General features: G+C 71.8%; 44 protein-coding genes and 1 pseudogene (1 of these 45 running past the window's edge). 19 read left to right on the top strand and 26 right to left on the bottom strand.

Annotation, left to right across the window (positions count from 1 at the left end):
- The 13 genes from valS to QSK30_RS29255 form a co-directional block, all read left to right on the top strand.
- Positions 1 to 451 carry the 3' end of a valine--tRNA ligase gene (gene valS / locus QSK30_RS29315; protein WP_285507756.1) on the top strand. 2120 nt of this gene lie to the left of the window's left edge, so only the last 451 of its 2571 coding nucleotides appear in the window; its start codon lies off the left edge, out of view; its stop codon occupies positions 449 to 451.
- Between the two features lie 98 nt (positions 452 to 549).
- On the top strand, positions 550 to 2082 hold the full coding sequence (locus QSK30_RS29310; protein ID WP_285507755.1) for an alpha/beta hydrolase: 1533 nt from the start codon (positions 550 to 552) through the stop codon (positions 2080 to 2082).
- A complete protein-coding gene (locus QSK30_RS29305) occupies positions 2070 to 2765 on the top strand; it encodes a nitroreductase family protein (RefSeq protein ID WP_502871901.1) in 696 nt (231 codons plus the stop codon). The genes QSK30_RS29310 and QSK30_RS29305 overlap by 13 nt, the downstream gene beginning before the upstream one ends.
- A 265-nt stretch (positions 2766 to 3030) precedes the next feature.
- Positions 3031 to 3888: a toll/interleukin-1 receptor domain-containing protein gene (locus QSK30_RS29300; protein WP_285507751.1), complete on the top strand. Its 858-nt coding sequence runs from the start codon at positions 3031 to 3033 to the stop codon at positions 3886 to 3888.
- A gap of 197 nt (positions 3889 to 4085) precedes the next feature.
- Positions 4086 to 4802: a nucleotide exchange factor GrpE gene (grpE, locus tag QSK30_RS29295; RefSeq protein ID WP_285507748.1), complete on the top strand. Its 717-nt coding sequence runs from the start codon at positions 4086 to 4088 to the stop codon at positions 4800 to 4802.
- Positions 4795 to 6468: an Hsp70 family protein gene (locus QSK30_RS29290; protein ID WP_285507747.1), complete on the top strand. Its 1674-nt coding sequence runs from the start codon at positions 4795 to 4797 to the stop codon at positions 6466 to 6468. Before grpE ends, QSK30_RS29290 begins: the two co-directional genes overlap by 8 nt.
- Complete coding sequence (locus QSK30_RS29285; protein WP_285507744.1) at positions 6468 to 9110, top strand: hypothetical protein; 2643 nt, start codon at positions 6468 to 6470, stop codon at positions 9108 to 9110. Before QSK30_RS29290 ends, QSK30_RS29285 begins: the two co-directional genes overlap by 1 nt.
- Entirely contained in the window at positions 9110 to 10306 is a 1197-nt protein-coding gene (locus tag QSK30_RS29280; protein ID WP_285507743.1) for a TRAFAC clade GTPase domain-containing protein, read from the top strand. The genes QSK30_RS29285 and QSK30_RS29280 overlap by 1 nt, the downstream gene beginning before the upstream one ends.
- Entirely contained in the window at positions 10303 to 12795 is a 2493-nt protein-coding gene (locus QSK30_RS29275) for a GTPase-associated protein 1-related protein (RefSeq protein ID WP_285507741.1), read from the top strand. Before QSK30_RS29280 ends, QSK30_RS29275 begins: the two co-directional genes overlap by 4 nt.
- 3 nt (positions 12796 to 12798) lie before the next feature.
- Positions 12799 to 14394 carry a TRAFAC clade GTPase domain-containing protein gene (locus QSK30_RS29270; protein WP_285507739.1) on the top strand — a complete coding sequence of 532 codons (1596 nt, stop codon included), beginning with the start codon at positions 12799 to 12801 and terminating at the stop codon, positions 14392 to 14394.
- Positions 14391 to 14552, top strand: a complete 162-nt coding sequence (locus QSK30_RS29265; RefSeq protein WP_285507737.1) for a hypothetical protein — start codon at positions 14391 to 14393, stop codon at positions 14550 to 14552. The genes QSK30_RS29270 and QSK30_RS29265 overlap by 4 nt, the downstream gene beginning before the upstream one ends.
- The gene (locus QSK30_RS29260; protein ID WP_285507736.1) at positions 14549 to 16054 is read left to right on the top strand and encodes an Hsp70 family protein; all 1506 of its coding nucleotides are present in this window, start codon (positions 14549 to 14551) and stop codon (positions 16052 to 16054) included. Before QSK30_RS29265 ends, QSK30_RS29260 begins: the two co-directional genes overlap by 4 nt.
- A 14-nt stretch (positions 16055 to 16068) precedes the next feature.
- On the top strand, positions 16069 to 16695 hold the full coding sequence (locus QSK30_RS29255) for a vWA domain-containing protein (protein ID WP_285507735.1): 627 nt from the start codon (positions 16069 to 16071) through the stop codon (positions 16693 to 16695).
- Between the two features lie 774 nt (positions 16696 to 17469).
- Here the strand turns inward: QSK30_RS29255 and QSK30_RS29250 are convergent.
- From QSK30_RS29250 to QSK30_RS29210, 9 genes and pseudogenes are all read right to left on the bottom strand, one after another.
- A complete protein-coding gene (locus QSK30_RS29250; protein WP_285507733.1) occupies positions 17470 to 18108 on the bottom strand; it encodes an RES family NAD+ phosphorylase in 639 nt (212 codons plus the stop codon).
- Between the two features lie 2 nt (positions 18109 to 18110).
- Positions 18111 to 18776 (bottom strand): hypothetical protein, encoded by a 666-nt coding sequence (locus QSK30_RS29245; RefSeq protein ID WP_285507731.1) that lies wholly within the window; start codon positions 18774 to 18776, stop codon positions 18111 to 18113.
- Positions 18773 to 20434 carry an Hsp70 family protein gene (locus QSK30_RS29240; protein ID WP_285507728.1) on the bottom strand — a complete coding sequence of 554 codons (1662 nt, stop codon included), beginning with the start codon at positions 20432 to 20434 and terminating at the stop codon, positions 18773 to 18775. Before QSK30_RS29240 ends, QSK30_RS29245 begins: the two co-directional genes overlap by 4 nt.
- 13 nt (positions 20435 to 20447) lie before the next feature.
- A complete protein-coding gene (locus tag QSK30_RS29235; protein ID WP_285507727.1) occupies positions 20448 to 24245 on the bottom strand; it encodes a CHAT domain-containing protein in 3798 nt (1265 codons plus the stop codon).
- A 121-nt stretch (positions 24246 to 24366) separates the two neighbouring features.
- The gene (locus tag QSK30_RS29230; RefSeq protein WP_285507725.1) at positions 24367 to 25950 is read right to left on the bottom strand and encodes an ABC-F family ATP-binding cassette domain-containing protein; all 1584 of its coding nucleotides are present in this window, start codon (positions 25948 to 25950) and stop codon (positions 24367 to 24369) included.
- A gap of 355 nt (positions 25951 to 26305) precedes the next feature.
- Positions 26306 to 27590: pseudogene (locus tag QSK30_RS29225) on the bottom strand (ISL3 family transposase).
- A gap of 613 nt (positions 27591 to 28203) precedes the next feature.
- A complete protein-coding gene (locus QSK30_RS29220) occupies positions 28204 to 29982 on the bottom strand; it encodes a gamma-glutamyltransferase family protein (RefSeq protein WP_285507723.1) in 1779 nt (592 codons plus the stop codon).
- Positions 29983 to 30020: 38 nt separating this feature from the next.
- Positions 30021 to 30962 (bottom strand): LysR family transcriptional regulator, encoded by a 942-nt coding sequence (locus QSK30_RS29215; RefSeq protein WP_285507721.1) that lies wholly within the window; start codon positions 30960 to 30962, stop codon positions 30021 to 30023.
- Between the two features lie 71 nt (positions 30963 to 31033).
- Positions 31034 to 33226 (bottom strand): S8 family serine peptidase, encoded by a 2193-nt coding sequence (locus QSK30_RS29210; protein ID WP_285507719.1) that lies wholly within the window; start codon positions 33224 to 33226, stop codon positions 31034 to 31036.
- A 265-nt stretch (positions 33227 to 33491) separates the two neighbouring features.
- Here QSK30_RS29210 and QSK30_RS29205 point away from each other — a divergent pair, with 265 nt between their 5' ends.
- Entirely contained in the window at positions 33492 to 34064 is a 573-nt protein-coding gene (locus tag QSK30_RS29205) for a DUF3558 domain-containing protein (protein WP_285507717.1), read from the top strand.
- A 34-nt stretch (positions 34065 to 34098) separates the two neighbouring features.
- Here the strand turns inward: QSK30_RS29205 and QSK30_RS29200 are convergent, their stop codons facing one another.
- Positions 34099 to 34998: an NAD-dependent protein deacetylase gene (locus QSK30_RS29200; protein WP_285507715.1), complete on the bottom strand. Its 900-nt coding sequence runs from the start codon at positions 34996 to 34998 to the stop codon at positions 34099 to 34101.
- A gap of 79 nt (positions 34999 to 35077) precedes the next feature.
- Between QSK30_RS29200 and QSK30_RS29195 the strand changes: the two genes are divergently transcribed.
- Entirely contained in the window at positions 35078 to 35980 is a 903-nt protein-coding gene (locus QSK30_RS29195; RefSeq protein WP_285507713.1) for an NAD(P)/FAD-dependent oxidoreductase, read from the top strand.
- A 375-nt stretch (positions 35981 to 36355) separates the two neighbouring features.
- Here QSK30_RS29195 and QSK30_RS29190 read toward each other — a convergent pair whose 3' ends face one another.
- Positions 36356 to 37552 carry a cytochrome P450 family protein gene (locus QSK30_RS29190; protein WP_285507711.1) on the bottom strand — a complete coding sequence of 399 codons (1197 nt, stop codon included), beginning with the start codon at positions 37550 to 37552 and terminating at the stop codon, positions 36356 to 36358.
- Between the two features lie 588 nt (positions 37553 to 38140).
- Here QSK30_RS29190 and QSK30_RS29185 point away from each other — a divergent pair.
- A complete protein-coding gene (locus QSK30_RS29185) occupies positions 38141 to 38680 on the top strand; it encodes a homocysteine S-methyltransferase family protein (protein ID WP_285507709.1) in 540 nt (179 codons plus the stop codon).
- Here the strand turns inward: QSK30_RS29185 and QSK30_RS29180 are convergent.
- The 7 genes from QSK30_RS29180 to QSK30_RS29150 all read right to left on the bottom strand — a co-directional run bounded on the left by QSK30_RS29180 (position 38646) and on the right by QSK30_RS29150 (position 46560).
- Entirely contained in the window at positions 38646 to 40301 is a 1656-nt protein-coding gene (locus QSK30_RS29180) for an ABC transporter substrate-binding protein (RefSeq protein ID WP_285507706.1), read from the bottom strand. The two genes, QSK30_RS29185 and QSK30_RS29180, sit on opposite strands and share 35 nt — an antisense overlap.
- A gap of 11 nt (positions 40302 to 40312) precedes the next feature.
- Entirely contained in the window at positions 40313 to 41599 is a 1287-nt protein-coding gene (locus QSK30_RS29175; RefSeq protein WP_285507760.1) for an ABC1 kinase family protein, read from the bottom strand.
- A gap of 26 nt (positions 41600 to 41625) precedes the next feature.
- Positions 41626 to 42264, bottom strand: coding sequence for an NHL repeat-containing protein (locus QSK30_RS29170; protein ID WP_285507704.1), 639 nt, complete (start codon positions 42262 to 42264; stop codon positions 41626 to 41628).
- Positions 42261 to 43151 (bottom strand): class I SAM-dependent methyltransferase, encoded by an 891-nt coding sequence (locus QSK30_RS29165; RefSeq protein WP_285507703.1) that lies wholly within the window; start codon positions 43149 to 43151, stop codon positions 42261 to 42263. Before QSK30_RS29165 ends, QSK30_RS29170 begins: the two co-directional genes overlap by 4 nt.
- A gap of 82 nt (positions 43152 to 43233) precedes the next feature.
- Positions 43234 to 44430 carry a DUF6004 family protein gene (locus QSK30_RS29160; protein ID WP_285507701.1) on the bottom strand — a complete coding sequence of 399 codons (1197 nt, stop codon included), beginning with the start codon at positions 44428 to 44430 and terminating at the stop codon, positions 43234 to 43236.
- A gap of 135 nt (positions 44431 to 44565) precedes the next feature.
- Positions 44566 to 45783: an ATP-grasp domain-containing protein gene (locus tag QSK30_RS29155; RefSeq protein WP_285507699.1), complete on the bottom strand. Its 1218-nt coding sequence runs from the start codon at positions 45781 to 45783 to the stop codon at positions 44566 to 44568.
- Between the two features lie 123 nt (positions 45784 to 45906).
- Positions 45907 to 46560 carry a winged helix-turn-helix transcriptional regulator gene (locus tag QSK30_RS29150; protein WP_285507696.1) on the bottom strand — a complete coding sequence of 218 codons (654 nt, stop codon included), beginning with the start codon at positions 46558 to 46560 and terminating at the stop codon, positions 45907 to 45909.
- 139 nt (positions 46561 to 46699) lie between these two features.
- On the opposite strand from QSK30_RS29150, the gene QSK30_RS29145 reads away from it, so the two are divergent.
- Entirely contained in the window at positions 46700 to 47566 is an 867-nt protein-coding gene (locus QSK30_RS29145; RefSeq protein ID WP_285507694.1) for a class I SAM-dependent methyltransferase, read from the top strand.
- Positions 47567 to 47628: 62 nt separating this feature from the next.
- Here QSK30_RS29145 and QSK30_RS29140 read toward each other — a convergent pair whose 3' ends face one another.
- The 8 genes from QSK30_RS29140 to QSK30_RS29105 form a co-directional block, all read right to left on the bottom strand.
- Complete coding sequence (locus QSK30_RS29140; RefSeq protein ID WP_285507692.1) at positions 47629 to 48165, bottom strand: EF-hand domain-containing protein; 537 nt, start codon at positions 48163 to 48165, stop codon at positions 47629 to 47631.
- A 39-nt stretch (positions 48166 to 48204) separates the two neighbouring features.
- On the bottom strand, positions 48205 to 48750 hold the full coding sequence (locus QSK30_RS29135; protein WP_285507691.1) for an EF-hand domain-containing protein: 546 nt from the start codon (positions 48748 to 48750) through the stop codon (positions 48205 to 48207).
- Complete coding sequence (locus tag QSK30_RS29130) at positions 48747 to 49676, bottom strand: homocysteine S-methyltransferase family protein (protein ID WP_285507689.1); 930 nt, start codon at positions 49674 to 49676, stop codon at positions 48747 to 48749. Before QSK30_RS29130 ends, QSK30_RS29135 begins: the two co-directional genes overlap by 4 nt.
- A gap of 2 nt (positions 49677 to 49678) precedes the next feature.
- Entirely contained in the window at positions 49679 to 50548 is an 870-nt protein-coding gene (locus tag QSK30_RS29125; protein ID WP_285507687.1) for a class I SAM-dependent methyltransferase, read from the bottom strand.
- Positions 50549 to 50828: 280 nt separating this feature from the next.
- Entirely contained in the window at positions 50829 to 52532 is a 1704-nt protein-coding gene (locus tag QSK30_RS29120; protein WP_285507685.1) for an ABC transporter substrate-binding protein, read from the bottom strand.
- Positions 52529 to 54124 carry an ABC transporter substrate-binding protein gene (locus QSK30_RS29115; protein ID WP_285507684.1) on the bottom strand — a complete coding sequence of 532 codons (1596 nt, stop codon included), beginning with the start codon at positions 54122 to 54124 and terminating at the stop codon, positions 52529 to 52531. Before QSK30_RS29115 ends, QSK30_RS29120 begins: the two co-directional genes overlap by 4 nt.
- Before the next feature lie 64 nt (positions 54125 to 54188).
- Positions 54189 to 55484, bottom strand: coding sequence for an aminotransferase class V-fold PLP-dependent enzyme (locus tag QSK30_RS29110; protein WP_285507682.1), 1296 nt, complete (start codon positions 55482 to 55484; stop codon positions 54189 to 54191).
- 55 nt (positions 55485 to 55539) lie between these two features.
- Positions 55540 to 56193, bottom strand: coding sequence for an NHL repeat-containing protein (locus QSK30_RS29105; protein WP_285507680.1), 654 nt, complete (start codon positions 56191 to 56193; stop codon positions 55540 to 55542).
- Between the two features lie 169 nt (positions 56194 to 56362).
- On the opposite strand from QSK30_RS29105, the gene QSK30_RS29100 reads away from it, so the two are divergent.
- Both QSK30_RS29100 and QSK30_RS37010 read left to right on the top strand, forming a co-directional pair.
- A complete protein-coding gene (locus QSK30_RS29100; RefSeq protein ID WP_285507678.1) occupies positions 56363 to 57181 on the top strand; it encodes an SAM-dependent methyltransferase in 819 nt (272 codons plus the stop codon).
- A 388-nt stretch (positions 57182 to 57569) separates the two neighbouring features.
- On the top strand, positions 57570 to 57671 hold a 102-nt coding region (locus tag QSK30_RS37010), incomplete at its 3' end, for a helix-turn-helix domain-containing protein (protein ID WP_352231640.1).

The raw sequence follows: 57671 nt of genomic DNA, 5'->3' as shown, positions 1-57671 counted from the left end.
CGTCGAGCTGGTCAAGTCCCGCGCCTACGGCGACCTCGGCGCCGAGCGCGCCCAGTCGGCGCAGGCGGCCCTCGGGTTGACCCTCTCGACGCTGCTGCGGCTGTTCGCGCCGTTCCTGCCGTTCGTCACCGAGGAGGTCTGGTCGTGGTGGCGCCCGGGCTCGGTGCACCACGGCAGCTGGCCGACCGCCGCGGAGCTGGCCGTGTCCGCCGAGGCGCCCGCGCCCGCGCTGCTGGACACCGCCTCGTCGGTGCTGCGCTCGGTGCGCAAGTCCAAGTCCGACGCCAAGGTGTCCATGGTGACCCCGGTCAGCAGGCTGGTGGCCCGCGGCACTGAGGCCGAGCTGGCGCTGGTCCGCTCGGTGGCCGACGACCTGTCGGCCGCGGGCCGGGTGGCCGCTCTCGAGCTGACCGCCGACGCCGACGAGCTGACCGTCGCCGTCGAGTTCTGAGGTCTGAGTTCTGACCGCCGCGCCCCGGTCACCCGGGGCGCGGCGGATACCACCTGGTGGGGATGTCCCACCGGCGCTCGATCTCTATGGTCTAGACCATGAGACGATCATTCGGGGCGTTGGCCGGGGTGCTGGTGGCGTTGGCGGCGACCCTGGTCGCGGGGCAGTCCGCCGAGGCCGCCGACACGGCGGTGACCTGGCGGGACTGTCCGCCTGACCCCAACTCGGCACCGGTCGACCCGCGGCTGCGCTGCACGAGCCTGCAGGTACCGCTCGACTACCGCGCCCCGGCGGGCCGCAAGATCGAGATCGCCGTGTCCCTGCTGCGCACCGCCAAGCCCGGTCTTCGCCGCGGCGTCCTGGTGCACAACGGCGGCGGCCCGGGCGTGCCCAGCCTCAACCTGCCCAGCGGCTACGCCACGATCTACCCGCAGGAGGTGCTCGACCGCTACGACCTGGTCGGCTTCGACCCGCGCGGGGTCGGTCGCAGCACCCCGATCACCTGCGGCCGGGCCCCCGAGCAGCTGCCCAACGAGCGCGTCTTCCCGTTCCCGGCGCCGGACGGCTCGATCACCGGCAACGTCGAGTTCGCCCGCGACCTCGCCCGGGACTGCCTCGCCCGCGGCGGCGACCTGGTGCGGCACGTGACCACCGCCAACACCGCGCGCGACCTCGACCGGATCCGGGCCGCGCTGGGGGAGCGGAAGCTGTCCTACAACAGCGCCTCCTACGGCAGCTACCTCGGCGCGGTGTACGCGGCGCTCTTCCCCGACCGCACCGACCGGGTCATCCTCGACGCGAACGTCGACCCGACCCGCGGTTGGCAGGGGCAGTGGGCGCTCTGGGACCACGGCGCCGAGCTGCGGTTCGCCGACTACGCCTCGTGGGTGGTCGCCAACGACAAGTCCCTCGGCGCGACCCCGGCCGCCGTGCGCGCGGACTACCTCGCCCGCGCCGAACGGCTCGACCGCGCGCCGGTGGCGCACCCGAAGGCCGGTCCGGTCAACGGGAACCTGTACCGCGCCATCTACCGCGCGTACTCCTACCACGTCGGGTACTTCGCGGAGATCGCCGCGTGGTCGCACTTCCTCGACGGCGACGGCCCGCCGCCCGGGTGGGGCGACCCGGCGAACACCCCGGGGATCCCGCGCGACAACGACGTCGCCGTCCTGCTCGCCGTCACCTGCGGCGACAGCCGCTGGTCGCACGACCTCGGCCGCTACCAGCGCGACGTCGCGGCGCACCGGTCCTGGTTTCCGGTGCTGGGCGGCATGGGCGCGAACATCTGGCCGTGCGCGTTCTGGCCCGAGCCGCTCGAACCGCCGGTGCGGGTGACCGACCGCGGTCCGACGAATGTCCTGCTGCTGCAGACACTCCGCGATCCGGGGACCCCCTATGTCGGGGCCCTGGGCCAGCGGCGCGCCTTCGGCGACCGCGCCCGAATGGTCACTGTGGACGGTGGCAACCACGGCGCGTACGACCCGTCCACGCCGTCCTGCGCGGTCACCGCCGCCCACCGGTTCCTCGTCAGCGGTGCCCTCCCGGCCCACGACGAGTTCTGCCGCCCCGACGCACTGAACCGGTTCAGCGTTCCGCCCGCCCCGCTCGGCCGGGGAGGATGGCCCGCATGACCTGGACGCCGATCCACAACCAGCCGTACACGCCGGTGCCCTACCGCCCGGAGCGGATCCCGGACAGCGAGTCGCTGCGCGCGGCGGCCGAGCTGCGGGCGAGGATGGACCAGCGCCGGACCGTGCGCGCGTTCTCCACCGACCCGGTTCCCGAGCAGGTCGTCATCGACGCGATCGCGGTCGCCGCGACCGCCCCGTCCGGGGCGCACCAGCAACCGTGGACCTTCGTCCTGGTCACCGATCCAGAGGTGCGCGCCCGCATTCGCGAGGCGGCCGAGGAAGAGGAGCGGATCTCCTACGACGGCCGACTCGGCGAGGAGTGGCTGTCCGCCCTGCGGCCGCTGGGCACCGACAAGCACAAGCCGCACCTGACCGACGCCCCATACCTGATCGTCGTGTTCCAGCAGCGGTTCTACCTCGACGAGGACGGCGAGCAGCACAAGCACTACTACGTCGACGAGTCGGTCGGGATCGCCGTGGGCATGCTGCTCACCGCTTTGCACCTGGCGGGCCTCGCCGCGCTGACCCACACACCGAGCCCGATGCGGTTCCTCTCCGAGGTGCTGGACCGGCCGCGCAACGAAAAGGCCTTCGCGGTCATCCCGGTCGGATACCCGGCACCCGACGCCACGGTCCCGAACCTGGTTCGCAAGGACTTGGACCAGGTGATCGTCCGCGTGTGAACAAAGGGAAACGAGGGGCGGGAAATGCCGCCCCTCGTTTCCGTTCTCGACCGCGACGACATTCCCACCGGCTGACCGGGTGGCGGTAGCCTCGGGCGGGTACCGGGACCGAGGGGGTGGCGGCGTGGGGTCGGCGCGGCTTCCGAGGCACCTCCTCCAAGCGGGCACCGTGCTCTGGCGCGTGCACCCCCGCGATGTTCCCGCCGCGCAATACCAAGACCGGTCCTCCGGTTCACCAGGTCCGTACGGCGGTGGTCGGGCCTGGTTGTCCGCCGCCGAGTCCGAGGTCACGGCCGCGGCGGAGTACCTGGCGCCGCGGGCCACCAGTTTGGGCACCGGGGCGCGGGTGGTGGCCGATGTCGCGGGCCTGACCATGTCCGCGCTGCGGGTCGACGAAGACGTCCGCGTCGTCCGGCGGCTCACCGACCGCGACTTGGCCGCGGGGGAGCCCGACCCCGATTGCCGCGGGGTGGTGCGGCGTTCCGAGGTCAATCCACCGGACCGGACGTTCGTCCTGTTCGACGGAGTCCCGTTGACACCGTTGCCGGATTTCTCCACGGACCTCGACACGATCTCCGGCGCCACCGCCGTCAACCGCGTGCTGCGCCCGCTGCGCCTCGAGATTCCTGTACCGGTCGCCGATCCGCCGCGGGTGTTCGTCAATTACCGCGGTGGTGACGACAAGATCGCCGCGGTGCTGCTCGACCAGGGGTTCGTCGACCGGTTGGGGCCCGAGGCCGTCTTCCTCGGCGACCGGTCGATGAGCCCCGGCACGCCCTTTGTGGACGTCCTGCTGGACCGGGTGCGGACCGCCCGGGTCCTCGTCGTGGTGGTCGGCGAGAAATGGGAGAGCGTCGCCAAGAACGGGCGGCGCAGGCTCGACGACCCCGACGACTGGGTGCGCCGGGAGATCCTGGTGGCCTTCGAGCGCGGGCTGACCGTGGTGCCGGTCCTGGTCGGTGCCAGGGAAAGGCTGTCCGCCGCCAAGCTGCCACCCGCGCTGGCGCCACTGGCCGTTCTGCAGCACGCGCACCTGCCGTTCGGGTTCGCCCACTACCCGGAGTCGATCGCCCGGGTGGTGGACCGCGTCATCCGGGACACGCCGGGCCTGGCCGGGGACTGAGCCCGCCAATACCACGCAATACCACGCCGGAATGCCCGCTGGGCCATTCGTGGCGGATTCTGACCACATTCTGTCATTGACCCCGAGCGGCGTGGTGCGTCTGATACCTGTGTGGACCCCGCTGCGACGCGGTGATCGGAGTGGTCGAAGATGGGAGCAGCCTTCCCGGCTGGCTTTCGCGCACGAGAGAGGTTGGTGTGGACGCGGTGTCCGAATTGGACAATGTGGTCGACCCGGCGCCCCCGTCGAATTCCGGCGAGGCGCCCGACCATTCCACCGAGCATTCCGCGGTCGCGGAACTCGCGCGGTCGGTCGCCGACCTCGCCGAGCAGGCGCGCGGCTACCAGGCCCGCGCCGCGGCGCGGGAGCGGGTGATCGACAACCTGCACGCCGAGGTCGAGCGGCTGCGCGTCGGTGAGCAGGCGCTGCTGCTCCGGCCGCTGGTCATCGACCTGCAGAAGCTGCGTGACGACCTGCTGCGCCAGGCCCGCGGGCTGCCCACCGACATCGGCCCGGAGCAGGTCGGGGCGCTGCTGGAGTCCTTCGCGCTCTCGGTCGAGCAGGCGCTGGAGCGCTGCGGGAGCGTGCCGGTCCGGCCCGCGGTGGGAGACCCGTTCGCACCCCGCGCGCACCGGGCCGTTCGGGCGCTGCCCGCGCCGAGCGCGGCTCAGGACGCCACGGTCGCCGAGGTCGTCTCCGACGGCTACCTCGACGTGGCCGCCGAACGGGTCACCACCGCCGCCCGAGTGCACGTGTGGCGCTGGGAGCCACCCGCCGACCAGGACGAACAGCCCCAGGACGAGCAGCGCCGGGACGACGAGAACCGGGACGACCAGAACCGGGACGACGCGCGACAGCACGACCAGCAGCGCCAGGCAGAGCGATCGAACGCGGAGGGGACGACCGGTGACTGAGACCAACCTGCGGGTGTTCGGCATCGACCTGGGGACCACCTACTCGGCGATCGCGCACGTCGACGAGACCGGCAGGCCGACGGTGTGCCGCAACACCGACAGCCTGGAGACCACGCCCTCGGTGGTGTACTTCGAGAACGAGTCCAACGTGGTGGTCGGCTCGGTGGCCAAGAACACCGCGATCACCCACCCGGACCGGGTGGTCTCGCTGATCAAGCGCGAGATGGGCTCGGCGGCCAACTACCGTTTCGACGACGTCGACCACACCCCGGAGTCGATCTCCGCGCTGATCCTCAAGCAGCTCGCCCAGGACGCCGCCGAGCACACCGGGTCCGCGGTGAGCCAGGTCGTGATCACCGTGCCCGCCTACTTCGGCATGCTGGAGCGGGACGCGACCAAGAACGCGGGCCGGATCGCGGGCCTCGACGTGATCGGGATCGTGCCCGAGCCGGTCGCCGCCGCGCTGCACTACGAGGCCACCACGCACCCCGGCGAGCGCACGATCCTGGTCTACGACCTGGGCGGCGGCACGTTCGACACCACCGTCATCCGGGTCTCGGCGACCGAGATCTCGGTCGTGTGCACCGACGGCGACGACCGGCTCGGCGGCGCCGACTGGGACGCCCGGCTGCGCGACCACCTCTTCGAGCGGTTCGCCCAGCAGGTCCCGCCGGGGGTGGACCTGGAGGACGACGAGGAGTTCCTGCAGTCGTTGGTCACCATCTCCGAGGACACCAAGAAGCAGCTCTCCCGCGCGGAGTCCCGGCCGGTCGCGCTGCGCGGGGCCGGTGCCAGCGCGCGGATCGACGTCACCCGCGCCCAGTTCGAGGACCTCACCAAGGACCTGCTGGACAAGACCGTCGACATCGTCCGGCGGACGCTGGCCACTCTCACCGAGAAGGAGCCCGACACCCGGATCGACGACGTGCTGCTGGTCGGCGGGTCGTCCAGCATGCCCGCGGTCGCCCAGCGGCTGCGCGCCGAGTTCGGCTGGGAGCCGCGGCTGCACGACCCGCACCTGGCGGTGGCCAAGGGGGCGGCGCTGTTCGCCCTCGGCCGCGTCGTGCACCGCGAGGTCGACCAGGCCCGCGCCGAGGCCGCCGACCCGGTGAGCGCCGACGCGGCCGCCGCGGCGGCGGTCGACACCGTGGCCGCGCGCACCGGGATCTCGGTCCAGACGCTGGAGAGCCTGTCCGCCAAGGACACTCACAACGTGCTGCCCAAGGCGTTCGGGGTGAAGCTGGTCGACACCTCCGCGCCGGACTGGCGGGACAAGCCGCCGAGCTACTACGTCGAGCACCTGGTGCACGCCAACGACCGGCTGCCCACCGGCGACCGCACGATGACCGCGGGCACCGTCCGGGAGAACCAGACCGAGATCGAGATCGAGCTCTACGAGCAGTCCGGGGTGGTCGCGGGCCCCGGGCTCGAGGAGAACAAGGCGCTCACCGACGGCGCGGGCGCGATCACCGGCCTGCCGCGGCTGCCGCTCGGGGCGCCGGTCGACATCCGGATGGAGGTCGACGAGGAGGGCCTGCTCCGGCTCGCCGCCACCGAGCGCAGCACCGGCAAGGAGCTCACCATCGAGGTCCGGGTCAGCGTGCTCGGTGCCGAGCAGGTCGCCGAGGCCACCAGGGTGATCTCCGGGTTGACGGTCAGCAGCTGATGTCCCGGTTCGACCCGAGGGCCTACGAGGACGCGGTCGTCAAACCGCTGCGCCGGTGGTCGAGCCGGGAGCTGCCCGACGACCTGGTCACCCGCTACGCGGTCGAGCCGGGCATGACCGACGCGCAGCTGGCGAACCGGCTGGTCGAGGTGCGCGCGCTGTGGAACAAGGGCGCCACCTCCACCGGCAAGGCCGCCGCGATCCGCGGGATCTACAAGGCGTTCCTCACCGCTGACGTCGAGCTCAAGGCGCGCGAGGGCGCCGACCTCGACACCGCGGCGTGGTGGCGCCGGTTCGCCGCGCGGCGGGCGAGCTCGCGGCAGGGCGAGGTGGACGACCTGGCGCAGACGCTGCGGGCCACCTTCGGCACCCTCGGGCTGGTGGCGGCCGGGCAGCTGGAGGCCACCATGCGGGCGATGTCGGCCTCGCTGGCGCCCGACGAGGTCGACAAGGCGTTGCTGGCGGCGGGAATCCGGCGCGAGGTGCCGCTGGACCTGCCCAAGACCAGTGGACTGCAGGACACCGTCTACCGCACGCTGCGCGCGCGGTTGGCGGACGCGCGGATGGGCAGTGTCGTCGAGCTGCTGCACGGGGAGACACCGGGTTTCCGGATCCTGCGGTCGTTCTCGACCACCCCGCCCAGCACCGGGGGCCTGGGACTGGCCGCGGTGGAGCAGGCCATCGACCGCGCGAACCGGCGCTCGGGCAACCAGGCCGACCGGGAGGCGCTCGGCATCCTGGCCAGCGCGGCCCGCGGCGACGTCGACCTGCGCGCGCTGGCGGTGTTCCACCTGCTCGACGAGATCCGGCAGAACCACGCGCACGGTGTGCCCGACGCCGCGCTGCTCCGCCAGCTGCGCACCAGCGGTCTCGACGACGCCGAGGCGCGGCTGGCCGTGTTCAGCGTGCGCAACGAGACCGCCGTGCCGCGGGCGAGCGGGGTGACCGGCGTCGGTGAGCTGCTCGCCGACGGCAAGCTCGTGGCGGCCCGGCAGCTGATGGCCACCATCGGCTCCAGCGAGGACGCCGCCGCCGCGCGGGCGCTGGTCGACCGGCAGACCGAACAGGTGGTCGCCCTGCGCGTGGCCGCCCGCGAGTCGCTCCGTACGGGCGCGGAAGCCGAGGCGTACCACCAACTCCGGCAGGCCGCCGTCCTCGCCGTCGACGACGAGGACCTCGCCGCCGAGCTGCGCCGCGTCCCGCCCGCGCCGGTGCTGGAGGTCAGCACCGCGCAGGAGGGCATGGGCGTGCGGGTGTCCTGGCGAACGCCCGCCGACCACTCGGACGAGACCGGCTACCGGGTCGTCCGCCGCCCGGACCGGGTCCCGAGGGACCCCGACGACGGCGTCCCGGTGCGCGACGGCCCCGGTGCCGCGGTGACCGTGGACGGCAAGGCGCCCGCGGGGATCACCGTGGGATACGCGGTGTTCGCCCGGGTGGCCGACGGCGCGTGGTCGCGGCCGGTCGGCGGGGTGATCGTGCCGCTGCCCCCGGTGCAGGACGTGCGGATCACCCACGAGGGCGCGGTCGTCAACGCCCAGTGGAAGGTCCACCCGGAGACCGCCGAGGTCGAGGTGACGAGGCAGAGCCCGGGCCACTCCGGTGTGCCGGTGCGGCTCACCGGGCGGACCTCGTTCACCGAGCACGTGGTGGGCGACGAGCACGGCTACTCCTTCGTGGCCCGCTACCGGCGTTCCGACGGCTCGATGGGGTCCTCGCCCGCGGTGCTGGTCCGCTCCACCGGCGTCGAGCGGCTGGCCCCGGTGCCCGCGCTGCGGATCACCGCCGTCGCGGGTCCCCGGGTCGCGATCACCTGGCGCAAACCGGGTCCCGCCGAGGTCACCATCCGGCGGGCCACCGCGCCCGCGCCCTGGGGCTTCGGCGAGACAGTGTCCACCGCCGCCCTGGTCGAGCACGGTGAGGAGGTGCGCGGCGACCTCGGCGACGACGGCGAGTGGCGCACCCTCACCGCGGCGGTGCCGACCGGGTTGTTCCACTACACCGCGTTCACCCACGGCCCCGCGGGTGTCCTGCGCGGGCAGGAGGACGTGTTCGGCGTCGCGCTGCCGGTCACCGCGGTGGCCGCCCGCAGGCTCGGCGACCGGCACGTGCTGTCCTGGACCTGGCCCGAGGACGCGGGCACGGCCGAGGTGAGCTGGCCGGGTGGCTCGCGCCGGATCACCCGCGCGCAGTACCGCGACGAGGGCGGGTGCGGTCTGGACTGCGGCTCGGGTCAGACGGTGGTCAGCGTCGTCGGGGTGGTCGCGAGCGCGGGCGGTGAGTGCCGGTCGGTGCCGGTGGAGGTCGTGGTGGCGGGCCGGGTGCCCGCGGTCCGCTACACCGTCGCGGTGTCCCGGCGCCTGTTCGGCGCGGGGCAGGTGCGGGTGCGGCTCACCGCCGACACCCCGGTCGCCCGGTGCTCGGTCGTGCTCGTCGTCGCGCCCGGCCGGGTCATGCCGCTGCGTGCCGACCAGGGTCAGGTGCTGCTGCGCGAGACCCGCGACATCGGCGCGGCCGAACCGGTCGAGCTGGTCGCCGAGCTGCCCCGGCTGCGCCCGCCGTTCTGGGTGCGCTGCTTCCTGCCCGACGGCGAGCCGGTGCGGCTCGTCGACCCGCCCACCGCGCAGCTGAAGGTGCCGTGATGTCGAAGGTCGCCTGCCCCTACTGCTACCACCGGATCAACCCGGGCAAGCTGGTGTTCCAGTGCACCGGCCGGGCCGCCGTCGGCCGCGACCGGTGTCCCAAGCGCCCGGACGAGGACCGGATCCGGCTCACCGGCTACACCGGGCCGGCCGGGCCGACCTTCGAGTTCTCGGAGAGCCCGGCCACCGTCGGCAAGCGGCTCGCGCAGTGCCCCGGTTGCCACGTCCAGACCGGTGTCCGCGCCTGCCCGGTGTGCCACACGCCGCTGCCCGCCAACTTCGCCGACAACCGGTCGCCGCTGATCGGCATGGTGGGCGGCAAGAACGCCGGGAAGACCGTCTACACCACGGTCCTCGCGCACGAGCTGCGCAACAAGATCCGCCGCCGGTTCGCCGCGGACATCTGGTTCGCGGGCGACCAGCAGGGTGACGCCGCCTCGGTCAGCGGCTGGCTCGCCGCCTACGAGCAGTCGCTGTTCAGCGACAGCACCCTGTTCGAGCAGACCCCCGCCGCCAAGGGCGGCCTCAAGGTCCCGCTGGTGCTGCAGTGGCGACAACCGCGCCGCAGGCTGGGAGTGGAGACGCACAGCACCACCACGCTGTCGTTCTACGACGCCGCGGGCGAGGACATGACGACCCAGGACTTCGTCAACGGCCAGGCGTATCTGTCCTCCGCCGACGGCCTGATCGTGCTGCTCGACCCGTTCCAGCTGCCCGGCGCGCCCGACCGGATCACCGTGCCCGACGGCGCGCGGCAGGAGAGCGAGCGGCCGTTCACCGTCTTGGCCAGGATCACCGAGCTGCTGCGCTCGAGCCACGGGACCAGCGGCCGCGGCAAGATCAGCGTGCCGATCGCGGTGGTGTTCGCCAAGTTCGACGCGTTCTTCGACCTGCTCGGCGGCGAGCACCCGGTGCTGCGCGCGCCGGACCCGAACCCGTACTACGACGAGACCAGCGGCCGCGACACCGACGACCACCTGCGGGCCCTGCTCGCCGACCTCGGCGCCGACGACATCGACGCGCACCTGCGCGCGCACTACAAGCGCTACCGGTACTTCGCGGTGTCCTCGCTGGGCGCGCCGCCGGACTACGCGAGCCGCCGGGTCGACGCCGGCGGGGTCCGCCCGTTCCGGGTCGACGAGCCGCTGCTGTGGCTGCTGGGCCTGTTCCGCGTCGTGGAGACGAGGGGGAGATGAGCGAGCCGGGTTTCCGATCCCTCTACTACACCGACTGCAAGCCGGGCCAGGGCCTGCGCGGCGGCGCGGGGTTCCAGTTCCAGTCGGTCTCGGCCGGGGTCGACCACGAGACCATGGCGCTGGCACAGCGGTCCTCGCTCTACGAGGCGCCGGTGGCCTGGATGCGCGAGCGGCGCCCGGTCGCGGACTACCCGCCGTCGCTGACCCACCTCTACGACGGCGCCTACGTCACCGCGCGCGGCGTTTACCTCGGCACCGAGGCGAATGGCGTGCGTGAGGGCAACCAGTTCACCCATGCGGTGGCCACTACGGACCCCGACGCCTACGGCCAGACCAGGCCCGCGCAGCTGTGGGACGCGCCGTGGTGGGCGGAGAGCCCCGCGCCGGGGACCGAGTGCGACCCGGTGGAACCCGCGCCCGAACAGGGGCCGTGGAGCGTGGACGCGATCCGCGAGTGGGTGCTGGGCAGGCCGGACGGCGAGGAGTGGCTGACCGCGGTGGTGTCCGCGTTCGACCGGCTCGACGGCCCAGACCGCAAGCGGGTGCTGTTCATCGGTGACGACGCCGCCGCGGTGCTCGGCTGGATCGCCGCGGGCACCCTGCTGCTGCCCCAGCGGCGCGCGCTGCGGGTCGGTTTCCGGGTGTTCGCCACCAACCCGCGCTACAGCCAGCAGGACGTGCTGGCACTGCACCCGGACTGGGCGGGCGGCTACGCCGCGCCCGGTCAGGACGGCGAGTACGCGGTGTTCAACCTGGTTGCGGGCACCCGCCCGGAGGCCGAACCGACGGCCGCCGCCGCGCACTGGGTGCCGCGCTTCCTGCGCTTGGACCCCTACGACGTGCTCGACGCCGTCGAGCTGGCCGCCCAGCTGGCGGGTCCGGTCGGCGCCGCCGACCGGCTCGCGGCCTGCGTGACGGTGCTGGGCGAACCGGTCCACCCGGACCAGGTGCCGCTGCTGGTCGACCGGCTCGCCGCGGGCGCCGATCTGTCCACAGAGGACGTCGTGGACCCGGTGGCGCGGGCGGTGCTCGGTGCCGAGCCCGACCTGGCCGCGTTGCGCGCGGTGGACACCGCGCTGACCGCGCACCCTCAGAGCGCGGTCGCCGGGACCGTGCGCGCCGAGCTGTTGCGCGCGGAGGTCGAGGCCGTCGTCGGTGGCCACGCCGAGACAGTGCCGCCGGTCCCGCCCGCGCGCCCGTGGGCGCGCGGCGCGGCCGCCGCGGCGACGGCGCTGCTCGAGACGCACGCCGACCGCGTCGCCGCCGAGCGGATGGACTGGCTGCTGCGCGTGGCCGCGGGCTTCGCCCTCTCGCCCCAGGTCGGCAACTTCACCGCCGGGGCGCACCGGTTCGCCCACTGGTGGGTGGACAACCCGCGCGCCGAGGTCGACCCGGGCGGCTGGCCGGAGCGCAAGGCGATGCTGGACCAGTTGCGCGACGAGCTGCACACCCGGCTCGCGGGCGGGCGGGTCGGCACGGTCCACGGGGACGTGTTCTCCACTTGGTGGGCACTGCTGCGCGAGGGCAGCGCGGGTATCGACACCGAGCTCGACCGGTTGGTCAGCGCCGCGGTGGTCGCCCACGACCCCGTCGCCCGGCCGAAGGTGCTGCGGCGGGTGCTCGACCAGGTGAGCGGCCTGTCCCAGCCCGCGGCGAGCGATCTGGCCTGGGAGGCGCTGTTCAGCTACACCGCGCCGACGATGACCGAGCTGGCGACGTTCCTGGACAAGTGCCCGCCTGGCCGTCTGGTCCCGGCGGTGTCGAAGGTTGGTTACGAGGTGCTCGAGCGTGCCGCTCGGACCGCGGTCACCGCGCCGTTGCTCGACCTGCTGCGACAGCTGGCGGAGCGGGAAAGCCCACCGGAGCAGCCCTTCCTGCGCGGTCTGCACTCGGGCCACAGCGCGTTGCGGGTGTGGTTGACCACCCCGCGCCTCGGTAGTGTCCTGGGGTCCTTGCCGTTGCTGCGCGGCGTCGACGAACCGGTGCTGCGCGCGCACGCCGACCAGGTCATGGCGCTGGTGCTGCACCGGTTGGCGTTCCCGGACGCCGCCCGGCTCGTGGACAACTCGGGTGCCGGTCTGGCCACGTTCCTGGCGGGTCGTCTGCCCCGCGAGTGGACCCGTGCGGACACCGCGGACGAGACGCGTCGCGTTTGCGTCGCGCTGGCGATGGTGTGCGCGCAGGGCGACACCTCGGAGCGTGTGTCCGAGACGGTCCTGGTCGCGCTGCAGAAGTGGGTGCGGATCGCCCCGCCCGCCGAGGCCGAGGCGGTGGGACGGCTGCTGCGGACCTTCGCCGACGACGCGGCGCGCACGTGGCCCGCCTTCGTCGAGCAGGCCCGCTCCCGCGGCAAGTGGCGCAAGACCGGTCGGCCCGCCAAGGGGGCCACGCCGAAGGACGCCAAGGGTTCCCCGCCGAAGGACAAGGCACCCTCGTCCAAGGCGTTCCTGGGTATGCGCAACCCCTTCAAGCGGAACGGGGACGGGTGAGCCATGGGCTACCTCATCGGCGCGGTCCTCGCGCTGTTCGCGTTCTTCGCCGCGCTGTGGCTCGTGTTGCTCATCGCGATGTGGGTGGTCGTGCCGATGTTCGTCATCGTGCTGCCCGTCGCGGTGCTCGTCGGCGCCGGTACCGCGGTGGTGGCGGTGGTGCTGGTGCTGCTGGCCAAACCGGGCTGGGCCGCGCGCGAGGTCACCCCGGACGACGTGCTCGCGGGCGGCGCGCTGCGGCAGCGCAAGGCGGGCAAGCGGGACCATGCCTGGCCGGTGTACCCCGCCGCGCAGTGGCGCGAGGACCAAGCGGCGATGCGGTCGGCGGTGTTCGTCCGGGTAATCCCGTTGGTGTGGCGGCGGTTCGACGGGTTCCGGAAGTCCTATTCGGACAGAGTGGGCGTCGTGCTCGGGGTGCTCGGCTACCCGGTGCTGCTCGCCTGGGCCGGTGGTCTCGCGGTCATGTGGGCAGTGCTCGCCGCGATCACCGCGGCCGTGGTCTTCGTGGGTTGGCTCGGGTGGCTCGCGGTGGCGGGCTTCCTGCGCGGGGCGGACACCCTGGTGCGCAAGGCGCGCCGGGCCCAGGGCAGTTGCCCCAGCTGCTACCACATCACCGACCTGCCGCTGTTCCCCTGCGACGGCTGCGGTCGCGCGCAGGCCGACATCCGCCCCGGCAGGCTGGGCGGTGTGTCCAGGCGGTGCGCCTGCGGGACCAGTTTGCCGACCACGGTGCTGCGCGCCGCCGGGCGGCTCACCCCGACGTGCCCGCGCTGCGAAGCCGAACTGCGCCCCGGCGCCGCGGTGCTGACCGACATCCGGCTGCCGGTGTTCGGTCCGATCTCGGCGGGCAAGACACGGCTCGTCTACGCCGGGATGCTGGCGCTGCGCGACCGGGTCGTCGCCGCGGGCGCGTCGTTCGACTTCGTCGACGAGGACAGCAAGACCGCCTTCGACGACGGCACCGCCGTCATCACCAGCGGCGCGACCACGCGGAAGACCGACGACAAACTCCTACCGGCGGTCACCGCCCGGCTCACGGTAGGCAAGCGCCGCGCCTTGGTGCACCTGTTCGACGCGTCCGGGGAGTCCTATGCCAACCGCGACGGCAACACCGCCCTGGAGTTCCTAGACCACGCCCAGGGGTTGGTGTTCGTGGTTGACCCGTTCTCGATCGGCTCGGTCGCCGACCAGTTGGGCGGCGCCCAGTCGGCGAGCGTGCGCCGGGCCAGCCCGGCCACCGCCGACGCCGAGCAGACCTACCACCTCACCGTCCGCCGGTTGCAGGACTTCCAGGTCGACACGACCAAGCGCAGGCTCGCGGTGGCCGTGGTGAAGTCCGACCTGCTGGCGGGCCTGCCGTTCGCCGAGCGGCTGCTCGGCGGCGACGTCGAGCGCTGGCTGGTCGACATCGGCCTGGACAACCTGGTGCTCTCCGCGAAGCGGGACTTCGCCGAGGTGCGGTTCTTCGTGGTCGCCTCGATCGCCGAACGCGGCGCACGGGGCACCGCCTCGCCCGCCGAGCCGTTCGGTTGGCTGCTCGCCCGCGCGGGGTTCCCGGTGCTGCCCGCGATCGGCGACCGTTCGGAGGAGGTCGTATGACCCCGCCCGCGTACCGCGCGCACCGCAGGGTCTTGCTCACCGTGGTGCTGCTCTTCGCCGCGGTGCTGCTCCTACTGCTGGCGTTGGCCCTGCCCGCGATCGTTGCCTGGATCGGCTCGGCGGTCGGCGGGGTGCACGACACCTGGAGGTCGTGGTGATCCTCGGCATCGACCTGGGCACCACCTACTCCGCGGTGGCCGCGGTCACCGGACCTGGCGGGCCGACCGTCCTGCCCAACCGGCTCGGTGAGCTCACCACGCCGTCGGTGGTCCGGTTTACCTCGGCGGGCGAGGTCATCGTCGGCACCGCCGCCCGCGACGCGCTGGCCTTCGACCAGGACAACACCGTCGCGCTGGTGAAACGCCAGATGGGCACCGAGTTCGACATGCGCTTCCACGGCACCACGCACACCCCGGAGTCGGTCTCGGCGCTGATCCTGCGCTCGCTGGTGGACGCCGCCGGTGTCCACTTGGGACACGACGGTGACGTGCGCGCGGTGGTCACGGTGCCCGCGTACTTCGGCATCCGCGAGCGCGAGGCCACCTACCAGGCCGCCCGCCTCGCCGGCATCGAGGTGCTGGAACTGCTCAGCGAACCGGTCGCCGCCGCACTGCACTACGGCTGCACCCCGGCGGCGCGCGCGGGCGACGCGGTCCTGGTCTACGACCTCGGCGGCGGGACCTTCGACACAACCGTGCTGCGCGTGGACGCCGACGACGTGCGCGTCGTCGCCACCGACGGCGACAGCAAACTCGGCGGCGCCGACTGGGACGAGCGCCTGACCGACTACCTGATCGAGAGCTTCATCCGCGGCGCGGGCGAACCCACCGACGAGGACGCGTTCACCGCGCGCACCGCCGCGGCCACCGAGGGCATCAAGCGGGCACTCAGCTCCCGCACCGTGCACCGAGCAGTCCTCCGCGACGGCGACGCCTCGGTCACCGTCGAGCTGGACCGCGCCACCATGCGAGAACTCGGCGCCGACCTGGTCGCCCGCACCCTGGCCATCACCCGCCGATGCCTGGAGTCCGCGCGCGGCAAGGGAGTTCACGGCGTCGACCAGGTGGTCCTCGTCGGCGGCGCCACCCGGATGCCCGCCATCGCCGAGGCGGTACAGGCCGAGTTCGGCCTGAAGCCCCAGATCGTCGACCCAGACCTGGCCGTGGTCCTCGGCGCCGCACGACGCGCACACGAGATCGCCTCGACCGGCCGCGCCACCGCCCGATCGGTCGTTCCGCGCAGCTTCGGGGTACTCATCGACGACAGCCACGACCCGGCGGGCGGGACCGCGATAGTGCACGTGGTCCACCACAACGAACCCCTCCCGGCCCGCGCGTCGATCCGACTCGCCACGATCGTCAACCACCAGCGACGCGTCCGGGTCCAGGTCTACGAACAGGCGGGCGACATCCCGTCCACAGCCACCACCGACAACCGGCGCGTCCTCGACGGCATCCTGGAGGGCCTACCCGAACTACCGGCGGCCAGCCCGATCGACCTGGAGATCGGCGTCGACACCGATGGTCTGCTGTCAGTCTCGGCTGTGGAACCCCGCAGCGGCAACACATTGACCCTACGAGCCTATGTGGACGGTGTGGTTGACAACGCCGCCTCCGGGCGCTTGGAGACCACCATCAACGGCCTGGCGATAGGGTACTGAGAGGACTGGTGACGATGAGTTCCTGGACCCGAGAGAACTTTGAAGCGATCGGCCTCACCCAGTCCCCACCCGGCCCCCACTTACCCGCCCTCCAGGCCCGCCACGCCGGCGACGTCCTGCTCTGCATAGACGTGAGCGGCTCGATGTCCGGCAGACCACTGGAACAGGCGGTCAAGGGCGGGGTCAGGTTCCTAGAGGAGGCCAGGACAGCGCACTACCGCTGCGGCCTGGTCCTGTGGGGCAGCAAGGTGAACGTGCACGTCCCCATCGGCACCCCCCACGACACCCTCGTAAAACGCCTACGCTCAGCAACAATCCGCGGCGGCACAGACATCGTCCCGGCCCTCAAACTGGCCATCACCGAATTCGCGGACCGCACGAATGACAAGGTCCTCTGCATCTTCAGCGACGGCGGACTGACCAACCGAGGCCAGGCAATCCGCCTCTCCCAAGAACTGTGCGCAATGGGCGTACGGATAGTCGTGCGCGGCCTGGGAACCGAGGTAGCCGCAACCTTGACCCGACTGCAGTGCCCGGGCACAGAACAAGACCGCACCACCATCCCGGACGTCGAATCCCTGGACAAGGGCATCGCGGCCATGGCCAACAGCCTCACCACAACAAGAAAAGACCGCCGATAACAGAACCCCCACCCCCACTCGCGGTTCAAGATCACCCCACCCCCATCCCCACCCACTCCCAGCGAAAAGGCCGCCCCCACCTCCCACCCAACCGCAGCGGATAGGCCGACCCCGCTGGGACGCAACAAAGATCCCAGCCCGGCTGGTACCGCAGCGGAGAGGCCGAACCCACCAGCACCCAAGAGAGCCCCTTCCCCCCAAATAACCGCAGCGGTGAGGCCGCCCCCGCTGGTACGCATGTCCCGTTACGGTTGCTCGATCTAGTGGACTCGCTTCGTGTGGGGGGAGAGTGCCGCTAAACTTGCCGTGGGTGGGGATGCCCTTACCTGCCCTTTTCTCTCCACCGCGGTGCTCTAGGGGCCCCACACGAAGCGAGTTCACTAGATCGAGCCCCTATCTTTTCCTCGGGCAGCCCCAGCGATGAGCCGCCAACATGGTCGACCGTGGGTCGGTGTGCGGCACACCATCCGAGCTGCCCGAGTAAGAGCGGGGCTCGATTGGCTGGACTGCCTTCGCGTGGGGCCCCTAGAGAACCGCGGTGGTGAAAAAGGGCGGGTGAAGGGCATCCCCACCACACGGCAAGTTTAGCGGTGCTCTCCCCCCACACGAAGGCAGTCCACCCAATCGAGCACTGGCGTAACGGGTCTTGCGTACCAGCGGGCTCGGCATTTAGAGAGTGACGGACAAGATCAAAGCTAAGAGCTAGGGGCCCGAGGGACCTGAGGGCCGAGGGGCGGGCTGGTAGTCAGCCAGTCGTTGGGTTCAGGTCCCGGTTCATCTCTGGGCTGGTCGGGTCCGGGGCGGACTGACTCGATATCCGTGGTGTACCAGCAGTGTGTTCAGCCACAGTGCGCCGAACTCCGTCTCCAGGTCCACGCTCACCAAGGGGTCCGGCTGGAACACCTTGTCCCGCAACACCCGGTCCTCGAACAACACCACCAACCGGTCTTGCGGTGCCCGTCGCGCTGGCCAGATGAAGCCCGCTGCCTCCGGTGCCCGGTCCCGCAGCCAGTCCGTCCACCGGCGCATTCGCTCAGAATCGCAGTCGGTGGTGGTGATCAGCCAGTGGGTCTGGCCGACGGCCGCGAGGTCGGTGGCGTCGCAGAGGGTCAGGAGTTCCAGTTCGTCCTCTGTGGCCAGTGCGGTCATCCGCCTGCCCTTGACCCGGACTCGGGGCAGGGTGCGGAATCGGTCGGTCGGTGGCAGGGAGCGCAGCAAGATCTCGGCGACGAGGCCGCGTGGCTCGTCTGCGCCGCGGTGGGCACGGCCGGGGAAGCGGTCGCCCTCGGTGGACTCGGCGAACTCGAAGGGGGAGCGGGAGACCGGGTGCAGGCGCCAGACCGGGGTGTTCGCGGCGAGCAGGTGGCGCCTCGGTGTGCCGTCGTAGTCCGCGGGTGGGTCGATGTCCGGCACGGTCAGCCCTCCCATCGTTCGGCGCGCGCGGCCGCGATCAGCACCGAGGCGTCCACCCGACCCAGCAGGTTCGCCGGTGTGTCCGGCAGTGCGGTGTGCGCGCCCAGCCACCAGTCGGCCACGCCCCACGGGTCCTCCTCGGCCTCCAGGATCCGGTTGACCGCCAGCACGGTCGCCAGCGGTCGCCCGTCCGGGCCGAACTGGAACGCCGGCCACTGGCCGGTCCCGTCCGGGCGGTCCAGTCGGATCAGGTGCGGTACCGGGTCGGGCACGTCCTCGTCGGTCACGGCGGCCGCGCGTAGCAGCCTGGCGGTCGCAGCGGTGGCGACCTCGTCGACTGTCGGCGGCCTGCCCGCCGGGTCCAGTACCGCCCGCAGACCCTCCACGAGTCGGACGCGGGCGCGGGTCTCGTCCATCGTCGGTGGCCGGTTCAGCCGGGGGACGGCGCCCGCGAGCGCCGTGCGGACGGGGTGCTCGCGTGGCAGTGATCGCGACAGCAGGTGCGCGATCGCCTGCTCGGTGCGGTCGATGTCGCCGGGCAGCACGGCGTCGGTGTAGCGGCGGGTCAGCGCCAGCAGTTCGGCGTCGCGGTCCGGGGCGAGCCGGGACCGGACGTCCCCCCACAGCTCGGTCAGCCGGGCGATCGCCCCCGGCGTCCCGGCGGTCACCCGCTCACCTCGAACCCGCCGATGTCGCGGGTGGACCGTTTCAGCTCCGCCTCGTCCATCCCGCCGATGTGCAGCTCGAACTGGACGGCCGCGCGCGAGGTCGGCTCGGTCGCGCTGACGGTCAGCTCACCGGTGGCCGACATGAAGAACGTGACCTCCAGCGGTGACCGGGCGGGCATCGCCGGGATCCCCTTGAGCAGCCCGCGCCCGATGCGGACGTTGTCGGCGAGGTCTTCGGACTCCTCGGGGCTGGTCTGCTCCCACACCTCGATCTCGACCATCCGCTGGTTGGGCACGCTGGTGAGGAAGGTGAACGGCCCCGAGTCGGCGGGCAGCGGGGTGTCGGCGGGCAGCAGGTGCACGATCATCTTGCGCGCCGCCAGCGGGTCGGTCAGCACCACCGGGTCCCGCGCGTCCACGCCCATCACACCGAAACCGCGCGGCACGGTGGTGTTCACCGTCGTCCGCGCCAACCCGCGCACGCGCTCCTCGTCGGCGCCGAGCATCGCGGCCACCGCGCGCACCGAGTCCTCCTCCGGTCCACCGCTGACCTTGAGCTTGTCGATCACCGCGTACAGCGCCGCGCCCTTGGCCACCGCCAGGTCCGGCTCGAACGCGCGGCCGCGCAGCCCGAGCCGGTCGCGCAGGGCGGTGCGCACCGAGGGGACCTTGCTCATGCCGCCGACCAGCAGCACCTCGTCGAACTCGGTCACCCCGGCCCGGCGCGCCTTGGCCATGGTCCGCTCGGTCACCTCGACGACCCGGTCGAGCAGTCCCGCGGTCAGCTCCTCCAACCGCGCCCTGGTCAGCTCGACCTTGCCGACCGCGCCGCGGAAGCGCAGGTCCACCCGCTTGGTCTGGACGTGGCTGAGGTCCCGCTTGAGCTGCTCGGCCAGCTCGTCGACGTCCTGGCGGAAGACCAGGTCGGCGGTCGGGTCCAGGGCGGGGTGCGCGGCGGCGAACTGCGCGACCAGGTCCGCGCGGATCAGCTCGTCCCAGTCGGCCCCGCCCAGCGCCAGGTCGCCGTCGGTGCACACGACGTGCACCTCGTGGCCCTCGAGCCGGAGCACCGTGGTGTCGTAGGTGCCGCCGCCCAGGTCGCACACCAGCAGGTGCCGGACCCGGTCGGAGATGCCGACGGACTGGTAGTGCAGCGCCGCCGACACCGGCTCGGCCAGCACGTCGCGCACCACCAGGCCGGCGATCTCACCCGCCCGCCTGGTCGCCCGCCGCTCGGCCACGCCGAAGTAGGCGGGCACGGTGATCACCACCTCGCGCACCACCTGCCCGCTGTTCTCCTCGGTGGCGCGGACCAGTTCGCGCAAGATCAGCGCGGAGATCTCCTCCGGCCGGTAGTCGCGGCCGTGGTAGGTCTCGACCGCGTCGACGCGGCCCATCTTGCGCTTCACCAGCCGGGACACCAGGTGCGGCGCGGCGACGGCGGCGTTGCGGGCCGCCTTGCCGACGGTGACCTGGCCGGGGGCCTCGAAGTAGACGACCGAGGGCAGCGTCTCGTCCCCGTTGACCGTGCGCACCACGACCGGCTTGCCCGCGTCGTCGATGTAGGCCAGGCACGAGTGCGTGGTGCCCAGGTCGATCCCGAACGGCCGGGCGGCCGTGCCCGCTGTCGTCGTGCCCGCTGTCGTGGTGGTCGTCATCGGTGTCCTTCGCTCAGCGACCCTGGTAGCCGAAGCCGGACCAGGTGTCGATGTCCTCGGCGTCGAGGTGCGGCAGCTCCTCGGCCAGGACCGGGTCGACGGTCGGCGGCAGTGCCCGGTCGCGTTCGATCAGGAACACCTGGGCGAGCCGCAGCGCGGTGGCGGGGTCGTCGTAGCCCCGGTTGAGGTAGTGGTGGAACAGGGTCATCAGCAGCGCGGTGGGCCGGTCGTCGACCTGCCAGCGGGTGCCCACCACACCGCTGGCCCCGGCCGCCAGGAAGCTGCTGGCCAGGGTGAGCGGTTCGTCCAGGGCGCGGCCGTCGGTGGTGTCGCTGACGCAGGTGGGCAGCACGACGAGCGCGCCGGGGGAGTCTGCGGGCCGGTCCCTGGCCCGCTCCAGGATCTCCCGCACGGTGAGCCGGGTCTGGCTGTCGAGGGCGAGGTAGGACTCGATGGGCGGCGAGGTGGCGTGCGCGTGGCAGCTCAGGTGCAGCAGGGACGCGCCGGGGCCGTCCGGGCCGGGGAGGAGCGCGCGCACGTCGCGGGCGACCGCGCGACTGGAGCGGCCCGTGGCCTCGGGGTCGCCGAGGTAGGTGCCCGACGGGTAGAAGTGCCGGTGCGTCGCGGTCGCCTCGTGCGAGGTCCAGAACAACCTGCCCGACTGCGAGCGCACCACCGCGGGCTCATCCGTCCACACGCGACGGTCGCGGACGCTGACGTCGACCAGCTGGCGGGCCGAGGCGATGTAGCTGATGGTGGTGTCCTGACAGGCGTGGCGCCACCGCCCGCCCGCGCGCCGCCGGGCGGCGTGCCACGGCACGACGGCCAGCGGACCGACCGGCACCAGCACCAGTCGTCCCGGCGGATTCCCGTTGCCCAGCAACGGTTCCAATGCCTTCCAGGACCACTCGGCGAGCGCGTGCAACGCGGCCCGCCAGCGTGCCCCGGCAGCCTCGGCCGACCCACCACCGTCATCCGGTCGGGCGTCCTCGTGCTCGGCCCGTGCCTGTCTGAACTCCTCGAGCACCTTCTCCTGCCCGGTCAGGTCGACCTTGTGCTCCCGCAGGCCACCGTCGGATCGCACGACCAGCAGGAGGCCCTCGGTGCGGTGCTCCGGCGCGGGGAGCAGGTAGACCAGCGCGTCGGCCGAACACGCGCGCAGGGCCGCGCCGATCCGCTCGGGCGAGGGCGTGTCGAACAGCGCCTGCCGCTCCGGTGTCCCGTCCAGCGCCCGCACCACCCGCTCGCGCAGGTCGCTGGGCATCGGGACGCGCAACGCGTCCATCATGTCCTGTTCGGACAGTGCGGCGGGGTCGACGTCGTCCCACGGCCGTTCCCGGGTGCCCTCCCGGCCCCACTCCTCGGCGAGCGCGGTGTGCCCGCCCGCGAGCAGCAGCGCGGCGACCGTGTGGTCGATCGTGGTGGCGTGCAGCACCATCGCCCGCCCCAGCTCCAGCGCGCGCACCGCGTCCTCGGGCCGCCCGGCCACCAAGGCGAGCTGGGCGACACCGGCGGCCTCACCGCTCGCGTCCAGCGCCTTGGCCCACCCGCGCCCGGCGCTGCTCTGCAGCAGCACGTCGGTCGAGCGCCACCGCAACGCCTCCAGCCCGACGTCGGTAGCCCGGTCCCGGTCGCCGAGCGCGCGGTCGTCGCGCACCGCGTAGCACTCCATCAGCAGGGTCAGCGCGGTCGCGTTGTCCTTGGACACCGGCTCGTTCACGACGATCCGCCTGGCCTGTTCCAGCCGGTGGATCGCCGCCGCCAGGTCGCCGCGCCGGAAGGTCAGGCGATAGCGCTGGTAGAGCACGAAACCCAGGGAGCTCGCGGCCTGGCCGCGGACGTGGTCGGTCCGCGCCGGGTCGTCGCACACCGGCGCCAGCGTCGCGACGGCCTCCTCGAGGGCGGTCCGGTCCCGGGTCGTGGCGCCCTTGAAGCCCAGCATCATCCCGCGGATCAGCGGCTCGAGCCGGGTTCGCAACTCCTGCGGGTGGTTCTCCCAGCTGTCGGCCAGGACGTCGTCGAACGCCTCCTTGAGCGCGGCCACCTCGCCCGCGCGTGGGAGCTGGTCGGGGTTGGTCATCAGCGGGATCAACCGGGCCATCTTGGTCAGGCTGTCCACGCCCTCGCGGAGGTACCCCGACCGGGTCCGGCCGCGCAGCTCGCGCAGCGCCTCCATCGACGGCGCCGTCACGCCGCCGGGCTGGTCCGGGCGCAGCAGGCCCATGGCCAGGTCGACCATCCCGGGCACCACCTCGAGGTGCTCGCGCAGCTCGTCGTTCACCGGCAGGGTGGTGGTCCGGTCGAGGTCGGGCGCGGTGGACCCGAGGATGGCGCGCGCGGCGTCCAGCAGCTCCAGGCCACCCTGGTCGATGTGCCGCAGCACCCACATCGAGCTGAGCATCGGGCCCAGCGCCAGCCGCAACCGCTCGTTGTCCGGGCTCGCCTCGATCGCCGCGCGCAGCCGGTGCACGACGTCGTCGGCGTCGCTGAAGTCGCTGTCCAGCAGCCGTTCCAGCAGGTCGTCCGCGGCCAGCATGGTGTGGTTCACCGCGGCCAGGTCCTCGTCGCCCTGGTGCGCCAGCGCGTCGCGCAGCGCTTGGCGGGCTTCGGCACGGGAGTCAGCGGATCCCCGCGCGGTGGCGAGCAGCATGGCGGCGCCCCGCCTGCTGAGCACTTGGGGGCGTCGGGGGTCGTCCTCGGGCAGGTCGTCGAGCGCCCAGTCGAGCATCTCCAGCTCACGGGCGTGCTCGGCCGGCGTGCTGGGCGCCTCGCGGGGCAGCAGCGTGAGGTTGCGGGCCAGCTCGCGCGCCATCGCCCACGCCGGTTCGGCGTCGAGTGCTTCCTGGATCACCGCGAAGGTCCTGATGACCTCGGCGTGCGGGGCCACGCCCGTGCGCTTGACCGCCAGGTACAACCGCATGCTCGCCTCGAACAGCGGCAGCGCGGGCGCGTCCGACTGACCCAGGTCCTCGAGGATGGAGAGCACGGCGTGCTCGGGGATGTCCGCCGTCGAGCCCCCCGCCTCGGAGAGCGTTCGCAAGCCCGCGCGCAGCCGGACCAGCTCGGGGGGTTGCGGCAGGCCGGCGAGGATGTCCTCCAGCGCGTTCAACGGCGCGGTGGCCCGGGTCCGGGCCTGGTCGTACAGCGTTCGCAGCTCCGCGACGTCGGCGGTGAACGGATCGCCCCCGCCCGCGGTCAGGACGGGTCGGGCGGCCTCGGCCAGCTCGGCCATGGCCCGGTCGAACCTGGCCCTCGGGTCGGTCGCGTCCCCGTGCGCCGCCGCCAGCCGGGCGAGGGCGTCGGTGAGCTCGACGATGTTCGCCGGGTCGTCGTCCACCCGGCGCACGACGCACGTGCGCAGCAGGATCTCGTTGAGCCGCGCGGGTTCGGTGTCGCGTGGGTCGTCCGGGTCGAAGGCCGCCGTGCCCAGGGTCAGCTCCGCGATCGCCTCGTCCGCGAGGGCGGTGCCCGCCGGGTCGTCAGGATTGGCGATGAGGCGGTGGGCCAGCGCCCGGCCGAGTACGCGACCCACGAGCCACCTGCCCTCGCCGTCGGCGACCGTGTCGCGGGCCGCGCGCAGGTGGTCGATCGCGAAGGCCAGCTCCGCGTCGGCGCCCTCGGTCGTCAGGCAGTGGTTGAGCGCGGCGGTGCCCAGCAGGAAGCGCAGCCGCACGGCGCGGTCGCCGTCCTCGGGCGAATCACCCAACCCGGAGAGCGCGGCCAGCGCCGCGGCGCGCACGGGCGGGTAGTCCACCTCGTCCGCGCCCAGCAGCGCGATGACGGTGTCCGGGTCGGGACTCGGGTCGCCCACCCTGCTCACCACCTCGCCGCGTCGACACCGGACCGGTCCAGGATCCCACCGGTGATCACCGGTCCGGGACCGGAATCCCCGGTGACGTCGCAGAATGACCAGCTTCTGTCAGGAGTGCGGCTCAGTCCGCCGCGGGCGGTCCCGTCTCCAGCAGCCCGCCGTCGGCGAGCCGCAGCCACCGGTCCACACCGACGTTGGCCAGGAAGCGCACGTCGTGGCTGACGACGACGAACGCGCCCCGGTACGCGGTGAGCGCGGCCTCCAGCTGGCTGACGCTGAGCAGGTCCAGGTTGTTCGTCGGCTCGTCGAGCAGCACCAGGTGCGGAGCGGGTTCGGCGAACAGCACGCAGGCCAGGGTGGCCCGCAGCCGTTCGCCGCCGGAGAGCGCCGAGATCGGCAGGTGGGCGCGGGCACCGCGGAACAGGAACCGGGCCAGCAGGTTCATCCGCTCCGCCGCGGGCAGCCCCGGGGCCGCCTCGGCCAGGCAGTCGGCCACGGTCTGCTCCAGCGGCAACAGGTCCAGGCGTTGCGACAGGTACGCGGCGCCGCCGGTGTCCCTGATCAGCCGCAGCAGCGTGGACTTGCCCGACCCGTTGGCCCCGGTCAGGGCGATCCGCTCCGGGCCGCGGATCACGAGGTCGATCCCGTTGCCCGCGAACAGGTCCCGGGCTTGCAGACCGACCCCGGCGAACACGGTCCGCCCGGCGGGCACGGTGGTCGCGGGCAGCTCCAGCACGATCTTCTGCTCGTCGCGCAGCGCCCGGCTGGCCTCGTCGAGGCGGGAGCGGGCATCGGCGACGCGGGCTCCGTGCGTCTCGTCGGCCCGGCCCGCCGACTCCTGGGCGCGCCGCTTCAGGCCACCGGCGACGATCTTGGGCAGACCCGCGCTCTTGATGTTGCGGGCGGCGTTGCCGGCTCGGCGCGCCGACCGCTCACGTGCCTGCTGCTGTTCGCGCTTCTCCCGCTTGACGTCCTGTTCGGCGTTGCGCACGTTCCGCTCCGCCACGTCCTGGGCGGCCCGCACCGACTCCTCGTAGGCGGTGAAGTTGCCGCCGTAGAAGCGCAGCTCACCGCGGTCGAGCTCGGCGATGCGGTCCATCCGGTCGAGCAACGCGCGGTCGTGGCTCACCACCAGCAGGCACCCGGTCCACTCGGCCAGCACGTCGTGCAGCCGCTTGCGCGCGTCGAGGTCGAGGTTGTTGGTCGGCTCGTCGAGCAGCAGTACCTCCGGGCGCCGCAGCAGCTGCGCGGCCAGGCCGAGCGACACGACCTGCCCACCGCTGAGGGTGTCCAGCGTGCGGGTGAGAGCGAGCCCACCGAGCCCGAGCCGGTCCAGCTGGGCACCGGTCCGCTCCTCGACGTCCCAGTCGGTGCCGATGGTGGTGAAGTGCTCCTCGCTCGCGTCACCGGACTCCACGGCGGCCAGCGCGCGCAGCACCTCGGCGATCCCCAGCACCTCGGCCACGGTCAGCGCACCGGCGAACGGCAGGTCCTGCGGGAGGTACCCGAGTTGGCCGTCGGTGGTGATGGTGCCGCTGGTCGGGCGCAGGTCACCGGCGATGAGCTTGAGCAGGGTGCTCTTGCCCGCGCCGTTGGGGGCGACCAGGCCGGTCCTGCCGGTGGGGATGGTGCAGGAGAGGTCGGCCAGGACGGGGGTGTCGTCTGGCCAGGTGAAGGTGAGGTTGGTGGTGGTTATGGAGGGCATCGTCGGATGACGGTAGCAAGTGGATGCTGGGCGCTCATCTGCTTTTGTGCTGGGCTGGGTGGGATGGGTCTGGCTGCGATGAGCCGGGCCGGGCTTGGCCCGGCTGAGCTGGCCCGGCTGAGCTGGCCCGGCTGAGCTGGCCCGGCTGAGCCGGGCTGGGCTGGCTGGGCTGGGCCCAACTGGGCCGGGCCGGGCCTTGTGGTGAGTGCCATCGGACCGCACCCGAGGTGCCAACTGCTCGATGCGGTGGATTGGCTTTGTTCGGGGAGAAAAGAGGCGCTAGCCTGGCTCCGGCGTGGGTGATCCCTTTCCCACCCGCTTCACCCCGGCGCCTCTTTTCTTAGGCTCTTGTGAGCTATGTGTGGGTGCGGTCGGGTAGTTCGGGGCGGTATCCGCCTAGGGCCAGGAGCGCGAGGGAGATCAGGGCGTCGGGATGTTTGAATCCGAAGGCCAGGCGGGTGAGCAGCCGGATCTTGGTGTTGGTCGACTCGATCAGCGCGTTGGACAGGCCGTGCTCCAGGCTTGCGTGGATCGCCGGCAGTTCGGATCGGATGGTGCGGGCGAGCTTCACGAACTCGGGTATGCGACATCGTCTGGCCCAGGCCAGCCACCGTTGCAGAACGTCTTTGCCCGCTTCGCCACCGACGGTGAAGACGTGCCGGAGCCCTTCCTTGAGTAGGTAGGCGCGGTGGAGACGGGGATCGGTCTTGGCGATCCAGGCGAGTTTGTGGCGCTGGTTGTCGGTGAGGTTCTCGGGGTTCTTCCACAACGCCCACCGCGCACGTTTCATGCCTTGCGCGGCACCGGCCGAGGCTTGGCGGCCACGCCGGTCTCTCCGGGTGCCGCCGGGTTGGCCGCGGGCGGTGTTCCACACCTGGCGCCGGACCTGGTCCAGGGCGTCGGTGGCCCACTTGACGACGTGGAAAGGATCGGCGCAGCGGATCGCGTCCGGGCAGTACCGCTCGACGGTGCGGGCGATCCACGCGGCCCCGTCCGCTGAGACATGCGTGATCCGCGCGCATCGTTCGGGTCCGAGCAGCGCGAAGAACCCGGCCAGGGTCGGTTTGTCGTTGCCCGCCGCCGCCCACACCAACCACCCGGTGTCGTGATCCACCACCACTGTCAGGTACTTGTGGTTGCGTTTGTAGCTGATCTCGTCGATCCCGATCCTGCGCAACCCGGCCATTCGATCCACCCGCGCGTCGACATCGGACCGGACCCGGGACAGGATCGCCCCGACTGTCGCCCAGGCGATCCGCATCAACCGCCCCACCGCGGATCTCGACGTCGTGGTCGCCAACCAGGCGACCGTGTCGTCGAAAGCACGCGTGTGACCGGCACCATGCCGCGCCCAGGGCACCGCGGCGACCACGACCCCGTGCACCCGACACCGCACCCGAGGCACATCGGCCTCGACAAAGGCCCGCACCGTTCCCAGGTCCAACGCACGCCACCGCCGCCGCCCCCGACCGGCGTCATAGCCCGGACACCGCCGCGAGCACACCCCCGCACCGGGCGCGATCCCGCCGCCGGACCCGCACCCCGACCACCACAACCTGCTCGGCCTCATCGAACCCGACCGTCTCCACGACAGCCGGATCCACACCCAGCAGCCGACCCCATATCCTGATTGAGGGCACGCCGTTCCCCGTCTACCAGTTTCTGTTCCTCGACAGTCCAGAAACCTAGACCCAGCAACGGCGTGCCCCTCCGCTACCTGAAACCACCACCCACACATCACTACGAAGAGCCTTTTCTTAGGGGCCCCGAACAAAGCCAATCCACCGCATCGAGCACACCTGCCCAGCCGCTCGCCCCGCCGGGGTTTGCCTTGACGCGCAGGGTTTCCCGCCCCGCCCGGGGTTTCCCGCGACTGCGGGGCTTCCCGCGAACCGCGGCCTGCGGGCCGTGGGTGCGGGGGTTAGTGCGGTGGGCTCGATGGGGTGGTGTGGCTTTGTTTGGGGCCCCTAAGAAAAGAGGCGCAGTGGGTAGAGCGGGTGGGAAAGGGACACCCACCGCCTGGGCCAGGCTAGCGCCTCTTTTCTCCCCAAACAAAGCCACACCACCCCATCGAGCAGGACGGTTGCCCGGGTGCGGTTGGGGGGTGGTGCGGTTGGGATGTCTGGGTGTGTTTGGGGCTGTGTGTGGGCAGCGCGGGTGCGGTGGTTGCTTGAGCTTGCACGATGTTCTGTGGGATCGCAGCGGTTGTGTCCTTAGTGGACCTGCGGTTTCGTTGCCTGTCTGCTTGCCTGGTCAGCGGCCGGTTGCGTAGCCCTGCATGCCGCGTGGGTTGGCGGCGCTGGCCAGGATGCCGGTGTCGGGGTCTCGGGTCACGGCGCACATCCGGCCCAGGGTCCACGGGCCTGAGCGGCGGATCAGGTGGCCCTGGGCTTCCAGTTGGGCGAGCACGTCCGGGTCCATCCGGTCCTCCACGACCAGCACCCTCGGTTCGATGTCGCGGGGGTAGAAGGAGTTCGGCAGGCTGGTGGTGTGCCAGGTCGGCGCGTCGATCGCGGTCTGGAGGTCCTGTCCGCCGATCAGGTGGCGCAGCAGGAACAGCAGTTGCCACTGTTCCTGTTGGTCGCCGCCCGGTGATCCGCAGGCGAGGACCGGCATGCCTGCGCGGTGCACCATGGTCGGGGTGAGGGTGCTGCGTGGGCGGGTGCCGGGGCGCAGGCTGTTCGGCAGGTTGGGTTCCAACCAGCACATCTGGAGTCTGCTGCCTAGGGGGAAGCCGAGTTCCGGGATGACCGGGGAACTCTGCAGCCAACCGCCGCTGGGGGTTGCGGAGATCATGTTGCCCCAGCGGTCCACGACGTCGAGGTGGCAGGTGTCGCCTCGGGTGGTGCCGTTGGCGCGGACTGTCGGTTCGCCGGTGGTGGGGTCGGCCGGTGCCGCTCGGTGTTGGCGGGTCAGGTATTCGGCGAGTCGGGGGGTGCGGCCGTCGGGGGTGCCCGGGCGGATCTCACCGCTCGCGCTGTCGGTGATCAGGGTGGCTCGTTCGGCGGCGTAAGCGGCCGAGAGCAAGGTGGTCAGTGGGACGTCGGGGTGGTCGCCGTACCAGGCCTCGCGGTCGGCGAAGGCCAGTTTCATCGCCTCGGCTATGGCGTGTGTGCCGCGGGCGGTGGAGGGGTCCAGGGCGGTGGGGTCGTCCAGCGCGTCGAGCACGGTGAGGGTTTGCAGGAGTGCCGGGCCCTGGCTCCACGGGCCGACCTTGGCGATCGTGTGGCCGTGCCAGTCCAGGGTGACCGGTGATTCCCAGGTGGCCGAGTAGGCCGCCATGTCCGCGCCGGTCAGTACGCCTGGGTGCCTGCCGCCGCTGGAGTCGCGGAAGGGGCGTCGGGCGAAGGCGTCGACCGCCTCTGCGACGAATCCCTCGCGCCAGGCCTTGCGGGCGGTGTCGATCCCGGTCTCGCGGTCGGTGTGTTCGCTCTCGTCGGCGAGTCTGCGCAAGGTTCGCGCGTACGCGGGGTTGGGGAACAGCGCGCCGGGGGCGGGGGGTTGTCCGCCGGGCAGCCACAGTTCGGCGGAGGTGACCCAGTCCTCGACGAACAGGTCTCGTACGGTCGAGACCGTCGAGCTCACCGCTGCCGTCAACGGGTGGCCCGCGCCCGCGTAGTCGATGGCCGGTTCGAGGACCTCCGCGAGGGTCAGGGTGCCGTGGTCACGCAGCAGGAGCAGCCACGCGTCGACCGCGCCGGGCACCGCCGCCGCGAGTGGTCCGCTGCCCGGGATCAGCTCCATCCCCAGGTCCGTGTAGTGCTCTGGGGTCGCGCCCGCAGGTGCGGGGCCCTGGCCTGCGAGCACTACCGGGCGCGGGTCGGCCGCCGTCGCGATGATCGCGGGTACCTCGCCGCCCGGGCCGTTGAGGTGCGGCTCTACCACGAGCAGCACAAACCCGGCGGCGACCGCGGCGTCGAAGGCGTTGCCGCCGCGCTCGAGCATCCGCATGGCTGACTGGGACGCCAGCCAGTGCGTCGAGGAGACCATGCCGAAGGTGCCGCGCAGGGTGGGGCGGGTCGTGAAGGTCATGCGTTCCTCTCGGGTGTGCGGCGGCCCGGATCGCGGGGCTACGCCAGGACCAGGCCGCGTTCGGTCCACCACCGCTGGTAGCTGTCGCTGCGGCCCACCATCCGGCGGTACTCCTCGGTGATCACCGAGCGGAGCAGTTCGGGCGGCACCGGGCACGGCTGCACCCAGGCCAGGTCGATCCGGCCGCGCACCGGGTCGCCGACGAGGGGGCGGAAGGCGACGCCCATGCCCTCGACCGACAGCGGGTCGGCGATGGCCACGCACCGGCCGGTGCCGACGAATGCCCGCGCGCCCGCCATGTGGCTGCTCTCGAAGGCGACCTTGGGCTCGAACCCCAGCCGGGCGCAGGCCGCCCGCAGCGACGCCAGCCAGCCGGGGTTGTCGTGCGGGTTGACGATCCACGACTCGTCCGCCAGGTCGGCCAGGTCGATCACCGGGCGCCGGGCAAGCGGGTGCCGCTCGGACACCGCGACGAACACCGGCTCCAGCGGCACCACGGTCACCCGGTCGACCCCGGGGCCGACCGGGGTCTCGAAGTCGATCACGTCGCTGACGATCGCCGCGTCCAACCTGCCGGTGCGCAGCATGGCGACCAGCGCGGAGGCGGCCGGGTCGATGTGCGCGCGCACCGCGAACCCGGCGGGGAGCTCGCGCTCCAGCCGGGGCACCACCGCCGAGAGCAGCAGGCCCGCGTCGCCGAGGACGATCTCGTCGCGGGGCGCGGGCAGCGAGCTGACCAGCAGGTCGTCCATCTCGCGCAACACCGTGCGGGCCCGGGTGATCAGGCCCCGGCCGTACGGGGTGGTCACCACCCCGGCCCGGCTGCGCACGAACACCGCCTCGCCCATGGTGCGCTCGATGCGTTGGACCTGCGCGGTCAGCGACGGTTGGGACAGACCGAGCAGCGCTGCCGCCTTGGTGATGCTGCCCTGGTCGGCGACGGCGACCAAGACCCGCAGGTGCCGCACCTCTAGATCCACCCGGGCCATGTTACGGGCTACGGCCGTGGGTGGCGGGGATCCGCCGCCCACGGCCGCACCGGGAGGACCGGTCACCCCACGGTGAGCGTGACGTCGTCGAGGGCGAACGACGTCTGCAGGGCGCTGTCCTCCAGCCCGGTGAACCGCACCGCCACCGACTGGCCCGCGAACTCGGCCAGGTCGTAGGTGAGCTGTCGGTACCCGCTCGCGGCGTCGAGGTTGGAGAAGGTCGCCAGCGTCTTGGCGCCCGCACTGACCGTGAGCCGGTCGTACGCCTTCGCCTCGCGCTCGGCGGTGTCCACGCGCAGCCAGATCGAGAGCTGGTAACGGGAACAGCCCGCCGGAATCGCCACCGTCTGGCTCAGCGTGCTGGTGTGCGCCCGACCCCAACCGCCCAGCCACGCGCGCCACGTCCCGGTGTGCGCGGGCTTGCCGTTGGCCGTCTGGCCGATCACCGACGGCGAGGACGCCCACCCGGTGGTCCCGGACTCGAACCCCGGGTTGACCACCTTCTGCGCGGGCGGGCAGGTGCCCCCATCGGTGATCACCCAGCGGAAGGTGGTCGACGCGCTCGCCCCGGCGCTGTCCCGCACGGTGACCACCACGGTCGAGGTGCCCGCCGCCGTGGGGACACCGGACAGGACGACCACGCCGTTGTCGTCCGGCCCGGTGGTGATGCCCGCGGGCAGTCCCGTCGCGGACCAGGTGTGCGGCCGGGTGCCGCCGCCCGCGACGAGCTTGACGCCGCTCTCGACGCCGACCTCGCCCGCCTGGTCGCCGGGGTTGGCCAGGGTGAGCCCGCCCGCCTCGGCGATCGTCCAGGTGAAGCTCGCCTGGGCGGTCGCACCCTTGGCGTCGGTGACGGTGACCGCCACGTTGTTGGGTCCTGCCGTCGTGGGTGTGCCCGTGGCGGTGATCGTGTCGGTCGTGCTCGGCGCGAGTTCGACGCCTGCGGGCAGGCCGGTCGCGGACCAGCTGAACGGGCCGGTGCCGCCGACGGCGGTCAGCCTCGCCGATGCCGGTCGGCCGACGGTGCCGGTCTGGTCGCCGGGACTGGGCAAGGTCAACTGCTGCGGCCGCGTGCTGGGATCGACGTAGAGCAGCCGGTTCGGCGATCCCGTCCCCGGGTTGGTCACCTTGTCCGGGGTGGCCGCGGCCAGGATGCCCGCGCCGACCTGAGCGGGCGTGTCGGCCGGGTGCGTACCCAGCCACAGCGCCGCCGCACCCGCCACGTGCGGGGCGGCCATCGACGTGCCGCTTGCCGAGAAGACCGCGTTGTCGTTGTCCTTCCACGACGACACGATCCCGACGCCGGGCGCGAAGATGTCCGTGCAGGGGCCGAAGTTGGAGAACGAGGCCCGCGCGTCGTTCTTGTCCACCGCGTTGGCGGTGATGCCCTCGGCCACGCGCGCGGGGGAGCTGTTGCACGCGTCCTTGTTGTCGTTGGCCGAGGCGAGCGCGTAGGTCACCCCGGAGGCGATGGAGTTGCGCACCGCGGTGTCCATCGCCGGGTCGGCACTGCTCGTCAGGCTCATGTTCGCCACCGCGGGCTTGACCGCGTTCCTGGTGACCCAGTCGATGCCGCTGATCACGCTGCTGTTGGACCCGGAACCCGAGCACCCCAACACCTTCACCGCGACGACCTTGACCCCCTTGGCCAGCCCGGAGTCCTTGCCACCGATGATCCCGCCGACGTGCGTGCCGTGGCCGTGGCAGTCGGTGTTGTTGGTGTCGAGGGTGTTCGTCCCCCAGACCGCCCGCCCCTCGAACGTGCTGTGCGTGACCCGCACCCCGGTGTCGATCACGTAGGCGGTGACGTTCGACGCCGTGGTGCCGTAGCCGTACTTGGCGTCCAACGGGAGCGCCCGCTGGTCGACCCGGTCCAGCCCCCAGTTCGGCGGGTTCGGCTGCTCCCCGGCGATCCTGGCCACCGCGTCCTGCTCGACCGACGCCACCGCGGGGTCGGCGGCGAGCCTGCGGGCCTGGGTGGCGGTCATCCTCGCGGCGAACCCGTGCACGGCGTGCCGCCAGGCCACCGTCACCGTCCCGCCGTAGGTGCCGGTCAGCCGGTCGGCGGTGGCGGCGACAGCGGACCGAGCGGCCACCTCGTCGCGCACCAGCACGATGTAGCTGCCCGCGATGGCGTCCACCCGATCGGCACCGAACACGGCGCCCTCAGCCGCGTCGGCGGGCACAGCGACACCCACCGCCAGCGCGGCGGCGATCAGGACCGGCAACAGTCCCCTCGCGCGATCTCGTCTCATCAACGGTCTCCTCGATGCAGGTGCTCCCCGGCCGTGGTATTCCGACGACCGGGAGAGGCAGGGACCGAGACCGTCGCGCGACCACGCGGGAAATACCAGCGGTGACCGGCGAGGAACAACCATTCAGCACAATGCGATGGCCTGGGAGAGCCACGAAGGACAACCGGGACCGCGCGGCGGAAGGCGCATAGGGGCTCGCTATCATCATTTCACGCTATTGCCGGGAAAGCGATGGCCAGACCGGCGGGAATTCGATGGGGGAGTCATGCGCGTCCTACTGGCGGCAGTGCTGTTCACGGCGCTCGCGGCCTGTTCCACCCCGGCGCCGCCGCCGGTCACCACACCGCCGGACACCAGCGCGCCGCCGACCAGCCGAACCCCGCCCCCGGTGACCCGACCGGTCAGCCTGCAGGCGTACCTGGCCAACCCGTGCTCACTCGTACAGGACGCCGACCTGCAGGTTCTCGGGTTCCCCGCCGACAGCGGCAGCGCTGTCAGCACGAGGAAGTCGTGCCACTGGCAGTCGTCCGACCCCGACCTCGGCATCGTCCGCATCAGCCTCGACATCGACCGGTCACCGCTCGTCGCCTTCTACGCAGACGACTCCGAGAGCCACGAGGTGCACGAGGAGTACTACCTGCAGGGCGTGCCGGCCGTCACCGTGGCCGAGCACGCCGACGGTCGCTCGGGGTGCTCGATCCTGCTCGCCACCAGCGATGGCGCGGGCGTCACCTTGACCAAGTACCCGGACAAGGCGGCCACCCCCGTCCCGGCGGCCACGTTGTGCGACCAGCTCAAGACCGTGGCCGGCAGTGTCCTGACTCGACTGTCCACATAGGACATCCAATCGCCCGGTCCGGCCGCGGCCCGCGCTAGTCCTGGTGCGTGGTCCGGTCGGGCAGTGCGAGCCGGGTCGCCAGGTCGCCGAGTGCGCGGCCGAGGGGCAGGTCGACCCGGACGGTCGCGCACGCGTCGCCGCGGGTCTGGCCGTGGGTGATGATCAGGACTGGCTTGCCCGCGGCGGCCGCGCGGCGGACGAAGCGCAGGCCGGACATCACGGTCAGGGACGAACCGAGGACCAGCAGGCTCTCGGCCTCGTCGACCAGCCGGTTGCACTGCTCCACCCGGGCGCGTGGCACGTTCTCGCCGAAGAACACCACGTCCGGCTTGAGTACGCCGCCGCAGTGCGCGCAGTCGACCAGGTGGAAACCGAGTACGGCTTCGGCGGGTAGGTCGACGTCACCGTCGGGATTGATGGGTGCGGGCGCGGCGGTGAACTCGGGGTTGGCGGCGCGCAACCTGCGGTCGAGTTCCTCGCGCGGGCCGGTCGACCCGCAGTCGAGGCAGATGACGCGGTCCAGGCTGCCGTGCAGCTCGACCACCCCCGGAGTCCCGGCCGCGCCGTGCAGCCCGTCCACGTTCTGGGTGATCACGGCGTCGACGTAGCCCGCCGCGTGCAGGGCGGTCACGGTGCGGTGGCCGTCGTTCGGGCTGGCGCGGGCGATGGTGCGCCACCCGATGTGGCTGCGCGCCCAGTACCGCCGCCGGGCGTCGACGGCGCCGACGAACTCGTCGTAGGTCATCGGGGTGTGCCTGCGCAGGCTGCCCGCCGCGCCCCGGTAGTCCGGGATGCCGGACTCAGTGGACAACCCCGCGCCGCTGAGCACCACGACCCCGCCGCGGGTGACGGCCTCGACCACCTCGTCCAGGCTGGTCGTCCGGGGCAGCGGTGCCCCGGACGCCGTCCAGCTGAGCGTCGGCCGGGTGCGCATGCGCCCGAGTGTACGGCCAGCCGGGGACCGCGACCGGACTCCAGAACAGCCCCACGGGCGCGGGTGGCAGGCTGCCCCCATGACGGTGATCGTGGTTGGCGCGGGCATCAGCGGAATAGCCTGCGCGCGAGTCCTGGCCGAGGCGGGCGTGGCGGTCCGCGTGCTCGAACGCGGCCACGTGGTCGGCGGCCGGATGGCGACCAAGCGCTACGCGGGCAGGCGGGCCGACATCGGGGCGGGCTACTTCACCGCGAGCGACCCGGCCTTCACCGCGCTGGTCGACACCTGGACCGGCGCGGGCCTGGCCCGCCCCTGGACCGACACGATGCGGGTGTTCGGCCCCGACGGCGAGTCCTCGACGACCGGACCCATGCGCTACGCCGCGCCCGCAGGCCTGCGCTCGCTGGTCGAACACCTGGCCGAGGGCTTGGACGTGGTCACCGGACACACGGTCGAACGCGTGGGCCCGGGGCCGACCGTCGACGGCGAACAGGTGGACGCGGTGGTGCTGGCCATGCCCGACCCCCAGGCCCAACGGCTCCTCGCCACCGATGACCGAGTGCGTCCCTGGTCGCCCGCACTGGTGGCCACGATCGCTTACCCAGACCGGTCCTGGGCGGATTTTCACGGTGCTTTCGTGAACGACCACCCGGTTCTGACCACGGTGTTCGATGACGGCTCTCGTCGGGGGGATGGTGCTCCGGTGCTGGTCGCCCACACGACCGCCGAGTTCGCTCGACGGCACTTGGCTGATCCTGGAGCTGCTGGGGTTGAGATCGCCTCGGCGGTTTCTGCGCTGTTCGATCTGGCTGACGCGGTTTCGGTGGATGTGCATCGGTGGACTTATGCCAGTCCGTTGCAGCCGTATGACCGGGCTTTCGCGTTGGATGACGGTATTGGGCTGGTCGGTGATGCTTGGGGATCGCCTCGGGTGGAGACCGCTTGGTTGTCTGGGACTGCTTTGGGGCGCGCTTTGGTGTGATTCCCTGTGTTGTTCCCTTGGGTTCCTGCTTCCCCTACACCAATTGTGACTACGGGCTCATCGTGCTTGTCAAGGCGGGAAGATGCCTTGACAAGCACGATGAGCCCGTGTTCTGGGATGCAGGGGCGGGAATGGTTGCCGGGGGGCGTGGTGGCTGCCGGAGCCTGTTGGTGGGGTGGGGGCTGCGTGCAGGGTGGGTGTCAGGCCGGGGGAGGGACAAGAAGAGGGCTGGTGGGGTGCTGGGTGGCGGGGGGTGGGAGCTGAGAGCCCGGTGGCGGGAGTCGGGGGTGGGAGCTGAGCGGGTGGGGGAGCTGGGTGCCAGGTGCGGGAGGAGGAGGGCTGGCGGGGCCGGGGTGCCAGTGGTGCGGGAGGGGGCTAGAGCAGTACGGGAAGTGAGTTCAGTCCACGGAGGATGGCGCCTTCGCGCCAGGTGAGGGTTGATCGGTCGGTGGCCAGGCGGAGGTGGGGGAGGCGTTGTGTCAGTGCTGTCAGGGCCACCTGTCCCTCCAACCGGGCCAGGGGTGCGCCTACGCAGTGGTGGATCCCGTGTCCGAACGCCAGGTGTGGTGATGCCCGTCGGATGTCGAACTGGTCCGGGTCGGGGAACCGGTTGTCGTCCCGGTTGGCCGAGGCCACCGACACCAGCACGAACTCGCCTGCCGGGATCTCGACACCGGAGAGCGTGACGGGTTCGATCGTGTGCCGGATGCTGGCCAGGGTCACCGGACTGTCATGTCTCAGTGCCTCTTCCACCGCGCCCGCCACCAGCGTCGGGTCAGCACACAGCGCGTCCCACTGCGGGCGGTCGGACAGTAGCGCCAGCACCGCGTTGCCGAGGAGGTTGACCGTGGTCTCGAAGCCGGCGATCAGCAGCAGGAAGATCATGGACAGCAGTTCGGTGTCGTCGAGCTCGTCCCCGGTCCCGGTGTTCACCAGCCCACTGACCAGATCGTCCCCCGGCTCGGCTCGCTTGCGCGCCACCAGCTTGGTGAAGTACTCGATCAGGTGCACCGTGGCCACCCGCGCGTCCTCCGGATCGGTCGCGGTCACCACCGTGTCGTTCCAGGCGCCGAACTGCTGCCGGTCCTCGGTCGGCACACCGAGCAACTCGCAGATTACCGTGATAGGTAACGGAAACGCGTACTCCGTGAGCAGGTCCACCTCGCCGTGCTCGGGTAAGGCGTCCAGCAGTTCATCCGCGATCGCCACCACCCGCTCCCGCAACCGCTCCACCCGACGGGCCGTGAAGGTCCGGTTGATCAGGTTCCGCAGCCGCGTGTGGTCAGGCGGGTCGGAGTTGAGCATGTGGTAGGCCAACTCAGCGGTGATCTCCGGCGACGGACTGTCCGTACTACCCTGCTCGGCCAACAACTCCCGAGTACGCGCGATATCCTTGCCCAGCAACGGATTCACCAGCGCGGCCCGCACATCATCGTGCCGGGTCACCAACCACACCTCGGTCCCGCGCGGCAACCGGACCCGGCGAACCGGCCCAGTGGCCCGGAACTCGGCTAAGTACGGGTAGGGATCCTGGGCGAACTCCCGCCCAAGCTCCACGACGGCATCGGACACAGTGGCTCCCTCCGGGGCAGAAACCAACGGCCACAAAGACTTTCACACACCCTCGCAGCATTCGGGTGACTGTCTCAATTCCGCGACCGTCCACCCGACATCCACCCATTTGCCCACCCACCCACCCACCCACCCATCCATCCATCCATCCATCCACCCCCACCCCCGTCCTCGCTGGTACCGCAGCAGAGAAGCCACCCATCAGACCGCAGCGGAGCAGCCGACCACGCTGGTACCGCAGCCGAAGGCCGACCCCGCTGGTACCGCCGGCCCCGCTACGGATGCTCGATCTAGTGGACTCGCTTCGTGTGGGGGGAGAGCACCGCTAAACTTGACCGGTGGTGGGGAATGCCCTTCACCCGCCCTTTTTTCACCACCGCGGTGCTCTAAGGGCCCCACACGAAGCGAGTTCACTAGATCGAGCCCCGCATGTAACCCGGGCAGCGAAAAGCAGCAAAACCCACCAGACCGAACCCGCCCTCGCGACCCGGGCAACGAAGACGGCAACCCAGGGGCGGCAAACCCACCAGACCGAACCGAGGGCGACCGCGTGCCCCACAACCACCTAACTATAGCTATCCTAAGCGAATGCACCTGGACGCCGACCTAGCGACAGCACTCCAAGCGCAAGGCCACCACCTGGACCCGCCCTGGCACGTGAACCGCCTCCTCATGACCGGCGCGGGCCGGGCCGCCATCCGCCAGGCCCACGAGTCCAGCATCCGCGCGGGCGCCACCGTCATCCGCACCGCCACCACCCACTGCGCCCACCGGCACCTGCTCTCCCTCGGCCTCGCCCCCGGCTCCGGCACAGCCTGGATGGTCCACGCCGCGGCGGGAATCGCACAGGCCGCCGCCCACCCGGACACGCGGGTGGCCGGCCTCGTCACCCCCGGTGACCCAGAGGACCACGAATGGCTGGTCACCGAGCTCTGCCGCACCGGCGTCGACCTCATCCTCGCCCAGGACATGCCGAGCACCGACGAGGCGCTCACCATCGTCAAGGCCACAAAGGACAGACCGGTCTGGGTCAGCCTGCGTCACGGATCCGACGAGGAAGCCGAGCGGACGATCCGCGCGCACGGCGCGCACGTCATCCCAGCCACAGGTTCGCCAGATCCCCGTTGAGCACCGGGTACGGCTCCCACCCCAGCACCCGGGGCGAGTGGAACCAGTACTGGTGCGCGAACAGCACCGGCACCACCGCCATGTCCCGCAAGACCTCCGCCTCAACGCCCCGGTAGGCCGCGTTGGCCGCCTCCCGGGACGTCGCCGCGCGCCCGGCCGCCAGCAGTCGGTCGACCTCCGCGCTCCGGTAGAACCCGAGGTTCCAACTGCCCGCGCTCTCGAACAGCGGCTGCAGGTACGTCCGCGCGTTGTCGCCGTGCCAGTCCGGTTCCCAGCCGGTGAACGCCAGGTCCCACTCACCGCGCGCGGCGGTCGCGGTCGAGCCGAAGTACCGGGTGAACAGCTCGGTGATCGACACCGGCACCGGCACCAACCGGATCCCCGCGCGCGCCAGCGCCACCCCCATCTCGTGCACCGACTCGGGGTGGATGTCGCGGTCGCGGTGCACCATCCGCAAGGTCACCCCATTGGGGTATCCCGCCTCCGCCAGCAACTCCCGGGCCAGCACCGGATCCCCACCCGGCGGCCCGTCTGGGACCGGCGAGTCGGGCGTGTACGCCGAGCACAGCGGCGGCAAGATCCGCCAGGTCAGGTCGTTCAGCCGGGGTCCGCCCCACACCCGCGACACCGCCGACCGGTCCAGCGCCACCGACACCGCCCGGCGCACGCCCAGCCTGCTCGTCGCCCCGCCCTCGTTGGGGCTGCGCAGGTTCACCACCAGGTACGGGCTGAACAGCCCGGCCGGGTGGATCTCCAGCCTGGGGTCGGCCGCGGCGAGCAGCCGGGGCAGTTCGGCGGTCATCGGCTGGATGTCCCACAGCATGTCCACCTCGCCGCTGTCCACCAGCCGGAAGGCGTCCGCCTCGGACACCCCCATCCGGACGGCCACACCGTCGATGTGCGCGGCCCGGACGTCGTCGGTCGCCGGGTCCCAGGCCGGGTTGCGCCCCAGCAGGATCTCCTTGCCCGGCAGGTAGTTCTCCACCCGGTACGGTCCGTTCGACCGCGGCCCCCGGGTGATCTCCGGGCTCCCCGGCGCGTACCCGGCGTACTCCACGGGCGCGGGGGTCGCGCTGGGCAGCGCCAGGATGTTGAGGAAGTCGACCGCGGGCCCGATCGTCAGCAGCGCCACCGTGCGCTCGTCGAGCACCCGGATGCCCTCGACCTCGGCCGCCTCGAGGAATCCCAGCACGTCCTCGGCCTCGGTCAGCTCCGCGCACAGCCGGTCCAGACCCCGGATGGTGCGGGTGAAGTAGGTCAGCGCGGGCCCGGGCGCCGCCGGGTGCGCCAGCCGCTTGAGCCCGCGCGCCAGGTCGGCGGCGGTGACTTGGCGGAACCCGTCCGGGGTGTCCCAGCGGACGCCGAGCCGGATGGTGAACACGTACTCCTGCCCGGTCGCGTCGAGCCGCCCGTTGGCCCGGGTGGGCACCTCGGTCGCCATGTCGGCGACCACCTCACCCGCCCGGCGCGGGTCGCGCCCGGCCCGGTAGGTGACCAGCTGCCGGGTGCAGGCCCGCAGGATCCCCCGGGTGACCGTGTGCACCGCCAGCGCGGGGTCGAGGTTGTCGGCGTCGCCCGCGCCGACCACGGTGAGCGTGCCTCCGCGCCGTGCGGCGGTCATCTGGTCCCCTCTCAGCCGGACTGGCGGGTGCCGAACAGGCCCTTGTTCAGCACCGGTTTCGCGGTCTCCTGGAAGTCGACGCCGGGGTCGAGGTCGCGGATCGTCCCTTCGATGACCAGCAGCGACAGCAGCGGGAAGATCAGTTCGGGAGCGGCGTGCACGCCGAAGCGGCGCTGCAGGTCGAACATCTCGGTGGCGAAGGAGATCAGGCTGAACTCGCGCGCGGAGAGCCCGTGGCTGCGTACCACCAGCGCCGCCATCCCGGCCAGGAACGAGTCCAGGTCCGCGTCCGGGCGCAGGCCCGCCGAACTCTGCACCACGATCTCCGCGCACCGCTGCCCCCGGCCCACGGCCATGTTCAGGAAGAACTCGGCGAACAGCACCCGCAGCCGGTCGGTGAGCTGCACGCTGAACCCGGCGTCGAGCACCACGACCTCGCCGCCGCGGGTGAAGTAGAGGTTGCCGGGGTGCAGGTCGCAGTGCACGAACCCGTTGACGAACAGCATGTGGTAGATCGCCGCCAGCCCGGACTGGGCGAACCGCCGACGCAGCGCCAACGGGCACCGCTGGGCCGTGCGCACGTCTAGGTCCGGCACGAACTCCATCGCCACGCACGAGGGCCCGCACAGCTCTGGGTACACCTGCGGCACCCACACCCGTCGCACCGCGGCCAGGTCGCGCCGCAGCCGGGTCAGGCTCGCCGCCTCGCGGGGGAAGTCGAGTTGGGCCAGCACCGCGTCGCACATCTGGCCAACCACCTCGGTCACCGGCACCCCGCGCAGCACCGGCAGCCGCGCGACCAGGCCCGCGCCCCGGCGCATGATCCGCAGGTCGGTCTCCAGCACCGGCCTGATCTCCGGCCGCAGCACCTTGAGCGCGACGACCCGCCCCTGGGCGTCCACCGCCTGGTAGACGCAGGCGACGCTGCCGCCCGCGACCGGGGTGTAGTTGATCTCGGGGAAGATCGAGTCGATCCCCGGGCCATAGATGTCGGTCAGGACCACCTGGCTGCGCACGGGGTCGAGCGGCGCCACAGAGTCCTGCAACACCTCCAGCTCGGCGCACAGCCCCGGCGGCAGGATGTCCCGGCGCGTGCCGAGCACCTGTCCCGCCTTGACGAACGCCGGACCCAGCGCCATCAGCAGCCCACCCACCCGCCGGTACAGGTGGGTCAGACCCGCCGTCCGGCCGCGCGCGAGCGCCAGCACCACGCCGAGGAGCACGGCGGGTAGCAAGAACGCCACGCTGGTGACCACGACCCGCAGGACGCGGCCGGTGTCCCGCAGGGCCTCGCGCATCGGCACCTCGCCACCTCGGGGGAGTGTCAGAACCGTTGGAAACCGGGCAGTTCCACCGCCCGCAGCTGCAAGGTGGCGTGGTCGCAGTACCAGATCAGGCTGCCGTCCCAGGTCAGCCCGGTCGGGTTGCCCCAGACCCGGACGGCGACCTGTTCGCGGCGCTTCGCCGTGTCCACGAGGGTGATCATCGCGCCCGGCCGGTCGGCGTAGACGACGTAGCCATCGGACACCGTCAGCCCCGAGGGCGCGCGGCGCACCGGGACGCAGTCCAGCAGCCGGAAGTCGTGCCGGTCGCGCAGGTCGAGCACCCGCAGGTCGGCGTAGCCGAGCCAGAGCCCGTCGCGGCAGGCCTCCAGCCCGGTGAGCTGGTGGCCGGGGCGCGGGTTCGGGTACTCGGCGAGCACCCGGCCGCTCTCCGGGTCGAGCAGCCGCAGGTCGTGCCGGTCGCCGACGACCTGCAGCAGCTGACCGTCCACAGTAGTCAGGTCCGCTCGGATGTCGGCGCAGGCCACCTCGCCGCCCAGCTCGCCGGTGACCGGGTCGATGGCGGTGATCCGCCCGCTGAACGCCTCGGAGAACCAGAGGAACTCCCCGGTCCAGGTCACCCCGCACAGGTTCAGCGCCTCCACCGGCAGATCGCGCACGATGCCCGCCAGGATGGTCACGACGCCCCCCGCCTGCTGATCCCGCACTCCAGGCGCCAGTCCGTGGCCACCCGCACGTTCTCCGGGACCAGCACCCGGGCGCGCAGCACGTCGCCTGCCTCGACGGCGGTGTGCCGCAGCGGCCAGATCCACACGCCCCAGTTGCACCCGGGGTAGGAGGGGAAGTTCGACAGGGTGACCCCGGGGGCCAGGGTCGCGGTGAACGAGCCCATGACCGCGTGCAGGGTGCCCGGCCGGGTGATCCGGAGCTTGCGCGCCGCCGCGGTGACCCCGTGCGCCGAGGCGCCCAGGTTGCTGTCGCCGATCGGCACGGGGGCGCTGAGCGCACGCGGTTCGCGTTGGAAGAAGTGCAGGTGGGCGGCCGGTTCGCTGTACTCCTGGACGGCGTCGAGCCGGTAGCCCAGCGCGTCGCCGCTCCACAGGCCCCAGCCCTCGCCGTCGAACTCGATCGCGGTGAGCGTGGTTGTCAGCCGCTGCGGCACCACGCGCCCGCCGGGGGCCAGCGACCGCCTGGCCACCGCGGCCAGGATCTCCGGCATCTCCTCCTCCGGGCCGATGTTGCCCATCAGCTCGGCGACGATCACGTCTACCCGGGTCGGCAGCTCGACGGTGCGGGCGTCGCCGTGGAGCACGGTGAGCTTGCCGCTGAGCCCGTTGTCGTCGGCGATCCGGGCCGCCACCGCCGCGGTGACCGGATCGCCCTCCACCGCGTACACGTGCGCGGCGCCGTGCCGCAGCGCCATCATGCCCAGCGCCAGCAGCCCGGCGCCGACGTCGAGCACGGTGTCGCCCGGTCGCACGGCGTGCGCCAGCGCCCGGTCGTAGGCGCGCAGCCGGACCCGGTCGGCGAGCATGGCCTGGTGCATCACCAGCGAGCGACTGTCCACAACCGACTCCCCGGGCGCTGGAAAGCCCCTTCCGGACCCCGGTGCGTGGGGTCCGGAAGAGGCGGACTCGTCTGCCGTGCGGTCAGGCGTTGACGTTGGCGTGCTGGCCGACGATGGACTCGCGCATCGCCAGCGTGAGACCGGTGATCCGGGCCCGCTGGGTGTCCGAGGTGGTCACCAGCGCGGTGCCCGGCCCGGACATGCTCAGGCCGGTGCCCTGCGGGTCGAGGTCGCGCAGGCTGCCCGAGAGGTGCACCGGGCTGGTGGCGTAGAGCACCTCGTTCGGGGTGACCAGGTCGAACTCGGCGTCGAAGTGCAGCTCGCCGGGGAACTTGACCCGGGAGAGCGAGTCCTCGGTGCCCTCGCCCAGGGTGCCGCCCGAGGGCTTGGGCCAGCTCGCCCGCAGCATCACCCGGCCGCCGAGCTCGGCGCACTCGCCGACCATGGCCACCCGGGCGATCTGGGCCAGCACCCCGGTGCCCTCGTCGTGCTTCTCCGGCCCGAACAGCAGGATCTCCATGCCCGCGGCCAGCGCGTGGCTGCCCGCCAGCTCGACCTTGACCGTGCGCCCGCCGACCTCGAGGGTCAGCGTGGCCTCGGTGGAGGTCTGGATGATCATCGACGGGTCGACCAGCATGGACATGCAGGCCGCCGGGCTGTCGGCGAAGAACACCGTGGGGGTGATCCCGATCGACCGGTTGTCCTCGGTCGAGGGGTACCAGGCCTCGGGCAGCGTGGTGCCGCGCACCACGTTGGGCGCCTGCACCAGCTCGATCGGCTGGTCGCCGCGCGGCACGCCGAGGTAGCCGCCGGTGAGCGGCTTCTTGAACGGCGGGATGGCGTCGACCACGCCGTAGATGTCGATGACGTTGCGGTGCACCAGGCGCAGCGTGCTGGTCTCCAGGATGCCGAAGCGCTGGATGTGGAACTCGGCCGGGAAGTTCTTGCCCGGCGCGATCTGGCGCACGTGGCCGGTGTTGGGCAGCAGCGGGTTCGACAGGATCTGGATCCGGTCGTTGAGCTCGTAGCTGAAGCCCTTGATGCCGACCTCGGGGGCGCTGATCAGCTCGGTGTCGAAGGTCGCCCGGCCCTTGTCGTCCACCCGGTGCTCGAAGCCGGGCATCGGCCACTTGTTCATCTGCACAAAGCCGGAGAGGTTGATCGTCTCCCGCTTGCCGTTGTAGTAGTCGTCGCCGTAGACGATCGTGGCCGCCGCCAGGATGTGCGGTCGGATCGGCTTCGGTGCGAGGTTGAGCGACTCGTAGGTTTCCCGTTCCACGGATGTCCTCCAGTGGGGAAGTGGGGAGCGGTGGTCGACCACCGGTGAGCGGACTGCGCCGGGCGAGCGTCTCGACAATGACACTATATATTTCCTAAGTAAGAGTCAATGCCCAGTCGGCGCGGACCCGCCCGCTCAGCGCGCGACCAGCGACACCGCCCCGGTCGCCGCGTCCACAGTGGCCTGGCACTCGGCCGCGGTGGCGCCGGTGGCGGCGACCATCGCGTACCGGCCCCACACGTGCCCGGCCGGCGGCGGCGCCACCTCGGTGCCCGGTTCCGCCAGCGGCGCGGCGAGCAGGATTCCCTTCGGCAGCAGGGATTCGTCGATGTGCACCGCGTCGACGGTGACCGCGGCATCCGGGTAGAGGAACCGGATGGCCGCGACGGTGGACCTGGTCGCGGTGGTGTCCGGTGTCCGACCGCAGGCCACCGCGGCGGCAACCTGACCCGGGTCGATGCCGGTGGCGGCGTGGCCGAGGAACGGGACGAGGTCGCCGCCGAGCCGGCAGTTCACCTCGATGACCGACCACCCGGTGGCGGTGTGGCGGAGCTCGATGTGGGTCATGCCGGAGTCGAAGGCGAGCGCTCGGTGCGCGGTGTCCAGCAGGGTGCGTAGGTCCGGGTCGGCCAGCAGGGGGTCGGCTCCGTCGACCGTGTGCCCGACCTCCTCGAAGTACGGGGCGAAGCCGCTTGTCTTGCGGGCCAGGAAGAGCGGGGTGACCTTGCCGTCCACCACACAGGAGTCCACGCTGAACTCCGGGCCGTCGGCGAACTCTTCCACCAGGACACCGAAGTCGTAGTGCCGTGCCTGGTCGACTTCTTGCGCGCGGGTGTGGGCGTAGGCGTCGGCGAGGTCGGTTGGGTCCTTCACGAGCGTTACGCCCATGCTTGCGCCGAGGGCGCGCGGTTTGAGGACGACGGGGTAACCGATTCGGTCGGCGGCCGCGGCGGCGGCCGCGGGGGAGTCGACGGCGATCGAGCGTGGTTGGGGGACTCCGGCGTTGTCGAGGGCGGTGCGGGTGCGGTGTTTGTCCCGACAGCGGTCGATGGTGTCCGGGGGGACGCCGGGGAGGTTGAGCTTCTCGGCGACCCGGGCGGTGTTCTCCATCTTGAGCTCGTCCCAGCACAGGATGCCGTCGACCTGGTGCCTCGCCGCGACGTCTTCCGCTGCTTTTCGGATGTTCTCGCCGTTGCGGATGTCGGTGGGGGTGCAGCCGACGATGTGGGGGGTTTCCCAGGTTGGGGGGTTGTGGTCGAGTAGCCAGACGTCGGTGGTGTGGGCTATGGAGCGGAGTAGGTAGCCGCGGTGGGGTTCGTAGCCGATGCCTACCAGGATGAGGAGTGGGCGCATCGTGGTGTCCTGTCTGCTCCTGCTTCCCCTACGCCAAGTGTGACTACGGGCTGCCGGGCGGGGGTCGGTTGCCGGGGGATGGTGTGTCGGTGTGCGGGTTGGTGGGAGTGGGGTGGGGCGGGGTCAGCTGAGGCCCAGTAGTTGTATGCACCGCTGTGCGGCGTGGGGGTCGCCGGTGATGCGGACCTGGCCGCCCACGACCGCCTCGGCTGGTGACAACAGTCTGGCGCCTACTCGGATGAAGGTGTCGGCGTCGCATTCGACCGTCATGTCCGGGGCTGTTGTTGCTGTGCCCCGGGCGAAGCGGACGTCGCCCGCGCGGATCTCGATGACGAAGGACTGCTGGTCCACGCGGAACTCGTAGGTGTCGTCCACCTCCGGTACCGCGTCCCGGGAGATCATCGACTGCACCGCCAGGAATCCCCACTCGGCGCGGGTGGTGCCTGCTCGGTCGTCGTCGCGGAGGAAGCCCAGGCCCCAGCGGGCCAGGGCGAGGAGTGGGTGGCGTAGTTGTTCGCCCAGTTCGGTGAGCTGGTAGCGGGTGGCGCGGCCGTCGCCGGGGATGGGGACGCGTTCCACGACGCCGTGGCCCGCCAGGGTTCTGAGGCGGTCGGAGAGCAGGTTCGGGCCGATACCGGGCATGTTGGCCAGCAGCGCGGTGAACCGGGCCGGGCCGATGAGCAGTTCGCGGACCACGAGCAGGGTCCAGCGTTCACCGATCACGCCGAGGCCGACCGCCAGGCCGCAGTCCCGTTCGTAGTCGCGCCTGATGGCCATCCGTCCCTCTCCGCCCGGCCGGGACAGTTCCGCCGCACGGCACAAGGGTGTAGTTTTCCGAAGTATATAAGGCATCTGCCTGGCCCGTCGACCTTCCGGGCCCCGATCCGGCGATGAAGAACCCCGATGGAGGAAGCGGATGAGCGTGGCGGCACTGCGGGCGGACAAGCGCGAGGAGTGGCAGCTCTCCGCTGTGGGCTGGGTGAAGTACCGGGCGAACTTCGCCGACGCGGCGGTCCCGAGCGCGCGGCGGATGGTGGAACTGGTCCGGCCGCGGGCGGGTGATCGGGTGGTGGACCTCGCCTGCGGCGTCGGGGTTCCGGTGGCGCAGTTGGCCGAGGCGGTGGGGCCGACCGGTTTCGTGCTGGGCCTGGACATCTCGGCGGACATGGTGGCCGGGGCACGGGCCTGGGCGGACGCGCATGGACTGACCACAGTGGACTTCCGGGAGGTGCCGAGCGAGTACGAGCTCGGGGTGCCGGCGGGCAGTTTCGACGCGGCGACCTGCCGGGCCGGGTTGCAGTACATGGTCGAGCCCGGGCGCGCGGTGGCCGCGCTGCACGAGGCGCTGCGGCCGGGTGGGCGGTTGGTGGCGATGACGGTCGGCTCACCGCAGCGGTGCACTTCGTTGCGGTTGCTGGAGGACGTGGTGGCCCGGCACATCGACATGCCCACGCTGATCCCGGATCCCGACCCGGACGTGCCGGGCACCGTCTCGCTCTCCGAGCCCGCCGAGCTGGAGGCGCTCTACACCGCCGCCGGGTTCGTCGAGGTGATGACCGAGGTGGCCGACCACCCGATCGTCGGCGCGGGCAGCGCCGAGGAGTACTGGGACGTGTGCGAGCAGGCCGCCGGGCCGTTCATCCTGCTGCTGCGCTCGATCGGCCCGGACCTGCGCGCGGCGATCCGCGCGGACGCCATCGCCGAGCTGCGGTCGGCCTTCCCGGACGGACCGGTGGTGATGACGGGCGAGACCCTGATCACCACCGGCGTCCGCGCGGGCTGACGCACCGTCGACAGTGGACTCCTGCCGTGGGTTCGGGCCACGACAGGAGTCCGGCTCCTGCTTCAGGACAGGTCGCCCACCATGAGGTTGCCGACGGCGTTCGGGTCGTCGCTGAGGTAGAACTCGCGGATCGCCGCGGCGTACTCGTCGCGGTGCACCTCGCCGTCGCTGTCGGCGTCGAGGGCGTCGAACATCCGCCGGGTCTCGTCCTCGCTGATCCCGGAGCGGCTCTGCGCGGCGATCATCTCGTTGACGCTGAGCCTGCCGCTGTTGTCGCTGTCGGCGATGTCGAACACCGCGAGCGCGAACGGCAGCGCCACCTTCTCCACGAAGTCCGGCCGCTCCATCGCCGTGGTCCACTCGTCCTTGGACACCGTGCCGCCCTGGTCGGTGTCGGTCGCGGCCAGGATGTCGTCCCACAGCTTGTCCGCCAGCCCGGTGATCCGGTTGCCCTCCTCCGACTCCGGCCGCACGTCGAAGGTCTCGCACCAGATCTTCGCCGTGGCGGTGATGTCGTTGCGCTGCAGGACCCCGTCGCGGTTCACGTCGAACCGGTCGAAGGCCTTCTCGTACTTGCGTCGCTGCAGATCAGTGGCCATCTCTACTCCATTCGTGACTTCTCCGTGCTCGGCGCGCCATCAGGACGGGCGCACGCCGAAGAACCAGGCGCCGGGGGCGTCCGGGTCGGTGGAGGTGAACGCCTCGCGCACCACCGCGACGAACTCCCCGGTGTCGATCCGGCCGTCGCCGTCGGCGTCGATCTGGGCGAAGGCGCCGAGCGCGATCTCCTCGGTGAGCCCGGAGGCGAGGTAGACCGCGGTGTACTCGGCCGCGGTGATCGACTCGTCGCCGTCGGCGTCGAGGACCTGGAAGACCGTGCGGGCGATCGGTCCCACCGTGGCGTCGAAGAACACCGGGTCGTCGACGAGTTCCTCGGCCATGATCGTCACGCAGACCGGGGTCGGGATCCGGTCGTCGTCGCCCCAGTGCGCGCGCAGGTGCTCCCACCAGGCGTCGAGCGCGGTGTGGATGGTGGTCCAGTGCGGCGACCCGTCGGCCAGCCGCAGGGCGCCGCAGGTGCTCTTGGCGTGGGCGGCGAAGTCGTCCACGGTCAGGTAGCCGTCCGCCGTGACGTCGAAGATCTCGAACATCGCCGCCAGGTTGCGGTGCTGCTGGGTCGTCACGTGCGGGCCTCCGGGGACGCGGGTTCGGTGGGGCGCAGGCGCGCCGAGGCGGCGCGCAGGTGGGCGGGGGAGGTGCCGCAGCAGCCGCCGAGGACCGCGGGCCGGAACCGGGTGTGCCAGCCCGCCAGCAGGTCCGCGAAGTCCACAGGGGACAGTGCGGGTGGCACGGGCCGATCGACGTGCGCGCCGTCGGCCAGGCCCGCGCGGTCCTCGATGTTGGGGTAGGCGCCGATCGGCCCGGCGCAGCACTCGGTGAGCTCGGCCAGGCACCGCGTGGTGTCCGCCGGCGTGCCGCAGTTGACCAGGACCGTCTCGGCGCCGTCGCGCTCCACGGCCCGCGCGGCGACCCCGAGCGGCTCGCCGGAGAGCAGCCGGGCGTCGGCGCGGCAGACGAAGGAGACCCAGGCGCGGGCGCCGACCGCGAGCGCGGCGGCCAGCGCGACCCGGGCCTCGCGCAGCGTGTTCATCGTCTCCACCAGCACCAGGTCGACCCCGGCGCGGACCAGGTCGGCGGCCAGCGTGCCGTGCTGGGTGCGCAGCTCGACCTCGGGCGGCACGAGGTCGGGCCGGTAGCAGTCGGCCACCGGCGCCAGCGAGCCCGCCACCAGCGCGGCCGCGCCGGTCTCGGTGCGGGCCTGCTGGGCGAGCCGGACCGCGGTGCCGACCAGGGCCACCCGCTCGGCGGGCCCGGCGCCCGCCCGCCGCAGGGTGGCCTCGTGGCAGCGGAAGGTGTTGGCGGTGACCACCCGGGCACCGGCGTCCAGGTGTGCGGCGTGCACGCCGCGCAGCACCCGCCGATGCGCCTCGGTGCGCAGCGCGGCGCTCGTCCACCACGGCGGGCGGACCGCGACCCCGGCGCGTTGCAGGTCGGTCGCGACGCCCCCGTCGAGCAGGACCGGTGCCGCCCGGGAGTCCGCGGTGCGCACGGCTACCTCGACGGGGTCACGGCGCGCACCAGCAGCGTGCGGCTCGGCAGCTCGATCCGGCCGTCGTCGGCGCGGTAGGGCTCCACCGAGGCGGCGATCGCGTCCCAGGTGCCCGGGTCGTCCGCGCTGCCGAACCGGTCCGCGATCATGGTGAGCAGGCCCGGCGGTGAGCAGGTGCGGTAGAACTCGACGTACTCCCGCGGGTCGGTCAGCCAGAACGGCGCGCTGAAGTCGGTGATCTCGACCTCGGAGAACCCGGCCGCGCGCAGCTCGTACTCGAGCTGGTCCGGATCGGACATGCTGTACGGGCTGGGCTCACCCGGCGGTGGGGTGGGCAGCTCCAGCCGCTCGGCGAGCACCCGGAACCCGCGCGAGACCATCGGCGCGGTCTCCGGCGGCCCCCACACCGAGGCCGCCAGCGTGCCGCCCGGCCGCAGCACCCGGGCCACCGCGCCGAACGCGGCGAGGTGGTCGACGGCGAACATCAGGCCCCAGCGGCTCAGCGCCGCGTCGAAGGAGCCCGCGGGCAGGTCGAGGGTCTCCACGTCGCCCTGGCGCACCTCGACGGTGCCCAGCCCGGCCGAGCGCCGCCGGGCGATCTCGACCATCTCCGCGGACAGGTCGACCGCCACGACCGCGCCGCGCTCGCCGACCAGCTCGGCCGCGCGCACCGCGGGCTCGCCGATCCCGGTGCCGATGTCGAGGACCCGCTGCCCGGCCCGCACGTCGGCCAGCGCCAGCAGCCGCTCGCTGACCGGGCCCGCGCCGCGCTCGAACTTCTCCTGCCAGGACAGCCAGCCGCCGCTCATCGCGTCCCAGTTGGCCCGCTGGGTGGCCTTGAACCGGGCCGGGTCGAACCGCGTGGTGCTCACGAGTGCCACCCGCTCCTGTCGTTGTTCGGGTGCTGCCGGTTTCGCGGGAATGGGACGGCGCGATGGCGCGCGGAATGGGGAATCGGATATCGGCGCCGCGCGAAGAGAAGTCCGCCCCGGATCGCGTCGTCGAATGTTCATGATGTTACCGCACCGAGAACCCTTGGCAAGTCACAAGATCAGGTCCCGAATCCACTCGAACAGCCCAGACGGACACTACTGTCGGTATGTCTCGGGAAAATGTTCGTGGTCCGATCCATGCGATTCGGTTAATCATGGCTCACTCTTCCAACCACAGGTTCGACAGATCGAACCAGCGGTCCACCGTCGGCATCGCGATCGCGTTGCGCACCCGCGCGCCGCGCAGGTGCGGGATCGTGGGCGCGTGCACCAGGACCGGCACGATCGCCGCGTCCCGCATGATCAGCAGGTCGACCTCGTGCCACGCGGCGCTCGCCGCGTCCGGGTCGCTCAGCGAGAGCGCGTGGTCGATCAGCCGGTCGACCTCCGGGTTGCTGTAGCAGCCGTAGTTGCCGGTGCCCGCGACCGCGTTCGTCTGGAACATCGGCTGCAGGAACGCGCGGCCGTTGTCGCCGAACCAGTCCGGGGTCCACGCCGCGACCGCGATGTCCCAGGTGCCCGCGCGGGCGTTCGCCGGGTCCTGCAGCCGCGGGTAGTGCTCGGCGTGGCCGAAGCCGACCAGCCGCAGGCTGATGCCGATCTTGGCCAGGTCCACCTCGAGCTGCTGGGCGACCTCGGGGTTGGCGTCCATGTCGCGGTGCACGACGGTGAGGGTGAGCCCGTCGCCGTACCCGGCCTCGACCAGCAGGGCGCGGGCCCGGTCCGGGTCGCCGCGGTCGCCGGGGGTGGGGTAGAGGTCGTAGTCGCGGTAGCCGTAGTTGCCCGGTGGGATCGCGGTGTGCGCGGGCCACATGACCGTGCCCGCGCTGAGGTTGTCGAAGATGTCGATCATGGCGGCCTTGTTCACCGCGAACGCGATCGCCTGCCGGACCTTGAGCTTGGTGACGGCGCCGTCGGCGTTCGGGCTGACCATGTTGAAGGCCAGGTACGGGTTGACCGCGTAGCCGAGGTTGTCCTCCGGGTTCGCCGGGTTGACCGCGTAGGGCTCGGTGACCGGCGAGGCCCAGGACAGGTCGGCCGCGCCGCTGCGGATCTGGTGCTCCACCTCGGCCGGGGTCGCGGTGGGCACCATCGTGACGTGCACGCCGTCGAGGTGCCCGCAGCGCACCGGGTCGGCCTCCTTGCGCCAGCTCGGGTTCGGGTCCAGGTGCAGCCGCTCGCCGTGGACGTACTCGGTGAGCCGGTACGGCCCGCACGAGCGCACGCCCCGGCGGAACTCGTCGCTGTCGGGCAGGAACGCGTCGTACTCCACCGGCGCGGGCGAGGTGAACGCGGTGGCCAGGATGTGGATGAAGTCGGTGGCCGGGCGCAGCAGGTGGAACTCGAGCGTGCGGTCGTCCGGCGCGCGCAGCCCGGCGATCTCGTGGGTGTCCTGGAACCCGGCGAGGTCGGCCGGGGACGGGTCGGCGGGGACGGCGGCGGTGTAGGCGTCGCAGAACTCGGCCATACCCACGATCGTGCTGGTGAAGTAGTGGATGGCGCCGCTGCGCAGCACCGGGTTGCACATCCGCTTGAAGCCCCGCACGAAGTCCGCCGCGGTCACCTCGCGCTCGGGGGAGGTGTCCCAGCGGACTCCTGGGCGCAGGTGGACGGTGTAGGTGAGCCGGTCGGCGCTGATCCCGCCGTTGGCCACCGTCGGGATCTCGGTGGCGACGTCGGCGACCGGGTTCAGCTCGCGCCAGTCGCGCAGGCCCTCGATCGGCGGGTAGGCGAACAGCTGCCGGGTGAACAGCCGGATGATCTGCCCGGAGAGCATGAAGAACGAGGTCGCCGGGTCGACGTGGTCCATGCTGCCGGGGCCGTAGAGGCGCAGCACGCCGCCCCGGCGCGGGTGGTCGGTCATGACCGGGCCTCCGTGCTCTCGAGTTCGGCTGGGTCGGCCGCCGCTGGTTTGGTCGTCCCGATGCTCGTGTCCGGTAGGTCGAGCCACACGCCGGCCAGGTCGAGGGCGCCGCCGAGGGCGGACAGGGTGGTGAGACCGCGCACGGCCGGGTCGCGCGGCACCTCGACCGGTGGTGGGCGGAACAGCACGGGGATGATCGCGGCGTCGGCGAGCGCGCGGCGCTCGGCTTCCCGCAGGGCCGCGGTCGACCTGGTGGGATCGTCCTGGGCGGCGAGTGCCTCGTCGATCAGCTCGTCCACGCGGGGGTCGCCGTTGCCGCCGGGGTTGGTCACGCTGCCGGAGTGGCATAGGGGCAGCAGGAACGCGCGACCGTTGGCGTGTAGCCAGTCTGCGTGCCAGGAACCTACGGCGATGTCCCATTCGCCCGCCTCGGCGTGCTCGCGCCTGGTCATCAGGACCGCGTAGGCGGGCTGGGCCAGCGGTCGCAAGTGGACCTTCGCGCCGATCTTGGCCAGGTCGAGCGCGACCTGTCTGGCCGCCGCGCCGCCGCGTCGGGTGTCCGGGTGCGCGACGGTCAGCTCGACGCCGTCCGCGCGGCCCGCGTCCGTGAAGTCCACCGGGCGATCCACTGTGGACTCCTGGTGACCGTCATGGCCTGGGGGCACGATGGTGTGCGCTGGGCGGGCCGTGCCGGACGGGCCCGAGCGGGCGACCGCCCGCGCGACCGCTCGGCGCAGCTCCCGGGAACGCAGCGGCCCCGGCCCGCGGGTGTTGAGCGCCAGGTAGGGATCCAGGCCGAGGAAAGCGGGTGGCCGGTCGGTCCCAGTGGCGTCCCGGGTGATGGTGATCGTGTCGAGGTGCCTGCCGCGCACCGGTTCTGACTCGGCGCGCCAGGCCGGGTTGTGCGCCAGAACGAGTCGACCGGCCGGGCCCGGCATGGGTCGGTACGGGCCGGTGCTGCGCAGGTTCCGGCGGACCTCGGGGCTGTCGGGCAGGTAGGCGTCGTACTCCACCGGGGCGGGGGAGACGCACGGCATCGCCAGGATGTCCACGAGATCCAGGGCGGGGTGCGACAACTCGACGACCAGCGTCTCGTCGTCGAGGGCGAACACACCGGCGATCTCGTGCGCCGCCGCGTACTCGGCCAGGTCGGCCGGTGTGCGCAGGGACTCGGGGTGCCCGTCGCGGTACTCGGCCAGGCCCCGGATCGTGCTCAGCAGGTAGGGGAGCGCGGTGGAGGTGTGGAACGGCGTGCACAGCCGCTTCAGCCCGCGGATCACATCCTGCGCGACCACCGCCCGAGGCGGCTCGGTGTCCCAGAAGACGTTGGGGCGCAACCGGATCACGTACGACGTGCCACGCGCGCCGAGCCCGGCGTTGTAGATCGACGGGATCGCCGAGGCCAGGTCCGGCACCGGCGCCACGGCCTGCCAGCTGCCCGGGGTGGCGTCGCCGCGGTAGGTGAACAGCTGCCTGCCGCACAGCCGGGCCACCGCGGTCATCGGGTGCCCGTGCGTGGCGAGCGGCTCGGGGAGCTCCGGGTCGCCGGGCAGGCGCAGGTCGCCGCCTGCGCGGGGCTGGGGGTCGGTCATCTGCTGGGTTCCTCCGCGGTGCGCTGGATCGACTGGGACGCGACCAACCGGGGACCACGGGCGGTCAGGACATGGCCGCGGCCAGCCTGCCCATGACGTCCACGGCGCGGTCGATCTCGGTGTGGTCGTTGAAGATGTGCGTGCAGATCCGCGCCGCGTAGTGCTGGTGCGGCGAGCCCGGCACGTCGAACTCGGTCCAGCGGGTCCAGATCCGGTGTTCGGACTCGAGCCGCGCGACGAACTCCGCGACCTTCTTGACGTTCCAGGCGTCGCGCGGGTCGGTGAACGGGTGGAAGGCGATGAGCGGCGAGCGCAGCCCCGGGTCACTGCCGGGGGAGTACATCGCCGCCGTGCCGAACCGCTCGGCGAGCCTGCCCCGGGCGTGCTCGGCCAACTCGAACACCCGCCGCTCGATCCGGTCGCGGCCGATCTCGTCCCACAGCTCGCACGCCCGGGCCAGCGCGGCGCCCCGGGCGATGCTGGCACTGCCCGCGCTCTGCAGGTAGTCGCCGATGTTGCAGCTCTCCACCGAGGTGGTGGTGCGCGGCGGCGGCGCGCCCTGCATCGGGTACCAGGTGGAGATGATCGGCCAGAACTCGGGCAGCGGCAACGGGTTGTGCTCGGGGTGGACCTTGTTGCGCACGTAGAGCAGGCCGGTGCCCAGCGGCCCGCACTGGAACTTCGAGCCGGAGCAGGAGATGAAGTCCGCGCCGGTCGCGCGGAAGTCGCAGTCGAGCATCCCGGCCAGCAGCGCGCCGTCGATCACGGTGGTCAGGCCGTGCCGGTGGGCGAGCTCGCACAGCGCCCGGATCGGCAGCATCATCCCGGTGAACAGGGTGATCCCGGCGAAGGCGAGCACTTTGGTGCGCGGCGTGATCGACTGCTCGAACAGCGCCACGACCTCCTCGGCGCGCACGTCGAAGCCGGTGGGCGGGGTGATGGTCCGGATGACCACACCGTGCCGGTTGCGCAGCAGGTTGAAGTTCGACAGCACCGAGTAGCACTCGTGGCTGGTGGTCAGCACCTCGTCGCCCGCGCGCAGGTCCAGGCCGTGGATCACCCTGGCCATGCCCTCGGTGGCGTTGTGGCTGATCACCAGCTCGTCCTGGTCGATGCCGTACGCCTTGGCGATCGTCGCCCGGTGCTCGGGGTAGAGGGTCGGCGGGTAGACGTCGAGCAGTCCACCGGTCCACTCCCGGGTGACCCGGTCGGCGGTGTCGAGCACCTCGCGCGGCATCGCGCCGACGGTCCCGGTGTTGAGGTGCGTGGCGTCCGGGGCCAGCGCGAACAGCTCCCGGATCCGCGCCCAGGACTGCTCCCGCAGCGGCGGTTTCCGGGTGCCGTTCGGTGGTGCGGCCACGGTGAGGTCCACAGGCTTCCCCTCGTGCGTCTGGGTGTGTCGGGCTTCGGGTTCGTCAGCTGTGGCCGAGCACGTCGTCCAGCCGCAGGGCGTGGATCCGCCTGCCGGGGAAGTCGCAGTACCAGAGGTGCTCGCCGTCCCAGGTGACCCCGGTCGGGTTCCCCGACACCGGTACCGAGCCCAGCTCGGCCCCGGTGTCCGGGTCGGTGGCCCGGAGCCTGCGGTCGACGTAGTCGCCGTGCACGACCACACCGTCGGCCCAGGTGAGACCGGACGGCTGCCCACCGGCGACCGGGTGCTCGCGCAGGATGGTCATCTCACGGGTCTCCCGCAGTTGCAGGACTGTCGGGCCGCGAAGGCACATCCACATGCCGTCGGGGCACGCCTCGACACCGGTGAGCCTGCCGCTGGCGGGTGGCACCTCCCGGCGCCCGACCCGCTCGCCGGTCTCCCGGTCGATGAGCAGCAGCCGTTTGGGGCGCATGCCGACCTGGCAGAGCCAACGACCGTCGAAGGTGAGGTCCGCCCGCACGGCCGGGCAGTCCAGCGTCCGCACCACCCGCCCGTCGCCGGGGTCGAGCGCGTACACCTTGCCGAGCAACTGGTCGGAGTGCCACAGGTGGGTCCCGTCCCAGGCGAGCCCGCACGGGTACTCCCCGGGCAGCGGGAGCGTTCGCCGAACCGCCGCCGTCGCCCGGTGCAACGTCACGTCCGACCTCCGTCACTCGGCGATTACTTCAGAAACATAACACGACCCTTCGGCGTCGAGCGATACTCCAAACGCGCTCGGATCCCAGCTCAGCCCTCGCGGCCTTGGCGGTGATCATCGGGAATGCTATACAAGTCCGTACTGGACACCGAGGAAAGCGAGGACGCCCGTGCCGGAGCGGTCAAGCCAGGTGGTCGGCCAGTACTACGACGACATCGGCGAACTGGTCGAACTGGTCGGCGGCAACCTGCACGTCGGCTACTGGGAGTCCGACACCGACCAGACCCCTTTCCTGGCGGCCATGCACCGCCTCACCACCGAGGTCGGCAACCGCCTCGACCTGAGCCGGGACCAGCACGTCCTCGACGTCGGCTGCGGAGTAGGCGAACCAGCGATCCGCTTGGCACAACGACACGGCGTCAAGGTCACCGGCATCACGGTCAGCGCGTGGCAGGTGGACGAGGCCGCCCGACGAGTCATCGCGGCAGGCCTACGCGGCCGAGTCCGAGTGGAATGGGCGGACGCGAGCGCCCAGCCCTACGACGACGCATCCTTCGACGCGGCCCTCGCCTTCGACTCACTACCCAGCGCCGAGAACAAGGCACAGTGGCTCGCGGAGATCCACCGAGTCCTCCGCCCCACAGGCCGATTCGTCTTCACCGAGTACCCAAGGCTCGGTGAGTTGACCGAACAGGAAGCGGAGATCCTCAAGGGCAACACCATCTACGACCCACCGGCGGACCTGGCCGAGGTCAGAGCACTGGCCGAGGAGACGGGGTTCGAGGTCCTCGAGGCACTCGACTGGACCACGCAGGTCAGACGGACCTATGACGAGTTCTTCGTTGCGCTGGGGGAGCAGCGAGCGGGACTGGCGGAGGTGTACGGGGAGGAACGGATCGCGATGTTCGAACAGGGCATCACCATGGTCTTCTCCCTGTGCAAGGAAAAGATCGGCTACTACCTCATCAGCTGCAGAAAACGAGACTAGTCCCTCACCACCGGCCCATCCCTCAAGCTCCCCGCCCCCACACCCCACCCCTCCACTCTCAAGCCCCAGCCCCAGCCCCAGCCCCGAAGCCGAGCCCCATTTTCTCAGTCCCTTTTCCTTTATCCCTAAATCCCTAGAAGCCGAGCCCGCTGGTACGCAACGCCCGCTACGTCAGTGCTCGATTGGGTGGACTGCCTTCGTGTGGGGGGAGAGCACCGCTAAACTTGCCGTGTGTGGGGATGCTCTTCACCCCACGCTTTTTCCCCACCGCGGTGCTCTAGGGGCCCCGCGCGAAGGCAGTCCAGCCAATCGAGCCCCGGGCAGGTTCAGACGGTCGTAGCATGTGATCTTGGTGTTCGGTGAGGAAGGATTCCCTGTCGTGCGCAGGATGTTGACGTTGGCTGATCGGGAGGAGATCTCCCGGGGCCTGGTGGAGTTGTTGGAGTTCAGGGACATCGCCGCCCGGATCGGTCGGGGTGCCTCTGTGGTG

The organism is Actinokineospora sp. NBRC 105648, assembly GCF_030269645.1.
Lineage (GTDB): Bacteria > Actinomycetota > Actinomycetes > Mycobacteriales > Pseudonocardiaceae > Actinokineospora.
This window is presented reverse-complemented; position numbering and strand designations above follow the sequence as displayed.

Bases quoted from the DNA above. Each gene is read 5' to 3' on its own strand.
- QSK30_RS29310 (WP_285507755.1), top strand. From the start codon at position 550: ATGAGACGATCATTCGGGGCGTTGGCCGGGGTGCTGGTGGCGTTGGCG.
- QSK30_RS29305 (WP_502871901.1), top strand. From the start codon at position 2,070: ATGGCCCGCATGACCTGGACGCCGATCCACAACCAGCCGTACACGCCG.
- QSK30_RS29285 (WP_285507744.1), top strand. From the start codon at position 6,468: ATGTCCCGGTTCGACCCGAGGGCCTACGAGGACGCGGTCGTCAAACCG.
- QSK30_RS29280 (WP_285507743.1), top strand. From the start codon at position 9,110: ATGTCGAAGGTCGCCTGCCCCTACTGCTACCACCGGATCAACCCGGGC.
- QSK30_RS29275 (WP_285507741.1), top strand. From the start codon at position 10,303: ATGAGCGAGCCGGGTTTCCGATCCCTCTACTACACCGACTGCAAGCCG.
- QSK30_RS29270 (WP_285507739.1), top strand. From the start codon at position 12,799: ATGGGCTACCTCATCGGCGCGGTCCTCGCGCTGTTCGCGTTCTTCGCC.
- QSK30_RS29265 (WP_285507737.1), top strand. From the start codon at position 14,391: ATGACCCCGCCCGCGTACCGCGCGCACCGCAGGGTCTTGCTCACCGTG.
- QSK30_RS29255 (WP_285507735.1), top strand. From the start codon at position 16,069: ATGAGTTCCTGGACCCGAGAGAACTTTGAAGCGATCGGCCTCACCCAG.
- QSK30_RS29240 (WP_285507728.1), bottom strand. From the start codon at position 20,434: ATGACGACCACCACGACAGCGGGCACGACGACAGCGGGCACGGCCGCC.
- QSK30_RS29230 (WP_285507725.1), bottom strand. From the start codon at position 25,950: ATGCCCTCCATAACCACCACCAACCTCACCTTCACCTGGCCAGACGAC.
- QSK30_RS29220 (WP_285507723.1), bottom strand. From the start codon at position 29,982: ATGACCTTCACGACCCGCCCCACCCTGCGCGGCACCTTCGGCATGGTC.
- QSK30_RS29210 (WP_285507719.1), bottom strand. From the start codon at position 33,226: ATGAGACGAGATCGCGCGAGGGGACTGTTGCCGGTCCTGATCGCCGCC.
- QSK30_RS29205 (WP_285507717.1), top strand. From the start codon at position 33,492: ATGCGCGTCCTACTGGCGGCAGTGCTGTTCACGGCGCTCGCGGCCTGT.
- QSK30_RS29200 (WP_285507715.1), bottom strand. From the start codon at position 34,998: ATGCGCACCCGGCCGACGCTCAGCTGGACGGCGTCCGGGGCACCGCTG.
- QSK30_RS29195 (WP_285507713.1), top strand. From the start codon at position 35,078: ATGACGGTGATCGTGGTTGGCGCGGGCATCAGCGGAATAGCCTGCGCG.
- QSK30_RS29185 (WP_285507709.1), top strand. From the start codon at position 38,141: ATGCACCTGGACGCCGACCTAGCGACAGCACTCCAAGCGCAAGGCCAC.
- QSK30_RS29180 (WP_285507706.1), bottom strand. From the start codon at position 40,301: ATGACCGCCGCACGGCGCGGAGGCACGCTCACCGTGGTCGGCGCGGGC.
- QSK30_RS29175 (WP_285507760.1), bottom strand. From the start codon at position 41,599: ATGCGCGAGGCCCTGCGGGACACCGGCCGCGTCCTGCGGGTCGTGGTC.
- QSK30_RS29155 (WP_285507699.1), bottom strand. From the start codon at position 45,783: ATGCGCCCACTCCTCATCCTGGTAGGCATCGGCTACGAACCCCACCGC.
- QSK30_RS29150 (WP_285507696.1), bottom strand. From the start codon at position 46,560: ATGGCCATCAGGCGCGACTACGAACGGGACTGCGGCCTGGCGGTCGGC.
- QSK30_RS29145 (WP_285507694.1), top strand. From the start codon at position 46,700: ATGAGCGTGGCGGCACTGCGGGCGGACAAGCGCGAGGAGTGGCAGCTC.
- QSK30_RS29140 (WP_285507692.1), bottom strand. From the start codon at position 48,165: ATGGCCACTGATCTGCAGCGACGCAAGTACGAGAAGGCCTTCGACCGG.
- QSK30_RS29120 (WP_285507685.1), bottom strand. From the start codon at position 52,532: ATGACCGACCACCCGCGCCGGGGCGGCGTGCTGCGCCTCTACGGCCCC.
- QSK30_RS29115 (WP_285507684.1), bottom strand. From the start codon at position 54,124: ATGACCGACCCCCAGCCCCGCGCAGGCGGCGACCTGCGCCTGCCCGGC.